At 55.9% G+C, this 57,671-nt stretch carries 44 protein-coding genes, 2 tRNA genes and 1 pseudogene (1 of these 47 running past the window's edge); 16 read left to right on the top strand and 31 right to left on the bottom strand.

The annotated features are described in order from the left end of the window. The 15 genes and pseudogenes from B5F34_RS00245 to B5F34_RS00175 all read right to left on the bottom strand — a co-directional run. A protein-coding gene (locus B5F34_RS00245) for a gliding motility lipoprotein GldH (protein ID WP_087333830.1) crosses the window boundary here: on the bottom strand, window positions 1-139 show its start. The gene continues 335 nt to the left of window position 1, outside the view; 139 of the gene's 474 nt are visible here — the first part of the coding sequence; the start codon lies at window positions 137-139; its stop codon lies off the left edge, out of view. Beyond that, window positions 120-1,496, bottom strand: coding sequence for a regulatory iron-sulfur-containing complex subunit RicT (gene ricT / locus B5F34_RS00240; protein ID WP_087333828.1), 1,377 nt, complete (start codon window positions 1,494-1,496; stop codon window positions 120-122). The genes B5F34_RS00245 and ricT overlap by 20 nt, the downstream gene beginning before the upstream one ends. 28 nt (window positions 1,497-1,524) lie before the next feature. Further along, the gene (locus B5F34_RS00235) at window positions 1,525-2,652 is read right to left on the bottom strand and encodes a DNA polymerase III subunit delta (protein WP_087333826.1); all 1,128 of its coding nucleotides are present in this window, start codon (window positions 2,650-2,652) and stop codon (window positions 1,525-1,527) included. Between the two features lie 102 nt (window positions 2,653-2,754). Further along, on the bottom strand, window positions 2,755-3,708 hold the full coding sequence (gene metF / locus B5F34_RS00230) for a methylenetetrahydrofolate reductase [NAD(P)H] (protein WP_087333824.1): 954 nt from the start codon (window positions 3,706-3,708) through the stop codon (window positions 2,755-2,757). Window positions 3,709-3,897: 189 nt separating this feature from the next. Then, on the bottom strand, window positions 3,898-4,737 hold the full coding sequence (murI, locus tag B5F34_RS00225) for a glutamate racemase (RefSeq protein WP_087333822.1): 840 nt from the start codon (window positions 4,735-4,737) through the stop codon (window positions 3,898-3,900). A 171-nt stretch (window positions 4,738-4,908) separates the two neighbouring features. Further along, window positions 4,909-5,415 (bottom strand): OmpH family outer membrane protein, encoded by a 507-nt coding sequence (locus B5F34_RS00220; protein ID WP_087333820.1) that lies wholly within the window; start codon window positions 5,413-5,415, stop codon window positions 4,909-4,911. A 125-nt stretch (window positions 5,416-5,540) separates the two neighbouring features. Further along, window positions 5,541-6,056: an OmpH family outer membrane protein gene (locus B5F34_RS00215; RefSeq protein ID WP_087333818.1), complete on the bottom strand. Its 516-nt coding sequence runs from the start codon at window positions 6,054-6,056 to the stop codon at window positions 5,541-5,543. Window positions 6,057-6,096: 40 nt separating this feature from the next. After that, window positions 6,097-8,634, bottom strand: a pseudogene (locus tag B5F34_RS00210) (POTRA domain-containing protein); the annotation flags it as partial. Between the two features lie 154 nt (window positions 8,635-8,788). Then, on the bottom strand, window positions 8,789-9,541 hold the full coding sequence (locus tag B5F34_RS00205; protein WP_255376941.1) for an isoprenyl transferase: 753 nt from the start codon (window positions 9,539-9,541) through the stop codon (window positions 8,789-8,791). An 81-nt stretch (window positions 9,542-9,622) separates the two neighbouring features. Next, the gene (locus tag B5F34_RS00200; RefSeq protein WP_162609260.1) at window positions 9,623-10,987 is read right to left on the bottom strand and encodes a DUF6242 domain-containing protein; all 1,365 of its coding nucleotides are present in this window, start codon (window positions 10,985-10,987) and stop codon (window positions 9,623-9,625) included. A gap of 134 nt (window positions 10,988-11,121) precedes the next feature. Continuing rightward, window positions 11,122-12,183, bottom strand: coding sequence for a bifunctional diaminohydroxyphosphoribosylaminopyrimidine deaminase/5-amino-6-(5-phosphoribosylamino)uracil reductase RibD (ribD, locus tag B5F34_RS00195; RefSeq protein ID WP_087333810.1), 1,062 nt, complete (start codon window positions 12,181-12,183; stop codon window positions 11,122-11,124). A 163-nt stretch (window positions 12,184-12,346) separates the two neighbouring features. Beyond that, window positions 12,347-13,354, bottom strand: coding sequence for a hypothetical protein (locus tag B5F34_RS00190; protein ID WP_239448715.1), 1,008 nt, complete (start codon window positions 13,352-13,354; stop codon window positions 12,347-12,349). After that, entirely contained in the window at window positions 13,341-15,176 is a 1,836-nt protein-coding gene (locus B5F34_RS00185; protein WP_087333808.1) for a U32 family peptidase, read from the bottom strand. The genes B5F34_RS00190 and B5F34_RS00185 overlap by 14 nt, the downstream gene beginning before the upstream one ends. Then, window positions 15,176-16,093 (bottom strand): homoserine O-succinyltransferase, encoded by a 918-nt coding sequence (metA, locus tag B5F34_RS00180; protein WP_087333806.1) that lies wholly within the window; start codon window positions 16,091-16,093, stop codon window positions 15,176-15,178. Before metA ends, B5F34_RS00185 begins: the two co-directional genes overlap by 1 nt. A gap of 131 nt (window positions 16,094-16,224) precedes the next feature. Continuing rightward, window positions 16,225-18,042 (bottom strand): DNA polymerase III subunit gamma/tau, encoded by a 1,818-nt coding sequence (locus B5F34_RS00175; RefSeq protein ID WP_087333805.1) that lies wholly within the window; start codon window positions 18,040-18,042, stop codon window positions 16,225-16,227. A gap of 147 nt (window positions 18,043-18,189) precedes the next feature. Between B5F34_RS00175 and B5F34_RS00170 the strand changes: the two genes are divergently transcribed. Further along, window positions 18,190-18,498, top strand: coding sequence for a septum formation initiator family protein (locus B5F34_RS00170; protein WP_087333803.1), 309 nt, complete (start codon window positions 18,190-18,192; stop codon window positions 18,496-18,498). Next, window positions 18,498-18,848 carry a hypothetical protein gene (locus B5F34_RS00165; RefSeq protein ID WP_087334263.1) on the top strand — a complete coding sequence of 117 codons (351 nt, stop codon included), beginning with the start codon at window positions 18,498-18,500 and terminating at the stop codon, window positions 18,846-18,848. Before B5F34_RS00170 ends, B5F34_RS00165 begins: the two co-directional genes overlap by 1 nt. A 77-nt stretch (window positions 18,849-18,925) precedes the next feature. Here B5F34_RS00165 and B5F34_RS00160 read toward each other — a convergent pair whose 3' ends face one another. The 3 genes from B5F34_RS00160 to B5F34_RS00150 all read right to left on the bottom strand — a co-directional run bounded on the left by B5F34_RS00160 (window position 18,926) and on the right by B5F34_RS00150 (window position 22,972). Then, window positions 18,926-20,533 (bottom strand): MFS transporter, encoded by a 1,608-nt coding sequence (locus tag B5F34_RS00160; protein ID WP_087333801.1) that lies wholly within the window; start codon window positions 20,531-20,533, stop codon window positions 18,926-18,928. Beyond that, on the bottom strand, window positions 20,530-21,600 hold the full coding sequence (locus B5F34_RS00155; protein ID WP_087333799.1) for an HlyD family secretion protein: 1,071 nt from the start codon (window positions 21,598-21,600) through the stop codon (window positions 20,530-20,532). Before B5F34_RS00155 ends, B5F34_RS00160 begins: the two co-directional genes overlap by 4 nt. Window positions 21,601-21,712: 112 nt before the next feature. Then, window positions 21,713-22,972, bottom strand: a complete 1,260-nt coding sequence (locus B5F34_RS00150; protein WP_239448730.1) for a TolC family protein — start codon at window positions 22,970-22,972, stop codon at window positions 21,713-21,715. Between the two features lie 600 nt (window positions 22,973-23,572). Between B5F34_RS00150 and B5F34_RS00145 the strand changes: the two genes are divergently transcribed. After that, window positions 23,573-24,277 (top strand): ComF family protein, encoded by a 705-nt coding sequence (locus tag B5F34_RS00145; RefSeq protein WP_087333797.1) that lies wholly within the window; start codon window positions 23,573-23,575, stop codon window positions 24,275-24,277. Window positions 24,278-24,344: 67 nt separating this feature from the next. Here the strand turns inward: B5F34_RS00145 and B5F34_RS00140 are convergent. Beyond that, window positions 24,345-24,418, bottom strand: a tRNA-Asn gene (locus B5F34_RS00140). Window positions 24,419-24,440: 22 nt separating this feature from the next. Continuing rightward, window positions 24,441-24,514: transfer RNA gene (locus B5F34_RS00135), tRNA-Asn, on the bottom strand. 121 nt (window positions 24,515-24,635) lie between these two features. On the opposite strand from B5F34_RS00135, the gene B5F34_RS00125 reads away from it, so the two are divergent. Both B5F34_RS00125 and B5F34_RS00120 read left to right on the top strand, forming a co-directional pair. Next, entirely contained in the window at window positions 24,636-26,321 is a 1,686-nt protein-coding gene (locus B5F34_RS00125) for a S41 family peptidase (RefSeq protein ID WP_087333792.1), read from the top strand. A 25-nt stretch (window positions 26,322-26,346) separates the two neighbouring features. Further along, entirely contained in the window at window positions 26,347-27,420 is a 1,074-nt protein-coding gene (locus tag B5F34_RS00120; protein ID WP_087333790.1) for a M20 family metallo-hydrolase, read from the top strand. Between the two features lie 219 nt (window positions 27,421-27,639). Here B5F34_RS00120 and B5F34_RS00115 read toward each other — a convergent pair whose 3' ends face one another. The 4 genes from B5F34_RS00115 to dut are packed head-to-tail and all read right to left on the bottom strand — an operon-like array spanning window position 27,640 to window position 31,754. Continuing rightward, window positions 27,640-28,944, bottom strand: coding sequence for a peptidoglycan DD-metalloendopeptidase family protein (locus B5F34_RS00115; protein ID WP_087333788.1), 1,305 nt, complete (start codon window positions 28,942-28,944; stop codon window positions 27,640-27,642). Beyond that, entirely contained in the window at window positions 28,941-29,546 is a 606-nt protein-coding gene (locus B5F34_RS00110; protein ID WP_087333786.1) for a DUF4292 domain-containing protein, read from the bottom strand. The genes B5F34_RS00115 and B5F34_RS00110 overlap by 4 nt, the downstream gene beginning before the upstream one ends. Then, on the bottom strand, window positions 29,533-31,311 hold the full coding sequence (locus tag B5F34_RS00105; protein ID WP_087333784.1) for a tetratricopeptide repeat protein: 1,779 nt from the start codon (window positions 31,309-31,311) through the stop codon (window positions 29,533-29,535). The genes B5F34_RS00110 and B5F34_RS00105 overlap by 14 nt, the downstream gene beginning before the upstream one ends. Window positions 31,312-31,316: 5 nt before the next feature. After that, window positions 31,317-31,754, bottom strand: a complete 438-nt coding sequence (dut, locus tag B5F34_RS00100) for a dUTP diphosphatase (RefSeq protein WP_087333782.1) — start codon at window positions 31,752-31,754, stop codon at window positions 31,317-31,319. A gap of 102 nt (window positions 31,755-31,856) precedes the next feature. Here dut and dgt point away from each other — a divergent pair, with 102 nt between their 5' ends. After that, entirely contained in the window at window positions 31,857-33,203 is a 1,347-nt protein-coding gene (gene dgt, locus B5F34_RS00095; RefSeq protein ID WP_087333780.1) for a dGTP triphosphohydrolase, read from the top strand. Window positions 33,204-33,324: 121 nt separating this feature from the next. Here the strand turns inward: dgt and upp are convergent, their stop codons facing one another. Next, the gene (gene upp, locus B5F34_RS00090; RefSeq protein WP_087333778.1) at window positions 33,325-33,984 is read right to left on the bottom strand and encodes a uracil phosphoribosyltransferase; all 660 of its coding nucleotides are present in this window, start codon (window positions 33,982-33,984) and stop codon (window positions 33,325-33,327) included. 287 nt (window positions 33,985-34,271) lie between these two features. Here upp and pckA point away from each other — a divergent pair, with 287 nt between their 5' ends. The 4 genes from pckA to B5F34_RS00070 all read left to right on the top strand — a co-directional run bounded on the left by pckA (window position 34,272) and on the right by B5F34_RS00070 (window position 41,104). After that, entirely contained in the window at window positions 34,272-35,879 is a 1,608-nt protein-coding gene (pckA, locus tag B5F34_RS00085; protein WP_087333776.1) for a phosphoenolpyruvate carboxykinase (ATP), read from the top strand. Between the two features lie 112 nt (window positions 35,880-35,991). After that, window positions 35,992-39,861: a TIM-barrel domain-containing protein gene (locus B5F34_RS00080; RefSeq protein ID WP_087333774.1), complete on the top strand. Its 3,870-nt coding sequence runs from the start codon at window positions 35,992-35,994 to the stop codon at window positions 39,859-39,861. A gap of 189 nt (window positions 39,862-40,050) precedes the next feature. Further along, window positions 40,051-40,428, top strand: a complete 378-nt coding sequence (locus B5F34_RS00075; RefSeq protein WP_204245558.1) for a DUF6565 domain-containing protein — start codon at window positions 40,051-40,053, stop codon at window positions 40,426-40,428. Window positions 40,429-40,453: 25 nt separating this feature from the next. Then, window positions 40,454-41,104 carry a nitroreductase gene (locus B5F34_RS00070; RefSeq protein ID WP_087334259.1) on the top strand — a complete coding sequence of 217 codons (651 nt, stop codon included), beginning with the start codon at window positions 40,454-40,456 and terminating at the stop codon, window positions 41,102-41,104. A 247-nt stretch (window positions 41,105-41,351) separates the two neighbouring features. Here B5F34_RS00070 and B5F34_RS00065 read toward each other — a convergent pair whose 3' ends face one another. From B5F34_RS00065 to typA, 5 genes are all read right to left on the bottom strand, one after another. After that, window positions 41,352-41,570 (bottom strand): winged helix-turn-helix domain-containing protein, encoded by a 219-nt coding sequence (locus B5F34_RS00065; RefSeq protein ID WP_087333772.1) that lies wholly within the window; start codon window positions 41,568-41,570, stop codon window positions 41,352-41,354. Between the two features lie 132 nt (window positions 41,571-41,702). Then, a complete protein-coding gene (locus tag B5F34_RS00060; RefSeq protein ID WP_087333770.1) occupies window positions 41,703-43,172 on the bottom strand; it encodes a potassium/proton antiporter in 1,470 nt (489 codons plus the stop codon). Between the two features lie 18 nt (window positions 43,173-43,190). Continuing rightward, window positions 43,191-43,421: a winged helix-turn-helix domain-containing protein gene (locus B5F34_RS00055; RefSeq protein WP_087333768.1), complete on the bottom strand. Its 231-nt coding sequence runs from the start codon at window positions 43,419-43,421 to the stop codon at window positions 43,191-43,193. 168 nt (window positions 43,422-43,589) lie between these two features. Beyond that, complete coding sequence (locus tag B5F34_RS00050) at window positions 43,590-44,120, bottom strand: DUF4890 domain-containing protein (protein WP_162609259.1); 531 nt, start codon at window positions 44,118-44,120, stop codon at window positions 43,590-43,592. A 269-nt stretch (window positions 44,121-44,389) separates the two neighbouring features. Then, on the bottom strand, window positions 44,390-46,195 hold the full coding sequence (gene typA, locus B5F34_RS00045) for a translational GTPase TypA (protein ID WP_087333764.1): 1,806 nt from the start codon (window positions 46,193-46,195) through the stop codon (window positions 44,390-44,392). 660 nt (window positions 46,196-46,855) lie between these two features. Here typA and B5F34_RS00035 point away from each other — a divergent pair. The 3 genes from B5F34_RS00035 (at window position 46,856) to rpsO (ending at window position 52,719) form a co-directional block, all read left to right on the top strand. Further along, window positions 46,856-50,014, top strand: coding sequence for a TonB-dependent receptor (locus tag B5F34_RS00035; protein ID WP_087333760.1), 3,159 nt, complete (start codon window positions 46,856-46,858; stop codon window positions 50,012-50,014). Between the two features lie 35 nt (window positions 50,015-50,049). Beyond that, entirely contained in the window at window positions 50,050-51,996 is a 1,947-nt protein-coding gene (locus tag B5F34_RS00030) for a RagB/SusD family nutrient uptake outer membrane protein (protein WP_087333758.1), read from the top strand. Between the two features lie 453 nt (window positions 51,997-52,449). Beyond that, complete coding sequence (gene rpsO, locus B5F34_RS00025) at window positions 52,450-52,719, top strand: 30S ribosomal protein S15 (RefSeq protein ID WP_087333756.1); 270 nt, start codon at window positions 52,450-52,452, stop codon at window positions 52,717-52,719. An 86-nt stretch (window positions 52,720-52,805) separates the two neighbouring features. Here rpsO and B5F34_RS00020 read toward each other — a convergent pair whose 3' ends face one another. After that, window positions 52,806-54,635 carry a long-chain fatty acid--CoA ligase gene (locus B5F34_RS00020; RefSeq protein WP_087333754.1) on the bottom strand — a complete coding sequence of 610 codons (1,830 nt, stop codon included), beginning with the start codon at window positions 54,633-54,635 and terminating at the stop codon, window positions 52,806-52,808. Between the two features lie 221 nt (window positions 54,636-54,856). Here B5F34_RS00020 and B5F34_RS00015 point away from each other — a divergent pair, with 221 nt between their 5' ends. The 3 genes from B5F34_RS00015 (at window position 54,857) to B5F34_RS00005 (ending at window position 57,378) form a co-directional block, all read left to right on the top strand. Further along, window positions 54,857-55,783 (top strand): LD-carboxypeptidase, encoded by a 927-nt coding sequence (locus tag B5F34_RS00015; RefSeq protein ID WP_087333752.1) that lies wholly within the window; start codon window positions 54,857-54,859, stop codon window positions 55,781-55,783. Between the two features lie 20 nt (window positions 55,784-55,803). Then, window positions 55,804-56,814 carry a M28 family peptidase gene (locus B5F34_RS00010; protein WP_087333750.1) on the top strand — a complete coding sequence of 337 codons (1,011 nt, stop codon included), beginning with the start codon at window positions 55,804-55,806 and terminating at the stop codon, window positions 56,812-56,814. Between the two features lie 132 nt (window positions 56,815-56,946). Then, the gene (locus B5F34_RS00005) at window positions 56,947-57,378 is read left to right on the top strand and encodes a SufE family protein (RefSeq protein WP_087333748.1); all 432 of its coding nucleotides are present in this window, start codon (window positions 56,947-56,949) and stop codon (window positions 57,376-57,378) included. Window positions 57,379-57,671 lie beyond the last annotated feature (293 nt).

Genomic DNA, 57,671 nt, shown 5'->3' with positions numbered 1-57,671 from the left:
AGCGCAGCGTGTCCGTGCGCCTCCATTCGGCCTTGGGCAGCGGGCGGTAGGCGTGATACAACACGTGCGGCTCGCACGCCCCCAGCAGGAGGGCGGCGGGCATCACGGTCAGCAGTTTTTTAAGCTTGTGCAGGCGCATCTGGCTTGTTCTGAGGTTTGTTGCCGGCAGGCGTGTCCGTCTGCGGCTTCTTTGTCTTGCGGGGCTGTCTGGGTGTCTGCGCCTTTGCCTGCTGTGGCGTTGCAGGTTTCGTCCGGTCGTTCTGCTTCGGCTGTCCTCCCTGTTTGGGCGTTGCAGGTTTGGCTGCAGCCTTGGGCGACTGCTGTGTGCGGGTGGCAGAAGCCGGCTGGTTATTGCCCTCGGCCTGAGCCTTTTTCTTTTTCTTGCCCTTGCCTTTCTTGCTCCGGTCGAACCGCGTCAGCTCATCCTGTTCCAGCAAGTCGGCAGGTCGACGTTCTTCCGTGCGTGTAGTGCTTTCCAGCAAGCTGTCGGGCTTCTCGCCCCGTTTGTTCATGTTGATAATCTGGAAAGCCCGTCGTCCGTTGATGGTGACGGCATTGGCCAAGACCTCCTTGTCGCTGGAGTACGTCACCTGGTTGCTGAGTATATCCGCCTTGAAGAAGTAGAACGTCCCGTCTTTCGTCTCCAGCGGTATTTCCCTGCTGGGCAACCGTTTCTGCGCTTCGACGTACGCATCTACCTCGTAGTTGAGGCAGCACTTCAGTTTGGCACACTGTCCGGCCAGTTTCTGCGGGTTGAGTGCGATGTCCTGGTAGCGTGCGGCAGCGGTGGCCACCGATACGAACGACGTCATCCACGTGGCGCAGCACAGTTCCCGTCCGCAGGGTCCGATTCCCCCGATGCGTCCGGCTTCCTGTCGTGCTCCAATCTGCTTCATTTCGATGCGCACGCGGAAAACCTCCGCCAGCACCTTGATGAGCTGCCTGAAGTCTACGCGTTCGTCGGCAATGTAGTAGAAGATAGCCTTGTTGCCGTCGCCCTGATATTCCACGTCGCCAATCTTCATCTGCAGGTTGAGTTCCTTGGCAATCTGTCGCGAGCGTATCATGGTGTTGTGTTCGCGAGCCTTGGCCTCGTTGTATTTCTCCATGTCAATCGGTTTGGCTTTGCGGTAGATGCGTTTGATGTCGGCCTCGCTTTTCAGGTTGGCTTTCTTTATCTGGAGGGGCACGAGTCTTCCCGTCAGTGTGACCACTCCGATGTCATGTCCCGGTGTCGATTCCACGGCCACGATGTCTCCTTTCTCCAGCGGTATGTGGTTGCTGTTGCGGTAATAGCCCTTGCGTGTGTTTTTGAACTGCACTTCCACGAGGTCGCATTCGCCGGCGTTGCCCGGGATGTCGGCCAGCCAGTCGTAGGTGTTCAGCTGGCGGTCCTGTCGTCCGCAGCTTTTGCAGCAGAGTCCTCCTCCGCCCTGGTGGAGCACGAAGGGCTGTGCGGAAGGTTCTGCGGGAGGTATATTCGGATTATTCTTCATATCAGTATGCTATATGTTAAACGTTGATTTATGCTTTCAGTAATACAATCATTTTCAGGGCGAAGTCGAAGAACACCATGCGCGGGTTGACATTCTGTGCGATGTGTCGCTGCGCTTCTTCGAGTTCGTGCATGATGCCCGCCACGTTTCGCACGTTGATAAAAGGCGCGAACCGGGTGGCAAAGTTTTCTTCGGCGCGGGTCATGTAGTTCATTTCGGGGCAGTGCAGGTTGTAGATGAAGTTCTCGCGCAGCATGCGCTGGCAGTAGTCGAGGAAGTGCTTCTGCCGTTCCCGTCCCATGCCAGCCAGTTGTTCGCTCCACTGCTTCATGTCGCGCACCTTGCGGGCGTATGCCTGGCGCATGAGTCCGACAAACAGTTCGAAGAACAGTTGGTTCTCTTCGTTCAGGCTGATGGCCTGCAAGGCTTGTGTGAAGCTGCCGTTGGCCATGTGTGCGATGGCTTCGCTGTCTGCCTGCTGCACGCCGTAGCGGGTGCGCAGTGCTTCGGCGATGTCGGCTTCGGCGATGCGCGGCACTCCGAATCGTTGCGTGCGGCTCTGTATGGTGGTCAGGATTTGGTCCGGTGCTTCGCTCACCAGCAGGAAGACGGTACGTGCGGGCGGTTCTTCGAGCAGTTTGAGCAGTTTGTTGGCGCACACCTCGTGTAGTTTTTCCGGCAGCCATACCACGGTGATTTTGTAGCCTCCCTCCACGGCTTTCAGGCTGAGTTTGCGGGTTATCTCGTCGCTTTCGCGGGCATAGATGATGGCCTGTCCGTTGTCGGCATCCATTTCGTTGAGCCAGTCGTCCAGGCTGAAATAGGCGTGGGTTGTGAGTAGCCGGCGCCAGGCGGCGAGGTAGTCGTCGCAGACTTCCTTCTTGGCCTTGGCATTGCGCACGATGGGAAACATGAAGTGTACGTCGGGGTGCATCAGCTTGTTCCACTTCACACACGAAGGGCAGGTGCCGCAGGCGTCGCTGCCGGTGGGGTGTGCGCAGCACAGGTAGCGGGCGTAGGCCAGTGCCAAGGGGAGCTTGCCCGTTCCGGCGGGGCCGCAGAACAGTTGTGCATGAGGCACTCGGCCTTCCTGCACTTCCTGTATCAGCCTTGCCCGGGCCGACTGTTGTCCTATGACGTCTTTGAAGTAGAACACGGTGTTAATGGTTAATGGTTAATGATTAATGGTTAATAATTGGCGTAACACACCGATTATTCTTCATTTTTCATTCTTCATTTTTCACTTTTCATTCTCCATTTAATAAATCTGCTCTGCCACCTGCCGGATGCTGTCTACGGCGCCGATGGAGTAGAAATGGATGCTGGGCACGCCCTGCGCCATGAGTTCGCGGCACTGTCCTACGCACCATTCCACCCCTACCTGCTGCACCTGCTCGTCGGTGGTACATTTCTGCACTTCGCTCGCCAGGGCTTCGGGGATGTCTACCTTGAATGTCTTGGGGATGACGCTGAGTTGCGAGAGCTTCTTCAGGGGTTTGATGCCTGGGATGATGGGCACCGTGATGCCCGCCTCGCGCACCCGTTTCACGAAGTCGAAATACCGGCGGTTGTCGTAGAACAGTTGCGTGACGGCATATTCCGCTCCCGCTTCTATCTTCCGTTTCAGCCAGTAGAGGTCCCACTCCAGGTTGGGTGCTTCCTCGTGTTTCTCCGGATAGCAAGCCACGCCATACGAGAAGGGCGTTTTGGTGACGGTCATCTCCGAGCCGTCGACAAAGATGCCTTTGTTGAAGTTGTTGATTTGTTCCTCCAGTTCGATGGCATGGCTGTAGCCCCCCTTTTCGGGCACGAACACCGCCTCGTGCTTGGCCTTGTCGCCGCGCAGCACCAGCAGGTCGGTGATGCCCAGGAATTGCAGGTCGAGCAGCATGTATTCGATGTCTTCGGCCGTGAATCCGCTGCACAGCACGTGGGGCACCATGGTGATGTTGTATTTGTTTTGTATGGCGGCAGCCACTGCCACGGTGCCAGGCCGGCGTCGCAGTCGGTTGCGCTGGAAGAGCCCGTTGCCCAGTTCTTTGTAGACATACTCGCTGCGGTGCGTGGTGATGTTGATGTATTTCGGGTCGAACTCGCGCAGGGTGTCGATGTCGCGATACAGTTTCTCTATCCCCGTTCCCTTGAGCGGGGGCAATATCTCGAAAGAGAAGGCGGTCTTCTCCCGGCTGTTTATCAGGTCGATTACTCTCATGTCTTTGTCAGTCTTTGTCAGTCAGGCTATAGCTGTGTACATTCCGGGCAAAAATACGAAAAAGAAATGAGAAATCGGCCCGGCAGCCCGAAAAACATCTTTTCGCCATTACTTCTCAGCCCGTGTCATGCGGCTTCTTCGCTATGGGCAGCGTGCTTCCGGGGGCTTGGCAGGCGTGTGCCTTCTGGTTCAGTCCAGGCAGACCCGCTGCACGCCGATGTCTTGGTTGAGGAAGACCGATGCCGAGTCGGCAAATTTCTCTTCGGCTTCGGTGGTGAGGTAGGTGCAGGAGCCTCCCCGTGTGCAGCGTTCGTCCATCTCCGGGTGTCGTTGCAGGTAGTCTTTCAGGCTGTCTGCCACCCATTCGCCCTGCGCCACCACGGTGATGCCGTCGGGCATGAAGCGGTTGATTTTCGGGAGCAGCAGCGGGTAATGCGTGCATCCCAGTATGACGGTGTCGATGCGCGGGTCGTGTTGCAGCAGTTCGCCGATGTATTTCTGCACGAAGTAGTCGGCTCCGGGGCTTCCCGCCTCGTTGTTTTCGACCAGCGGCACCCACATCGGGCACGCCTGTCCGCAGACGATGATGTCGGGGTAGAGCTTGTGTATCTCCATCGGGTACGACTCCGAGCGGATGGTGCCGGCGGTGGCAAGTACGCCGACGTGGCGTGTGTGTGTGACGGCTCCGATGCCTTCTACCGTGGGTCGGATGACCCCCAGCACGCGGCGGGCGGGGTCCCACTGCGGCAGGTCGTGCTGCTGGATGCTTCGCAGGGCCTTGGCCGATGCCGTGTTGCATGCCAGGATGACCAGCTGGCATCCCATGCCGAAGAGTTTGTGGACAGCCTGCCGGGTAAATTCGTAGACGATTTCGAACGAGCGGGTGCCGTAGGGGGTGCGTGCGTTGTCGCCCAGGTAGATGTAGTCGTAGTGGGGCAGTGCTTCGCGAATCTTGCTGAGGATGGTCAGTCCGCCGTAGCCCGAATCGAACACGCCGATGGGACCGGGTTGGGAAGAGAATGGTTGCATAGGAGGAGGGAGATTAGTGTGAGGGGCTGCGGGGGGCATGGTGCGCTCCTTACGAAAAGCTACGGGTTACGGGTAGTTGCCCGAAAGCAGTTTACCTTACCCGTAGCCCGTAGCATGTCATGGGTAGCCCGTAGCTGTAGCAGTCAGCTCGTGGCTCCTTGTTCAGCCGGCTTACTTAATGCCTAATTGGGTTTTCACCTTGGCCGTTACGTCCACGCTTTCCTTGCCGACATAGACAATCGGTGTGCGTGCGAGGTCGAAGATGTAGATATAGCCGTCTGCCTGGCCTACCGCCTGGATGGCAGCGTCGAGTTTCTGCATGATGGGTGTCAGTTCGTCCTGGCGTGCTTTCTCCATCGACTGCTGTGCTTCCTGCTGGAATTCCATCTGGCGCTGGTACATGTCGTTCAGTTCCTTCTGGCGGCGTTCAGCGATGTTCTGGGGCAGCGAGTCCTGCTGTGTCAGGAATTCCTGGTATTTCTTGTTGAACTCTTCTTCCGAGCGTTGCATTTCACTCTGGTACTCCTTGGCCATGTTGTCGAGCTTGGTCTGAGCTGCGGCAAACTCCGGCATGGCAGTCATCACTTCCTGTGAATTCATGTGTGCAAACTTGGCCTGCGCCCCGGCTGCCAGCGGCAGGATGAACAGAGCGGCAATCAATGCGATTTTTTTAAGCATAATGTTTTTTCTTTATTTGATTGATTAATAATTTTTACGGTGCTGCAAATATACGGCAAAGCAAGTGTTTGTCAAAATAAAGCGGTTTATTTTTAGTTTTCTGCCTTGTCTTATAAGTCTTTTTATCAGTTGGCATAGCCCAACCGTGCCAGTACTTCGTCGCTGATGTCGATGTCGGGCGAGGCAAAGATGATGCTTTGTGCCGAGGCTCGGTCGGTCACCACGGCCAATCCCAGCTCGGTGGCGATGTCCTTTACGGCGTTGTATATCTCGTCCTGTATGGGTCGCATGAGCTGTTCCTGCATTTTTCCCATTTCTCCCTGCGGTCCGAAGTATTGGCGGCGCAGTTCTGCCAGTTCCGTTTCCTTGTCCACGATGGCCTTTTCTTTGGCGTTGCGCTGTGTATCCGTCAGGGTAGAAGCATTTTTCTGGTAGTCTTCGTACATTGATTTTGCCTGCTGTGCGAGTTTGTCGATTTCGCTCTGCCATTGCTTCGAGGCCTGTTCCATCTGCTGGTTGGCGCTTTCGTAGGCAGGTATATGCTTGAGTATATACTCCATGTCTATCAGTGCAAAGTTCTGTGCCCTGCCCGTCAGCGTTGCTGCCATCAGCAGGAAAACGATAAGGATGCTCTTTCTCATAACGTCTGCGAATATTAAATGGTTATGTACTTTGTTCTGTTTAGAATTCCTGTCCCAGTATGAAGTGGAACTGGCTGCCACCGTAGGAGCGGCTGCCCCATACGCGGTCGAAACCGTAGGCCCAGTCGATACCCATCATTCCAATCATGGGGAGGAAGATGCGCACGCCCACACCCGCCGAACGCTTGAGGTCGAAGGGGTTGAAGTCGCTTACTTCCTGCCAGGCGTTACCGGCTTCGAGGAAGGTCAGGGCATAGATGCTCGTGCTGGTCTCCAGCATCAGCGGGTATCGCAGTTCGATGCCCAGGCGGGCGTAGGCATAGCCTTCGCGTCCGTAAGACGAGAGCGAGCCGTTTTCGTAACCGCGCAGGGCGATGGTCTCGGTGCCGTAGGTCGAATAGCCGGTCATGCCGTCGCCTCCCACTTCGAAGGTGCCGAAGGGCGATTTCTTATACTTGTTGTAGTGTCCCAGCAAACCGAAGTCCACGCGTGCCATGAGCACCGGGGTGCGCTTCACGGTGAAGCGGTCCATCAGCGGGATATAGATTTTCGACTTGAATTTCCACTTGTGGTATTCCACCCAGCGCTGCATGGCATTGATGTCGTCCTGGTTGTTCTGGTCGTACTGGCTGTAGTCCTTTCCGTCGAACAGCGAGTAGGGCGGGGTGATTTGCAGCGAGAACGAGAATTCCGAACCTTCGCGCGGGTAGATGGGATTGTCTATGGAGCTGCGCGACAAGGTGAGGTTCAGGCTCAGGTCGTTGCAATTGCCGTTGGTCACCATAAAGTACTGCCAGTCTCTCAGGATATAGCGCTGGTACGACAGCTCGGCGGTGAACTGGAAGTAGTCGTCGGGCCAGTTCAGGCGTTTACCATACATGAGCGCCAATCCGAACATCTGCACCGACTTGTCGGGGTCGTAATAGTTCTCGTAGTTGAGGTAGTTGCCGTAGTTGTACATGCCGTAGCCGTACATGCCGCTATAGTAGTTGTTGTAGAAGTTGTTGTAGAGAGCGTCGTTGTAATACTGGCTGCTGATGTCCGTCTGGCGCGAATAGAAGGCCGAAACCGAGAAGGCGTTCGGTCGTTTGCCACCGAACCAGGGGTCGTAGAACGAGATGCTGTATGACTGGTAGTAGCGCGCGTTGGTCTGTCCGCTGATGGTCAGCGTCTGTCCGTCGCCCTGCGGCAGGATGCCCCGGTAGTTTTCGCCCGGGTGAAGCAGGTTGGCCAGTGAGAAGTTGGTGAATTTCAGGCTCAGCTTACCGATGATACCGGTCTGTCCCCATCCGGCGGAGAATTCCACCTGGTCGTTTGCCTTCGACACGAGTTCCCAGTCGATGTCCACCGTTCCGTCTTCCGGTCGCGGCTGGATGTTGGGATTGATTTGCTCGGGGTCGAAGTGTCCCATCTGGGCTATTTCACGGTACGAACGCATCAGGGCTTCGCGGTTGAACAGCTGTCCGGGTCGGATGAAGAGTTCGCGGCGCACCACGTTTTCATAGAGGCGGTCGTTGCCGCTGATCATGATTTTGTTGATGGTGGCCTGCCGTCCTTCGGAGATACGCATTTCCAGGTCTACCGAGTCGCCCACGATATTCACTTCCACGGGGTCGAGGTGGTAGAACAGGTAGCCGTTGTTGTAATAGAGGTTACCCACAGCATCGTCGTCGGTGTTCAGTCGCTGGTCCAGCAGTTTCTGGTTATAGACGTCGCCTTTCTTCATCTGCAGGTAGAGTGCCAGCTGTTCGGCCGTATAGAGCGTGTTACCCACCCAGGTGATGTTGCGCAGGTAGTATTTCTGTCCTTCTTCGATGCGCATATACACATCCACGGTGCGGTCGTCGTACTGGCTGATGCTGTCTTCCACAATCATGGCGTCGCGGTAGCCCAGTTCGTTGTACTTGTCGATGATGAGCTGTTTGTCGGCTTCGTAGTTTTCTTCCACGAACTTCTTGGTGCGGAACAAGTTGAGTAGTTTTCCCTTCTCGTTGGTTTTCTTCATCACGCGTTTCAGCTTCTTGTCTGTCAGCGCGAAGTTTCCTTCTATCTCGATGCGGTGTACTTTGATTTTCTCTTTCTTGTCGATGTTGATGTCCACGATGACCTGGTTGTCGTGTGCGGGGTCGTCTTTCTGGTTGATGAATACCTCGGCATTTTTGAATCCCTTGTCGTCGAAGTAACGTTTAATCAGTGTTTCCGCGCGGTCGATGATGTTCGGGGTGACCTGTCCGCCTTTAATCATGCCGATTCTTTCCTCCAGGTCTTCGCGTTCCGACTTCTTGACTCCGGAGTAGCGGATTTCCGATACACGCGGTCGCATCCTCAGGTGGATGGTGAGCCACACCTTGCCGTCTTCTTCCTTGTCGTCTGTGATGCTGACGTCGGAGAACAGTCCGTGCTCCCAGTAGCGTTTGCAAGCCTGTGTGATTTCATCGCCGGGTATGGAGATGACCTGCCCTTTGCTCAGTCCCGACAATCCGATGATGACATAGTCTTCGTAGTTGTCGGCGCCTTCCACCTTGATGTCGGCAATTTCCAGTTTCTTCGGCGTGCCGGAATAAAGCACCACCGGTTTCTCCACATCGGCGCTGTCGGGGGCTGTTTCCTGCGCCATGGCGCGGTTGTTGCCTGCCAGCAGGCCCATAATCACTATGAATAAGACGAAAATACGTTCGTGCATCTTACTGTTCTAATTTATTTAATACTATAACGGTCTTTGTTTCTGTTCTTTAACCTATCTGTTCGCTGGTTTTTCCGAATCTGCGTTCTCTTCTCTGGAAGTCGCAGAGCGCCTTGCAGAATTCCTCTTCGCGGAAGTCGGGCCAATATGTGTCACAAAAGTACAATTCCGAATACGCGCACTGCCACAGCAGGTAGTTGCTGAGCCTGAGTTCTCCTCCGGTGCGTATCAGCAGGTCGGGGTCGGGCATGAAGTTGGTTGCCAGGTATTGTGCAAAGACGTGGCTGTCGATGTCTTCCACCTTCACCTCTCCCTCTTTGACGGCTTGTGCCAGTTGTTTGCCCGCTTCGGCGATTTCCCACCTCGACGAGTAGCTCAGGGCGAGCACCAGCGTCATGCCCGAGTTGCAGTCGGTATGGTCGATGCAGGCATTGAGCCGGTCCTGCACGTAGTCGGGCAGTTTCTCCGTGTCGCCTATGACCCGGAAGCGGATGTTGTTCTTCATGAAGGTTTCTTCTTCGATGGAGTCGAAGAGAAGCCCCATCAGTGCCGTTACCTCTTCGGCGGGCCGTCCCCAGTTTTCGGTAGAAAAGGTATAGAGTGTGAGGTATTTCACGCCTAACCTTGCTGCCTCTTCTGCAATGACATGCACCGTTTCCGCCCCGGCCTGGTGGCCGTAGCTCCGCTCTCGTCCGCGTTGTTTGGCCCAGCGCCCGTTGCCGTCCATGATGATGGCCACGTGAGCGGGAATCCGGTCTAAGTCCAATTGTTCTTTATATGACATGTTATCTCTCCTTTTTATATTCCTGCCGTTTTTTCCTTCGCCCACGCCGTTCGTTGCGTCCGGTGCGTCTGTGCGAAAGTGCCTGTCGGCTTCAGGCATTCATTCTCTTTCAAATCCCAGCTTGTTCAGTCGTCCGCGCCATACTTCGTTGGGTGTTCCGTTGCCTCCGAATATCACCCAGATGAAGTTGCGTTTGTCGGCGGCGGTGGCTGCTCCTTCCGGTGTGGCGTCGATAGCCACCGTGTAGGCCTGTTTTCCGGCGAAGTCGGGAGGCAGGAGGAATTTCCGCTCCACGCCCTGCCAGCCGATGCCCGATTCCGACGTGTAGATGGTGTCCATTTCGCCGCCGAAGGCATAGAACTGTTCGTCGTAATGTATCAGGCAGGGGTTCGACAAGGCGGGGCACCACATGCCCTCGCGTTCGGTCTCCAAGGCCGCCCACGATTTCCCGTCGTTGGAGAACCAGGGGATTGTCTTTTCCGTATGGCTCAGCGGCATGCCGGTTATCATGACCTGGGCTGCTCCGCCGCCGGTGGTGTAGTTGGTATAGTAGAAATGGTCTTGCGGGAAGCCGTCGGGCACGTCATCGCCCGCCGTCCAAGTCTCGCCGTCGGTGGTGGTGCAGAATTCCTGTGTGCCGTTGCCGTTCAGCCGGATGGCGCTCAGCGTGGCTTCCAGTCCGCTCACGTTGTTGGCAGGCATGCTGGCCACCAGTGCCTGCACGTTGCCGCTCAGTCCTTCCGACCGCTGCCAGGCCGTTCCGGTGGCATCGGACACATATACGTCGCCCTCAGCCAGCATATAGAGTCTGTCGCCGAAGACGATGAGCGAGCTGATGTCGGCTGCGGCGGGCAGTCCGCTCACGTCGTTCCGGGTCCAGCCATAGGCTCCGGGGGCACCCGATGTGCGATACATTTCGGTCGGCGACGTATAGAGCCACACTTCCCCGTTGAGTGCCACTGCCTTCTGCTCGCCTTGGTTCACGGCTGTCGAGAAGATGGCTCCCACGGTGTCCATGTGTACCCATGTCAGCGAGTCGGGGTCCTGTCGGTGTACGCGTATCTGCAGCGTATAGGTGCGTGTGTTCAAGGCATCGCCGCCATATACGGTCAGCTTGACACCATTGTCGCCCGTTGCGTTCATGGCGGGCAGCAAGTTGTGATAAGTCTCTGTACTGAAGGTGGTGTCGGCCGAGGTAACTCCCCACACCGCGCCTAACTGGTCTACCATGATGCTGTCTATAATCGTATCTGCGCTTACCGGCAGGGAGTCCGGATTATAAATCAGATTGTTCAACTGGTCTATCTCAAACTTATAATCCACCCCGTAAATGGTATCGAGGCTGAAAGAGCTGATGGTGGCATCTGTGGTGTATTCCAGGTTGTTGTCGGAGTTCAGACACGAACTGACAGCTACCGATACCAGCAGGAAAGCTACAATCACTGACAGAAATCTTGTTCTCATTCTCTACGTTAGTGTTTATTTACAAGCTGCAAAAATAGGAACAATTTTTTCTATATGCCCCATTTGCAGGAAGTTTTATACAAAATTATAGATAAAATAACCGAATTCCACGCCGAGGCTCCGTGCTTCGTCGACTAAAACGGGTTCTTCTTCTCCCAATAATGACGTATGAGCCTGCCAAAATGCTGCTCTATGCGGCAGATTTTTTTTCGGTCGATGGTCGGGGCGGGCACTCCGTCGCCGAGCCTCACGGGCGATTCTTCGACGAAAGCTTCGTCCCACAAGCCGGCTTCGATGAAGGTCCGGAGCGTGGCGCCTCCTCCCTCTACCAAGAGCGACTGCAGGTTGCGCCTGTGCAGTTCGTCCAGCAGTTGCGGCAGGAGGGGCATCCGGAAGTCTGCCCGGAAGTATTCCACGCCGGGCCGCGGCTGGCAATCTTCTTCTGTGACGACGAGTGTGGGCGCCTGGCCGTCGAACAGCCGGAGCGTTGCGGGCAAGACACCCCGGCGGTCTATCACCACCCGCACCGGCGAAGGCCCGTACCAGTGGCGCACGGTCAGGGAAGGATTGTCCAGCAAGGCCGTGCGCGTGCCCACCAGGATGGCGCTGTGTTCGGCTCGTTTCTTATGCACCAGCATGGCAGTCAGGTCGTTCGACAAGCGCACGGGGGCTCCTGCGGTGCGGTTCAGGTCCAGGTAGCCGTCGGCCGACTCCGCCCATTTCAGGGTGATGTAGGGGCGATGGCAGTTGTGGAAGGTGAGAAAACGCCGGATGAGCGCGCGGCATTCGTCTTCGAGCACCCCCGTCACCACCTCGCGTCCGGCATCGCGCAGCTTCTGTATGCCGCGTCCTGCCACCCGGGCGAAGGGGTCCTGGCAGCCCACCACGATGCGCGGGATGCCTTTCTCTACGATGAGGTCGGCACAGGGCGGCGTCTTGCCGTAGTGCGCGCACGGCTCTAAGCTGACGTAGAGGGTGGCACGTGTGAGCAGGGCGGGGTCTTTCACCGACCGGATGGCGTTGACCTCGGCGTGGGCCTGCCCGCAACGCACGTGGTAGCCTTCGCCGATAATCCGGCCGTCGCACACCAGCACGGCGCCTACCATGGGGTTGGGGGCCGTGTGGCACAGGCCGTTGGCTGCCAATTGCAGGCAGCGGCGCATGTATCTTTCGTCTTCTTCGTTCTTTGGGTTCATAACTCGTTCGTTTTCAGATGTCAAAAAGGGCAGGGGCTGCTTATGCCTCCGGAGCCGGCTTCCGGGCTCTTGGGAGCGTGCTCCGGATAGCTTGGCATCCGGCACTGCCGGGCGCAAAAATAATATTTAATTCGGAAATGAGCAAAAACTGCCGGTCCGGGGCTTACTCGTTCACCGCGCCGCAGTGGGGGCAGATGCCTTTCCGCGCCAGCACTTCGCCGCAGTTGCCGCAACGGTAGCGCGAGGTGTGGAGCGAGCGGAAGAGGCTGCGGACGAACCAGATGATGAAGGCCAGCAAGAAGGCATAGCCCACGTAGAGGCCGGTGGTGAGGATGAAGAAGAAGTAGCAGCAGATGCACGCAGCCGACAGTCCCAGCAGGGCATAGAGCGCCTGCACGAAAGGCAGGCGGCGGAAGAGCACGTCGACCGTTGCCACCAGCACGATGATGAACAGCCAGAACGACAGCAGAAACAGCGACAGCACGCCGGGTACGTGCAGGGGCGAGAGCGTGGGGTTGTAGTAGAAGTGTTCCCACGTGTCGGGCACGAAGACCTGCATCGACTCGTAGAGGGTGGCGCAGCAAGCCATGAGCAGGCAGAGCAGCAGGGGATACAGGCTGTCGACAGCCGCCAGTCCGCGGCGCCGGGCGGGTTGCCTGCGCAGCATGCGTGCCAGCCAGAACACCACGAACAGGGCGCATACCGCCACGAAGTAGGGCACGTAGGTGTGGCTGAAGAGGTAGATGGCTTGCGAGATGCTGTCGGCGGGCATGAAGGCTTCCTTCAGGTCGCATTCACGCAGCCAGCCCTGCACCTCCTGCGAGTGGGCCAGCTTCACCCAGATGCTGTCTACCGGGTCTTGCGGATGCACGGCAAATTCGGCCACCACCACGCGGTCGCCCTGATACAAGGTGTTGAAGCTTTCTTTGAGCGGCAGCGCCACCAACTGCACCGAGTCGGCGTGCAGCACTAAGTTGGTGTTCCACGTGTAGTGGTGTTCGTACAGGCAGACCAGCGAGTCGCGCGAGGTTTCGTCCGGCCATTCGTCTGCCGGGACGGGGGGAGTGTAATGGCAGGAGACCAGCACCAGCAGCAGGCACCACACCCACAGCCCGTGCCACCGGCGGCATGCCCCCGGCCAGATTCTTCTGTGTATTTTATTCAGCCGCATAGACTTTCATCTGACAGTTCTTGCAGTCGAACGACAGCCGGAAGCGTTTCCCGTCCGAAGCCTGCAGGTAGTAAGGTTCCCGGTAGGGGGAGTTCCCTTTCTGATGCACCGGACACCAGCCCATGCTGTAGCGCAGGCAATGCCGGCAGAACATCAGTACGGCTCCGCGTACGGCCTGGGCCTCGTAGGCAGGGGCCACCTGGCGCACGCCGTGGTCTAAGTAGAAACGGCGCGCCTCGGCATTCATCACGTTGCCCAAGTAGGTGAGCGTGGTCTGCATGAAGGGTTGCTTGCCCGGATGCCGCACGGCTATTTCGCGGCGATACGTGGCGCGGCGCACACTCAGCAACCGGTCGACCGCCAGTCGGCGCCAGTCGGCCACCACCGAAGCGGGCACGAACCATTCGCCCGTCAGCCGCAGTTCCGGTTCTCCGTCCGCTTCGAACGGCGTGTTGCCCAGCTTGGAGAGTTGGGTGCGTAGGTGGGCGGTCTGTGGGGTGCGTGCTGTTTCTTTGGGGTAGGCGAAAGAGAGCACGGCGCGGCACCCGTCTTCGTCTTCCGCAGCCAAGGCAAAGCCCGTGTCGGTCTCGCTCAGCGTCCAGTGCATACGGATTTTCCGCTCGGCCGACTTGCGCGCCAAGAGTCGCTCGAAGTCCTGGTCGAAGTTGCGGAACAGGGTTGTGTGGGGTTTGATGCGGGGCACCTCGCCTGCCGGATAGAGCCGGTTACCCTCCACCCGGTTGATGCGGAACCCCTGCAGGCGGCCTTGCCCGTCAATGAAGCATACGCCGTCGCCGTTGTGGAATGGTTTCACGCCTGCCACGCTCAGCCAGCCGCCGCGTTGTTCCTTGAGCTTTCCCATCTCTTCGCCCAGCGATTTGGGGGTGTCGAAAGAGGCCACTTCTTCGCCGCGTCCCTCTAAGAAGTAGTGCGTGAATCCCCGGCTGAAGCTCTTGTCTAACTGCGGCACGAAGCTGTAGCGGCACGTGCCCGACGAGGCACGCACGTATTCCGTCCGTCGGGCCAGGATGTCATCCAACTTCCGGCGGTAGGCGGCGGTGACATTCTTGACATAGGCCTCGTCTTTCAGCCTGCCTTCTATCTTGAGAGACGACACACCCGCGTCGAGCAGTTGTTCCAGTCGGTCGCTCTGGTTAAGGTCTTTCAGCGAGAGCAGGTGCTTGTCGCGCACCACCACTCGTCCGTCGGCATCGGTCAGCGTGAAGGGCAGGCGGCAGAACTGGGCGCACTCGCCGCGGTTGGCGCTCCGCCCGAAGCAAGCCTGGCTGGCGTAGCACTGTCCGCTGTAGCTTACGCACAAGGCACCGTGCACAAATACTTCAAGCGGCATTTGCGGGCAAGCGTCGTGGATGCGTCGTATTTCGTGCAGGGAAAGTTCGCGTGCCAGCACCACCTGCCGGAAGCCTTCGTCGGCGAGGAAACGTACTTTTTCCGGCGTGCGGTTGTCCATCTGTGTGCTGGCGTGCAGGGGGATGGGCGGGATGTCCAGCCGCAGGATGCCCATGTCTTGCACGATGAGAGCGTCTACGTTCATGCGCCACAGTTCGCCGATGAGCTGTTCCGTGTCTTTCAGTTCTTCATCGCGCAGGATGGTGTTGACGGTGACATAGACGCGCACATTATATATATGGGCATATTCCACCAGTCGGGCGATGTCGTCCGTCGAGTTGCCAGCGGAGGCACGTGCCCCGAAGCGCGGGGCACCGATGTAGACGGCATCGGCGCCATGGTCTACGGCAGCGAGTCCGCACGCCAAGTTCTTGGCAGGTGCGAGCAGTTCTATTTTCCGTTGTATCTTCATCAGACAATCTCATTGACGTTGTACGGCGTCTCCTGATAAACGAAGTAGTTCAGCCAGTTGGAGAACAGCAGGTTGGCATGGGCACGCCAGCTGACGCGCACACCCTTCTGCGGGTCGTTGTCCACGTAGTAGTTGCGCGGCATTTCGATGGGAAGTCCCTTGCCCAGGTCGCGGCGGTATTCGCCGTCGAGCGTCAGGGGCGAGTATTCCGAATGGCCCGTCACGAAGAACTCCCGACCGCCGCGCGCCATCACCAGATACACGCCCGACTCTTCCGATTCGGCGAGCAGGGTGAGAGCCGGTACGCGTAGGATGTCTTCGCGCCGCACTTCGGTATGTCGGCTGTGGGGCACGAAGAACACGTCGTCGAAGCCGCGGAAGATGGGGTGCAGCGGTTGCAGGGCACGGTGTGGGAAGATGCCGAACATCTTCTGCGGCAGCGGATACTTGGGCACCCCGTAGAAGTGATACAGTCCTGCCTGTGCCGCCCAGCAGATATAGAGCGTAGAGGTGACATGCGTACGTGCCCAGTCGAAGATTTCCGTAATCTCGTCCCAGTAGCTCACCTCTTCGAAAGGCATCTGCTCCACGGGTGCACCGGTGATAATCATGCCATCGTACTTCTCGTGCCGCATCTGCTCGAAGTCGGTGTAGAAAGCCTTCATGTGTTCGATGGGCGTATTCTTGGGTGTGTGGCTTTTGATTTTCATGAACGAGATTTCCACCTGCAGGGGCGTGTTCGAGAGGAGCCGCACCAGGTCGGTTTCGGTAGTAATCTTCAGCGGCATCAGGTTGAGGATGGCGATGCGTAGCGGGCGTATGTCCTGTCCGGTGGCGCGTGTCGTGTCCATCACAAAGATGTTTTCCTGCTTCAGCAGTTCGATGGCAGGGAGTTTATCGGGTAGTTTCAGTGGCATGGGTCTATGTTTTTCTGATTTCGGGGCGTAAAGTTAGTGAAAATTGCACAGACTTGCACGGTCCGGAGGCAGAAACTTGTCGGATATTCGGTTTACCTTTGTTTTCCGCTGTCTGTTTCTGCCCGGTTCCGTCACGCAAACTCCAGTCCGAACTCGTCTTTCAGTTCCAGCAGTGCCCGGTTCTTCTCGGCCATCATCTGGAACTGCTCGTTGCGTCCATAGGCGCGTACCTTCTCCGTGGGGGCACTGACCCGCACGCTGAGCGTGGCTTTGCGGTTCTTCAGCCGGGTGCGCAGGTAGTTTTGGATGACGGGTGTCAGGTCGGTGAATTCCTTGGCCACGATGGAATTGTCGACCACGGCTTCGAAGGTGGTGTCGCTGAGCATGGTCAGGTGTATGTTCTGCATGCGTTTGGCGATGGCCACCTGCTCTTGCGGGAGACGTCCCGCATACTCCTGCCAATAGTAGTTGACATCGCGTTCATTGAACATATAATCTTCTTCGGGCATCGGTTCCGGTGCCTGGATGTCGGCAGCCGGTTGGGTGGCAGTGGCGGTTTTCTCTTCCGTCTGCCGGTGACGGATGGAGATGCCCAGTCCGCCTTTGCTCACGACCGGTATTTTCTTCTCCTCGGTCCGCTGAGCGTTGAGCACCGACGCCACGTGCGCGGCGGCCGCCTGTCCCGTTGCAGGCTGTGCGTGCGTGGCTTGCCGTGCGGGTGCCGGGGCCGGTTGCGGAGCCGGTTGTGGGGCCGGAGCCGGTTGCGTGACAGGCCGTGGGGCAGCCGGCTGCGTGGCGGGGGCGATGGGTTTCAGGTCGGATTGGGGCTTACGCCCCCCCGGCACCTCCTCTTCTTCGGTCGTGAGTTGTGCCAGCCGGATGAGCGTCAGTTCCACCAGCAGCCGTTTGTTGCGGCTGGCCCGGTAGTTCAGGTCGCAATCGTTGCACAGCTTCAGGGCTCGGTAGATGAACGTCAGGGGGCACCGTTTCGCCTGTTCGCCGTAGCGTTGGCGGATAGATGCGCCCACTTCGAGCAGCGGCAGTGTGACAGGGTCGCGGCTCACCAGCAGGTCGCGGAAGTGCGCGGCAAGTCCCGTGATGAAGTGATTGCCGTCGAAGCCCTTGTTCAGCACGTCGTTGAACAGCAGCAGGGCGTCGCTCACCTTGTTGCCCAGCAGCTGGTCGGTCAGCCGGAAGTAATATTCATAGTCCAGCACATTGAGGTTCTCTATCACCTGCCGGTAGGTGATGTGCCCCCCCGTGAAGCTCACCACCTGGTCGAAGATGGAGAGGGCGTCGCGCATGCCGCCGTCGGCCTTCAGGGCGATGACGTTCAGGGCTTCGGGCTCGGCGGTGATTCCTTCTTTGGAAGCCACGTAAGCCAGGTGCGCCACGATGTCCTCCACGCCGATGCGCTGGAAGTCGTATATCTGGCAGCGCGAGAGGATGGTAGGCAGAATCTTGTGTTTCTCGGTGGTGGCCAGGATGAAGATGGCGTGGTGGGGCGGTTCCTCCAGCGTCTTGAGGAAGGCATTGAAGGCAGAGGTGGAGAGCATGTGCACCTCGTCGATGATGTAGACCTTGTACTTGCCTATCTGGGGCGGGATGCGCACCTGCTCCACCAGCTGGCGGATGTCGTCCACCGAGTTGTTGGAGGCCGCGTCCAGTTCGTGTATGTTGTACGACCGCTGTTCGTTGAAGGCCACGCACGACTCACACTCGTTGCACGCCTCGCCGTCGGCCGTGGGATGCAGGCAGTTGATAGTCTTGGCGAAGATGCGCGCACAAGTGGTCTTGCCCACGCCGCGCGGGCCGCAGAACAGGTAGGCGTGTGCCAGCTTGCCGGTGGCGATGGCGTTCTTCAGCGTGGTGGTCAGTGCATGTTGCCCCACCACCGATTCGAACGTGGCAGGGCGGTATTTGCGGGCAGATACGATATAGTTCTCCATATACGGTCGGTTCAATTGGCTTGGATAAGTGTGCAAATGTAAGCAAAAAAAAGCAATATCTCAGTTATTCGTTTTATCTTTGTGGGGACAAATTCCATTAACCACTAATCATTAATCATTAACCATTAACCACTAACCATTAACCAGATGGACAAGTTAATATCACTCTGGGACTTTGTGGGCCGCCACAAATACCTCATCACCCTGGCCGTTGCCTTTGTCGTCATCGGCTTCCTGGACCGCAACAGCCTGTTGCGCCGCATCAGCCTGGCGCGCGAAGAAAGCCGCCTGCTCGAAGAGATTGACAAATACCGCACCGAGTACGAAGAGAGCACCGAGCGCCTCAACGAACTGCTCATCGATTCGGGTGCCATCGAGCGCATCGCCCGCGAGAAATACTTCATGAAGAAGCCCAACGAAGATATTTATGTATTTGAAGGAGACGTAGCCGAATGATGAAGAAACTGCTTCCCGCCTGTTTTGCCGTAGGGGCACTGATGTCCCTTGCCGGCGCTTCCGCCCACATCACGGGCTGGTATCTTTCTCCCTACCTGCTGATTACCGGCTCGTTGCTGGTGCTGGTGTCGCAGGTGTTCACGCCCGTGGGCTGCAGCAGTCCCGTCATCCGCCGTCTGCGTTTCCAGCAGATAGTGGGCGCCCTGCTGTTGGTGGCCACCGGTCCGCTCATGCTCTACCTCCGCGGCAACGAGTGGATTGTGTCGCTCACCCTCGCCGCCGTGTTCCAGTTGTTCACCGCCATCCGCCTGCCGCAGGAGGTGGAGAAAGAGATGAGCAAGAAGCGTTAGATTCCCTCCCTATTGCCACGCGCTTGTTACCCCGCTGCCACGCGCCCGGCAGCAGGGTGCTTCGCTATATGAAATCCTTACACCATGTCTTCGCCCGTGTGGATGACCGGCACGCGGATGGTCTTGTGGAACGGAATGAAGCGCGACACCACCGCTATGACCACCGTGATGACGGTGAGCCAACCCAGTATGTGCTTCAGCGCCAGCAGCGTGCTCTGTTGCTGCAAGGTCGTGTAGAGGGTGTTGGTGGCGAGTTGCATGGCCTCGTTGATGCCGTGTCCCGCCGCGATGTTGCCCGTGAGCGACGACGTGTAGCGCGAGGCAGCCAGTGTGTCGACCATCGTGAAGTGCTCGCTCAAGTCGCTCAGGTAACGCTGTTGCAGGTGGTAGAGCCAGTTGCTGTAGAGCGACGAGGCCAGCACGGGTGCCAGCACGGCGCGGAAACTGATGAGGAAGAAAGCGTTGCTCAGCATGTACTTCGGCTGCAGGTCTTCTACCACGAAGAGCCCGAAGGCAATGAGCAGCACCATCATGCCCAATCCGCGGAGAAAGAGCGGCAGGTAGAGCATCTCATAGCGGCTGTCCGGCGAAATGGTGAAGTAGAGCAGCCCGAAGAAGAGCGCAAAGCAGGCCATGCCTCCGGCAATGAGGAAGCGGAAGCGCCAGCGCTGCCAGCGGAACCACCAGAAGCAGAGGAAGGCGCCCAGCACGTAGCCCGGCAGCAACCAGACGTAGAGCGTGTAGGTGTGGGTGTTGTCTACGCGCAGGATGGAGGTCATGTAGTTGGTGAGCAGGCTGGTGGAGGTGCTGAACAACATGATGAGTATCATGTAGAAGTAACCCAGGATGGCTTTCCACTGCATCAGGGGCTTGAGGCTGACGTAGGGCGAGGGTGCGCGCAACTGCTCCCACAGGAACAGGCCGATGAGCAGCGGGCCGAGCACGATGTAGAGGTTGATGCGCGGCGAAGCCATCCAGTCGAGTATCCTGCCGTAAGTGATGACGTAGACCAACATCAGCAGGCCGGTAGATACGATGACCATCTCGCGGATGTGCAGCTCTTTCAGGGCAATACCCTTCGAGGGGCGGTCGTGGCGGAAGAGCAGGATGACTGCCAGGATGGCCAGCATGAGGAGCATCATCATGAAGTAATACATGTATTTCCAGTCGTAGTGGTAGGCAAGCAGGGCGGTGATGACCATCGAAGCCTGTCCGCCGCCGAACACCAGGGGGTAGAAGTAGGCGTAGAACTCGCTGCGCACGTCGCCGGGACTGAATATGAGCTTGATGCGCCGGATAATCCACAGCATGAGGAAGCCTTTGAGGAAACCGATGCAGAAGCTGAAGGCAATCATCAGGTCCGTGCTGTTCGAGCGGGCACACACCCAGCTGAGCAGGAATTGCAGCGTCAGGTCGACCAGCAGGAGCGACTTGCTGCTGAAGGCGTTGAGTATTTTGGGTACGATGGGATAGGCCACGGCCATGCCGGCGGCTGCGGCGTAGAACCCGATGGTGATGTCTTCGGTATAGGCGCCCAGCGTGTTGGATACCTCGACCATGCTGCCCGTGTAGGTGCCGTTGAGCATGGTGACCGGCAGCATGATGAGAAACACCGCAGCGATGCCTACCCAGTCGGGCAGTCCGCGGCGCAGCGGGATGTCCAGTTGTTGCAGGGTGAGCTTCATTGCCTCAGAGCCTCCGTCTCTACCATCATGCCGGCGCGTAGCTGTTTCATGTCGTCGGCCGACACGTCGTCGAACTCAATGCGCACGGGGATGCGCTGCTGCACCTTGACGAAGTTGCCCGCCGAGTTGTCGGTGGGTACCAGCGAATATTTCGAGCCGGTAGCTTCGGAGATGGCGGTGACGTGTCCGCGGAACACCTTTCCCGGCAGTCCGTCTACCTTGATACGCACCTCCTGTCCGATGAAGATGTTGGCTATTTGTGTTTCGCGGTAGTTGGCAGTCACCCATTTGTCGGTCTGGCGCACCAGGTACGACAGCGTTTGCCCGGCAGCTACGTACTGCCCGGTTTCCAGTGTACGCCGTCCCATGTATCCGTCGTAGGGCGCCGTCACCACGGTGTACGACAGATTGAGGTTGGCTAAATCGAGGGCCGCTTCGGCTCGGAGTATGCCTGCCTCGATGTTTACCTGCCGTTTGCTGGTCTCGGTGTATTGCGAGTGTGCGCTGTCCTTCTGGCGCAGCAAAGCCTCCAGTCGCGCCTGAGCGGCTTCGTAGTTGGCTTTGGCCTGTTCGTACTGCTGTTGGGGCACCGACTCTTCCTCCAACAGCCGCTTGTAGCGGTAGAAGTCCTGCTCGGCCTGCCACAGCATAGCCCTGGCTTCGGCAATGTTGGCTTCCTGCTCGGCAATATGTATCTGTGAGGCTTCGATGCCTGCGTGCAGCACCCCCTCGGAACCTTGAGCGTCGAGCAGGGCGGCACGGGCTTCTTTCTGACGGATGCGGTATTCGCGGTCGTCCAGCACGACGAGGGTGTCGCCTTTGTGTACGAACTGATGTTCTTTGAAACGAATCTCGCGCACATAACCTGCCACCCGCACGTTGACCGGTGCGATGTATTGGTCGATGAAGGCGTCGTTGGTAATCTCATAGTTGACGTAACGCCAGAAGTAAGTCACGGTCCATATCAGTCCGGAGCCTGCAATGAGCAGGCATACCGTATTGAGGATGATGTTGCGGCGCTTGCGTTTTTTCAAACGTCGGTAGCGCATTTCGAGGGTAGAGGGCATTATTTATTTACGTGTTAAGTAGTAAGTAGTAAACTTTAAGCATTAGAAATTGGTGTGCGAAGCCGTTTCCGTCCCGTTGAGAGGGCGTCCGGTTTCCTTCTTTTTCCCAGACCTACAGTTTTCCGGCTGCGCGCAGCAGTTCGTAGTACGTGTAGATTACCTGCGTGCGTGCCGTGGTCAGTTGCAGTTCGGCGTTGAGGCGCAGGTTGTCAGCATCCAGCAGGTCGGTGAGGATAGCCAGTTGGTTGAGATACCGGTTGCGCATGATGCGGTAGTTCTCATTGGCTTGCTTCACCGACAGCTTCAAGGCTTCTACCCGTTCCACGGCTTCCTGGTGCCGCAGGTAGGCATTGTGCACGGTCATCCGTATCTCCTGCTGCTTCAGTGCTTCGGCATTTCGTCGCAGTTCCACGGCCTGTCGTGCTTCGTTTATCCGGTGTTTGTTGCGGTAGAGGGCAGAGAGCGGATACGAGAGTGTGAGCCCGACGTTCCACGTGTTGTTGTAGAGGTCGTCCAAGGTGCGCGAGAGCGGCCGTGCCAAGGTGTTCGACGCATAGAGCGACAGTCGGGGCAACAGTTCGGCACGAGTCAGTCGGACATCGTTCTGTGCCAGTTCGGTCTGTTTCTTCAGCAGCAGCATGGCCGGGTCGTTGCCGTAGGCCTGTGCGATGTAGTCTTCGCAAGGTTCGGGGGCGTAGGCCTGTTGCAGCAAGGTCGTGTCGGGGTAGAGCAGCAAGTCTTCGTCCATTCCCAGCAAGATATTCAGTTGTCTGGATACGAGGCTGATGTCGTTTTCCGTCTGTTGCAGCGACAGCCGGTTGTCGGTGAGCTGCATTTCGCTGCGCAGCACGTCGTTGTTGGTTATCAGTCCCTCGCGCTTCATGCGTCGGATGTCAATCAGCCGTCGTTCCGACTCATCAATGTTTCGTTTCAGCACCAGGTGCTGTTTGTAGAGGCTGAATAGGTTGAGGTACTGTTGCAGCAGCTGTAGTTTGATGTCGGCCTGGTCGGTAGCCGTTTGCAGGGCAGCCGCTTCTTTTTGCAGGTCGCTTTGCCGGATGGCATATCGCAGCCTTCCTCCTTGGTAGAGCGGTTGGGTGAAGTCGGCGGCATAATTCTGCTGCCAGTCCGGAGCGTCGGGCCGTGTAGGTTCCGACAAGCCTCTTTGCCACACGACAGGCTGTCCTGTCATGGCCCCCCGCAGTCCGATTTGTATGTCGGGCAGCAAGTTTTTGCGGGCTGTCTGTGCGCGTTCGCCTGCCATGCGTTCTTGCAGCCGGTCGGCCTCCAGTTGCAGGCTGTGCTCCATTCCTTGTCCGAAGAGTTGCTCCAGGCTTAGTGTCAGGGTGTCGGTCTGGGCGTGTGTCAGCATAGGCAGCAAGAGCAGCAGGAAAGTGTGCAGTAAGGTTTGCTGAATGTGATTCTTAACCATATCTTTGTCATTATCCTGATTGTCGGGAGGCGCGTATTCGCTACGTGTCGGGTCCCTTCCATCTTTTTGTGGCTGCAAAGTTACGTTTTTTGCGTCAGATAAGCAAATGCCGGGTTGCGGTCTGCCTGCAAAAAAACGCCGGCATCCTCTTCGCGTGAGGACTGCCGGTCCGTATAGCCCTCGTTGCGGTTGGTTGAGCGGTATATAATCTTTATCGTTAATTATACTTTCCCTTGCGCATGGGTTTCCCGCGCAGCGCTTTCCAGCAGGGCGGGGCGCCTTTTCCACCGTGCTGCCAAGCGTTTCCCGTCGGGGGCGATAAGGCTTTGCCTGTCCGCGTGTCTGCCGGTCTTTTCGGTTCAGAGTTTGTGGCGCACGCCTATGTTGCCGACTGCGGTGCGCTTCAGGCCGGCGGTTCTCCGTGTCAGATAGTCTTCATCGGTGTTACGGGTCGGTTACCAAGCCGTGCCCAAATAAGATTTCCTGTTTCCTGCCGTTATTCGGGCCGAATCCTTTATCTTTGCATACATATATATTAATATGTGGAAAATCGGTAGAATCTGGCTCTGTTCTTTGTGGCGCCTGTTGGTGCCCCGCTGCTGTGTGGTGTGCGGCAATACCCTGCAAGAAGGCGAGGAAGTGGTTTGTCTCAGGTGCAATATGGACTTGCCCCGTACGGGCTATCACCTGAAGCCGGACAATCCCGTGGAGCGTGCGTTGTGGGCGAAGATGCCGCTGGTGCGTGCCTCTTCCTATGTCTATTACCGGCGGGGCGGGAGCTATGCCTCAGTGTTGCATCTGTTGAAGTATAAGGGCCGGAAAGACATAGCCTTGTCTTTGGGCAAGCAAGCTGCTGCCGAACTCATGCCTTCCGGTTTCTTCGAAGGTGTCGATGTGATAGTGCCTGTGCCGCTTCACCCGCGCAAGCAGCGGAGCAGGGGCTATAACCAGAGCGAATGGCTGGCACGGGGACTGTCGGCCGTTACCGGCATTCCGGTCGACGGGAAGTCGGTGACGCGCGATAAAGACACAGACACGCAAACCCACAAGTCGGTGATGGAGCGTCAGGACAATGTGGCGGGCATTTTTTCCTTACATGCTCCCGAAGCCTTTAAGGGCAAACACGTCCTGATTGTCGATGATGTGTTTACTACGGGAGCCACGGTCACAGCCTGTGCCGATGCCCTGGACGGAGTGGAAGGGGTGCAGGTCAGTGTGCTGACGCTGGCTGTGGCGGGCAGCTAAAGGGGAGGCTGCCTGGGCAAGGGCGCATACAAAAAAAGAGGAAAGCGGCGGCTCTCCTCTTTTTCTGCTCTTCGTCTTGGACTTGAACCAAGGACCCTCTGATTAACAGTCAGATGCTCTAACCGACTGAGCTAACGAAGAATATTGCATTTGGCATAAAGAGCTCTTCGTCTTGGACTTGAACCAAGGACCCTCTGATTAACAGTCAGATGCTCTAACCGACTGAGCTAACGAAGAGTGTTGTTTTTTCTCAAATGCGGTGCAAAAGTAATAGGATATTTTGAAATATGCAATATCTTTGCGGAAAAATTCGCGAAAAAAGACGAAATAAACGATTTTACCACTAAAAAAGTACGATATGAGACGATTTTTCAAGGTTCGCAGAGCCATTTTAGGGCTGCTGGCAGCTGTAGGAATAGTAGCCCTTTGGGGATTTGCAAGTGCTGACAGCCGGAGTTTTCAGATTGCGAAGAATCTGGATATATTCAACTCCATTGTAAAAGAATTGGATTTGTTCTATGTAGACACCATCGACCCCAATAAAACCATCCGCGAGGGAATCGATGCCATGCTTTATTCGCTGGACCCTTATACCGAATATTATCCCGAAGACGACCAGAGTGAGCTGGAGCAGATGTTGAAGAATTCTTATGGGGGCATCGGTTCCATTATCCGTTATTCGCCCAAGACACAATATACGGTGATTGCCGAGCCTTACGAGGGAATGCCTGCCGCCGAGGTGGGACTGAAGGCCGGCGACGTGCTGCTGGAGATTGACGGGAAGGACCTGAAGGGCAATCCCGATGTCAGCACCTTGCTGCGCGGACAGGTGGGAACCAGCTTTAAGCTCAAGGTGCAGCGTCCGGGCACGAAGAAACCGCTGGAGTTCGATGTGGTGCGGCGCTCCATCCAGTTGCCTATCATCCCTTATTACGGTATGGTGGGCGACAGCATCGGCTACATCAACCTCAGCACCTTCTCGGGCAATCCGTCGCAGGAGTTCAAGGAGGCTTTCCTGGAACTGAAGAAGCAGGGCATTGCCTCGCTGGTGATAGACTTGCGCAACAACGGCGGCGGATTGCTGGACGAGGCGGTGGAGATTGCCAACTTCTTCCTGCCCAGAGGCGATACGCTGGTGACGACGAAAGGAAAGATTGCTCAGTCCAGCAATATTTACAAGACTTTGCGTGAGCCGTTGGATTTGGATATACCGCTGGCGGTGCTGGTGAACAGCGTTACGGCGTCGTCTTCCGAAATACTGGCCGGTTCGTTGCAGGACCTCGACCGCGCCGTCATCATCGGCACGCGCACCTACGGCAAGGGCTTGGTGCAGACCACCCGCCAGTTGCCCTACGGCGGCACCATGAAGCTGACCACCTCCAAATATTACATCCCCAGCGGGCGTTGCGTGCAGGCCATCGACTATACGCACCGCAATGAGGACGGAAGTGTGGGACGAATCCCCGACAGCCTGACCACGGTGTTTCACACACGGGCAGGGCGTGTCGTGCGCGATGGAGGCGGCGTGACGCCCGACATCGAGGTGGAGGCCGAGAAGCTGCCCAACATCCTGTTCTATCTGGTTAATGAGAATCTGATTTTCGACTATGCCACGGATTATTGCCTGAAGCACGCCAGCATACCTGCCCCCGAACAGTTTGAAGTGACCGATGCCGATTATGCCGCCTTTAAGGAAAAGGTGAAGGCCGCCGATTTCAAATACGACCAGCAGACCGAGAAGATGCTGAAGAGCCTGAAGGAGATGGCAGAGTTTGAAGGCTACCTGGAAGGAGCCTCTGCCGAGTTCGATGCCTTGGAAAAGAAACTGCAGCACAACCTCGACCACGACCTGGATTATTTCGCCAAAGAAATCAAAAGCATGCTGGCCATCGAAATCGTGAAGCGTTACTACTACCAGCGCGGAAGCATCATCGAACAGCTGAAAGACGACCCCGACCTGAAGGAGGCCGTGAAGGTTCTGGGCGATGCCGACGCTTACCGAAGCATGCTGAGCGCACCCGAACAGCCGACAGACAGTATCTGACCTCTCTTTTTTCAAACTTGCATCAATGAAAACAAATCTTACGGAACTTACCGCCGAGGCGGTAGCTTTACTGAAATCGCTGATTGCCATCCCCTCTGTGAGCCGCGACGAGGAGAAGGCTGCCGACTGCCTGCAACAGTACATCGAATGCCAGGGTATGGAAACAGGGCGGCGAGGCAACAACGTGTGGTGCCTTTCGCCCATGTTCGACCTGAAGAAGCCTACGCTGCTGCTTAATTCGCACATCGACACCGTGAAACCCGTCAGCGGCTGGAGGCGCGACCCTTTCACCCCTGCGCTGGAAACCAACGGGAAACTCTATGGCTTGGGCAGCAACGATGCAGGAGCCAGTGTGGTCAGTCTGCTGCAGGCCTTCCTGCATCTCTGCCGCACCGCCCAACCCTACAACCTGCTGTTTCTGGCTTCGTGCGAGGAGGAGGTGTCGGGACAGGGAGGCATCGAGAGTGTGTTGCCCCAGTTGCCGCCCGTCGACTTTGCCATCGTGGGCGAGCCTACCGAGATGCAGCCTGCCATTGCCGAGAAGGGGCTGATGGTGTTGGACGTCACGGCCACGGGGCGCTCCGGCCATGCTGCCCGCGAGGAGGGCGACAATGCCATTTATAAAGTATTGGACGATATAGCCTGGTTTCGTGACTACCGTTTCCCCAAGGTCTCTCCGCTGCTGGGACCTGTCAAGATGAGCGTGACCGTGGTCAGTGCCGGCACGCAGCACAACGTCATTCCCGACCGTTGCACGTTTGTGGTCGACATCCGCAGCAACGAGTGCTATACCAACCGGGAGCTTTTCGACCTCATCACCCCGCATCTGAAGTGTGAGGCGCGTGCCCGCAGCTTCCGTCTGAGTTCTTCGCACGTGTCGCCCGAACATCCCGTAGTGCGCCGGGCCGTGGCGATGGGGCGCGTCCCCTTCGGCTCGCCCACTTTGTCCGACCAGGCGCTGATGCCTTTCCCGTCCATGAAGATGGGGCCGGGCAAGAGCAGCCGCTCGCATACAGCCGATGAATTTATCTTTGTACGCGAAATAGAAGAGGCCATCGGGATGTACATCGAACTGCTGGATGGCACCTCGCTGAAATAGAAGACTGGACGAAAGGCAGACTGTTGATAATCAGCAGTCTGCTTTTTATATAGATGCAGCACGCTGCTTGTCGACTGGCAGTATGCTGCTTATTGCTTGGCAATGTACCTCTCTTATAGTAGTGGCGGTTTCGGATTATCCGGGCTTCGGACTTTGTGGCTGTCCTTCCGTGCCTCCCATGTCCGGCGAACGTCATACCCGGCAGCCGTCATCGGGAAATCACCGGGCAATCCACTGTTCCGGGTTCAGCTTCTGTGTCTCCTTGCGTAGCTGGAAGTGCAGCACCGTGCGCCCTCCGTCGGCAGGGTCGGAGAACACCTCACCCAACGGTTGCCGGGTCTTTACATTGTCTCCGGCTTTGACGAGGGCCTGCGAGAGGTTGCAGTAAACGGAGATGTAAGCCCCGTGGCGCACCAGCACGTTGAACAAGCCGTTGAGTTGGAATACCGCAGCCACTTTCCCATTGAACACGGCACGTGCCTTTGCACCGGGTTGTCCCTGCAGGTCGATGCCCTTGTTGTCCAGCACCACGTTACGCATCACCGAATAGCGTCCGTAGTGGCTGACGATGAGGTAGGAGCCGGTGATAGGAGCGGGCAGCTTGCCCCGGTTGGAGGCAAAGGAGCCGGAGAGCTGGCGGTCGGCCCTGTCCAAGGTACTGGTTTCCATGGGTGCCGGTTGCTTTGGGGAGGCGGTAGCCTCTGCTTCCGCTTGTCGGCGGGCAGCCTCTTCTGCTGCCTTGCGCCGGGCTTCTTCCCGTCGGGCCTCTTCTTCGGCGCGTTTGCGTGCCTTTTCAATCTCTTCGGCTATCAGTCGGTCTATTTGTGCATTGAGCTGTTCGGCTTCTTGTCGCTGGCGTTTCAGTTCCTGCTGCAATCCCTTCTGCTGGCGTCGCAGGTCTGCCACAAGCGATGCCTTTTCTTTTTCCTGTTCCTCTAAAGCCGCCTGCTCCTTCTGTCTGTCCCTCAGCAGTTGCCCTTTCGATTCGCGCACTTCCAGCACCTCCTGGCGTTTCCGGTCGGTCTGCTTCTGCTTTTCGGTGATTTCCTTCCCCTGCTTGCGTTGGTAGTCGGCATATTCGCGCACGTAGCGCAGGCGTCGGTAGATTTGTGCCAGGTTCTTGGCAGAGAAGATAAACAGCAGTTTCTCTTCGATGGACTGATGCTGTTGCAGGTAGCGCACGGAGGCGGCATAGTTGTCTTGCTTCTCTTTGAGCTCCTTTTGCAGTGCGACGATTTGCCTTCCCAGCGCGGCGAGTTCCCGGTCGAGAGTTTCCAGGTCGTTGTTCAGCACCTGGATATATCGCTTGCGCTCTTCTATCTGTCCGGTCAGGGCGGCAAGTCCTTTCAGTTGGCTGCCCACGTTGCTGCTGGTTGTCTTCAGCATGGCTTCCGATTCTGCCATACGGCGTTGCAGCTCTTCCCGTTTGTTTTCCAGCTCCTTGATGGTCTTGTTGGACTGTGCAAGGAGAGGGACCAGCAGGCAAAAGCAGGCGGCGAGCAGGCAGAAGAATCGGCGTGTCATAGGCTCATCAGCAGATGCAGGAGTTCATACCACTCCACTTCCTGGTATTTGGACGAGAGGGTGGTGGGTGTCAGTTCTATGGGCCGGGTAGAGAAGTCCGAGAACTCTATTTTCCCTCCTTCGATAGAGGGAATGCCCAGCTGTTCGGCCGTAATCACCGTTTTGCCTTCCGGCGTGGCGGCGGCAAAGAGCAGCTTTTCTAAGTGGGCAAACGTGGCTTTCCGGGGCAACACGTCCTTCAGTTCTTTGCGGGTGGCATGCACGTAGCGCTTGCCCATGCGGTCCACCAGCAGGAGGTCGTCCGGAGTTACCTCGATACGTGCCACCTCGGTGCGCAGGATAGGCATCAGAAACGAAATCTGCATCCGTTCGCCGCGCACCAGCTTCAGGGTGCCGTTGACCGTCAGTACCGATTGCTTGCTGGGCACGGTCAGCTTGACCTTCGACGACAGGCAGGTGCTCTCCTTCGAGAATCCCGATTCACCCCGGCGCGAAGTTTTGCATCCCGCCAGGCATACCAGCAGGGCAGCCAGCATCAGCACCAGGCGGAACGCCCGCGGGTGGTTTCGTCGGTCGTTCCGTCGGTTCTTACTTGCCGTCATGTTGCATGGCCTTCTCTCCATCTTCATTGTCTTTGTAGGGGACATATTTCTTTTCGTTAATCTTCTTCTCTATTTCTTCGGTGCGTATGCCCATTTCGCGGGCCTTCTTCCACAGCTCTACGGCTTTCTCCGTGTCGCCCGTCATAAAGTAAATGTCTCCGGCGTGTTCCACTACGCCGGCGCTTTTCTCTTCGTTGCTCAGCAGGGCGTCATCTATGTAGATGCGGGCTTCGTCGTATCTGCCTTTTTCGAAGAGAATCCAGGCGTATGTGTCCAGATAGGTGGCATTCTTCGGTTCGGCCTTGATGGTCTTGTAGCTCATCTCCTCTGCCCTGTCCAGGTCGCGCCTTTCCAGCGATAGGTAGTAGGCATAGTTGTTCAGTGCAGGGATGTTTTCGGGGTAGTACACCAAGGCCGAGTCGTAGGACTCATACGCTTTTTCGGACATCTTTTTGGCGTAATAGGCATCGCCCATGATGGTAAAGAAGTCGGAGATAACCTCCTTCTTGGTGCCTTTGCGTGCCTGTTGCAGCGCCTTGCGACACGTGCTGATGACATCGTCGTTGCGTTCGTCCTGGTTGTAGGCTATGGCTAAGTAGAAGTAGAACTCCGGTTTGTCGGGGTTGGCCACCACTCCGCCTTCGCACAGTCGGGTCACCTCCTTGTAGTCTTCCTTTTTGATAGCCTCGCCCAGCAGGGTCATTCGTGCCGCCGTGTTGGTAGGGTCGATGTCGAGCACCTGGTGCAGCACGGGCTGTGCCTGCTCTTCCATGCCTTTTGCCAAAAGATATTGAATGTAGAGCATCGGCAGTTGCGCATTGTCCGGTTCCTCTTGCAAGATGCGGTCGAAGAGCCGGATGATGCGAGTGCTGTCGCCGTCGGCCTGTTCGTTATCTATGATGAGCTGTCGCATCACCAGCAGTTTCGTGTCCGACGCAACCTTCCGGTTCAGCAGCAGAGTGTCCAACTGCTGTTGGTAGCGTTCTTCCTGTCCGGTCTTCTTATAATAGTCGGCCAGCGAGTAAAGCGCCATGGGATTGTCCGGTTCCTGCTTCAGCACCTCGGTGTAGATGTTGTAGGCCTCCTTTTCCTTCCCGTTTTGCAGGTAGGCATCGCCCAATATCACCCGGTAGCGTGTGTCCATGGGATATTCCTTCACCAGGCTTTCTATTTCGTGGAAGGCGCGTTTGTTATCTTTCTTTTGCAGGTAGATGCGGAATTTCTCCATGGTGAGCGCCTCGTTCTTCCCCATGCGCTGTTCCAGTTGGTCCAAGATGCCCAGCATCTTGTCGTAGTCTTCAGCCCGGTTGTACAAGTCCAGCAGGTTATACAGCGGGTCCGGCTTGTCGGTGAAGCGGGCAGCCATGTCTTCCAGCAGTGCCGTGGCTTTTTCGGTTTCATTTTCTTTCTGATACAAGCTGGCCAGTGCCTGTGCGTACCAGTAGTTGTCCGGCTCGTAGGTTACGGTCTTTTCCAGTTCCTGCAAAGCCTTGTCATCGTCTTTCAGGAAGAGGTAGTACTGCGCCAGTTCGTAGAGGGCAGACGGTGCCTTCGGGTTGATTTCGAGGCAGTGTTGCAACAAGTCGAAGGCTGCATCGTATTGCCGTTGCGCTTTCAGCCGTAGGGCCTCCAGGTAATAATAGTCATATTTGCGCTGTTGCTCTTCGGTGAGCGGTCGGTCTTGCGCGGTGGCAGGCACCCAGGCTGTGGCAATCCACAGCAGGACGACTGTTATCCGGAGCGTGATGTTTCGTAGAGTTCTCATGTTGTTTATTTTTCTCCTGTATGTCCGAAGCCGCCGGCCCCGCGTTCTGTTTCGTCCAGTTGTTCCACTTGTAGCCAGGCTGCCTGTTCGTGGCGGGCGATGACCATTTGCGCGATGCGCTCCCCGTCTTCGACGACGAACGGTTCGTTGGAGAGGTTCACCAGGATGATGCGTATCTCGCCGCGGTAGTCGGCATCAATGGTGCCCGGCGAGTTCAGCACCGTGATGCCTTTTTTCAAGGCAAGGCCGCTACGCGGTCGGATTTGTGCCTCGTAGCCGGCGGGCAGGGCGATGTAAAGCCCCGTGGGCACCAGGCAGCGTTGCAGGGGAGCCAAGGTGATGGGACTGTCTAAGTTGGCACGCAGGTCCATGCCTGCCGAGAGGGCGGTGGCGTAGGCGGGAAGCGGGTGCTTCGAGCGGTTGACTATGGGAATGTTCTGCATAAGTGTTTCTTTTTAAAATATCCGGCGAAAGTACGGATTTTGAAGCAAAATAATCATACTTTTGCAGTTAAATAATAACAAAGCATCAGTCAGACTGTATTTATGGATTGGCATACTCTTCTCTCTGCCAAGCGTTTCGGCTTGGAAGAATACCACCGGGACCATCCCGAAAACCGTTCTGAGTTTCAGCGCGACTACGACCGTCTGGTCTTTTCCGCCCCCTTCCGCCGCTTGCAAAACAAGACGCAGGTCTTTCCGCTGCCGGGCAGCATCTTCGTACACAACCGCCTGACGCACAGCCTGGAGGTGTCGTGCGTGGGACGTTCGCTGGGCAACGACGTGGCACGCCAGCTGGTAGGGCGTCATCCCGCTTTGCAGCATACCTTTGTGCCCGAGATAGGTGCCATCGTATCTGCCGCCTGCCTGGCACACGACTTGGGCAATCCGCCTTTCGGCCATTCGGGCGAGCGTGCCATTTCCACCTTCTTCTCCGAAGGGGCGGGGCAGTCGCTGCGTGAAGTGCAGCCCGACGGTTCCTGCCTGACCTCCGCGCAGTGGGAAGACCTGACGCACTTCGAGGGCAACGCCAATGCCTTCCGTCTGCTCACCCACCAGTTTGAAGGGCGGCGCAAGGGAGGCTTCGTGCTGACCTACTCCACGCTGGCAAGCATCGTGAAGTATCCCTTTGCCTCGTCGCTCGCCGGCAACAAGTCGAAGTTCGGTTTCTTTACTTCTGAAGAAGAGGCGTTCCGCCGCATAGCCGACGAACTGGGCATGAAGAAGCTGCAAGATGCCCCCCTGCGTTATGTCCGTCATCCGTTGGTCTGGTTGGTAGAGGCAGCCGACGACATCTGCTACCAGATTATGGACATCGAAGACGCCTACAAGCTGAAGATTCTGACCTTGCAGGAGACCAAAGACCTGCTGCTGGCTTTCTTCGACGAAGAACGTCGGCAGCACCGCTTAGACGTGCTGCGAATCGTCGACGACCACAACGAGCAGATAGCCTACCTGCGCTCCAGTGTCATCGGCCTGCTCATCCGCGAATGCACCGCTGCTTTCCTCGACCATGAAACCGCCCTGCTCGACGGCACCTTCAGCGGACCGCTCATCCGGCACATCGCCCCCCGTCCGGCCGAGGCCTACGCCCGTTGCTCTGCCCTGGCCCAAGAGAAAATATACCGCTCGAAAGACGTGCTCGACATCGAACTGGCGGGCTTCCGCATCATCAGCACCCTGCTCGGCCTGATGCTCGATGCCGTGCGCGAGCCCGACAAAACCTACTCCAAGCTGCTCATCAACCGCGTCTCCAGCCAGTACAGCATCCATGCGCCTACGCTCTACGGACGGGTGCAGGCGGTGCTGGACTACGTGTCGGGCATGACCGATGTCTTTGCCCTCGACCTTTACCGGAAAATCATCGGAAACAGCCTGCCGGAGATTTCGTAACCGGCAGACCTGCTGCCTGCTGTTTCTTATATATAAGAAGCACGCTGCTACGCTGTCTGCCGGTCGCGGCAAATACCGTGGCAATATCCCTCCTGTACCTTCGGAGCCAGACGCCTCACCATCAGAGCTTCTCCCCGTATGCCAAGTCGCCCGCATCGCCCAGTCCGGGCACGATGTACTTGTGTTCGTTCAGCCCGGGGTCGATGGCGGCGCACCACAGGGTGACATCGTCCGACGGGAAGAGCCGTTGCAGGTGTGCGACCCCTTGGCGGGACGCAATCACGCAGGCGATGAGAAGACGCTTGGGCGACCCTTTGGTGAGGAACGCGCGCCAGGCAAGCTCCAGGCTTTCGCCCGTGGCAAGCATGGGGTCGACAAGGAGGACGGTCTTCTGCGAGAGGTCGGGCGTGGCGATATACTCCACGTGCACATCTATCTCCCGATGCTCGGCATCCTTATAATAACGGTAGGCAGAGACAAAGGCGTTGCCCGCGCGGTCGAACACGTTGAGGAACCCCTGGTGCAGGGGCAGACCGGCGCGGAACACGGTGGCAATCACCAGGTCGTCGTCCGGCGTAGAGGCCTCGGCCAGGCCCAGCGGCGTTTGCACCGGCTTCACGGAGTAGGTCAGTTCTTTACTCATCTCGTAGGCCATCAGTTCGCCGATGCGCTCGATGTTGCGGCGGAAACGCATGCGGTCGGTCTGGATGTGCACATCGCGCAGCTCGGCGACGTATTGGTTGAGGATGCTGTTCTGTTCAGAGAAATGGATGACTTTCATTGTTCTTGTTTTTGATATTATCGACAAAAGTACGAAATATTTGGTATAAAACGCAACGGCTGCCCTCTTTCTCGCCCGTACGAAGACTGGCGGAGGTTGGAATACGGTCATTTTGCCACATTCACTTTGCAGATAGTGTTACAGATATATAAAAGACAGCTTTATGAGGGAAAAAATTCGCAAATAGGGCATGGCCGTAAGCGGAAAAATGTTACTTTTGCACGCGGAAACGATTTTAAGGTAAAAAGATAGTCAAAACCAAATACCAATTTAATAACTTAAAGAAAATGGCTAATTTAGATTTAAGCAAGTATGGTATCGTAGACGTGAAGGAGATTCTCCACAACCCGTCTTACGAAGTATTGTTCGAAGAAGAAACTAAGGCCGGCCTGGAAGGCTACGAAAAAGGCCAGGTAACAGAACTGGGTGCTGTCAACGTAATGACCGGTATCTACACGGGCCGTTCACCCAAAGACAAATTCTTTGTATACAACGAAGCCAGCAAGGACACTGTATGGTGGACTTCTGATGAATATAAGAACGACAACAAGCCCTGCTCTGAAGAAGCTTGGGCCGACCTGAAGGCCAAGGCTGTGAAGCAGCTGAGCGGCAAGCGTCTGTTCGTGATGGATACATTCTGCGGCGCTAACCCCGCTACCCGTCTGAAAGTGCGCTTCATCATGGAAGTGGCATGGCAGGCTCACTTTGTGAAGAACATGTTCATCCGTCCGACGGAAGAAGAACTCGCTAACTATGGCGAACCCGACTTCGTATCGTTCAACGCTGCCAAGGCTAAGGTGGACAACTACAAGGAACTGGGTCTGAACTCTGAAACAGCTACCGTGTTCAACCTGAAGACCAACGAACAGGTTATCCTGAACACTTGGTACGGCGGTGAAATGAAGAAGGGTATCTTCTCTATCATGAACTACCTGAACCCGCTGCGTGGCATCGCTTCCATGCACTGCTCTGCCAACACCAACATGGAAGGTACCGACACGGCTATCTTCTTCGGTCTGTCCGGCACGGGTAAGACTACGCTGTCTACCGACCCGAAACGTCTGCTCATCGGCGACGACGAACACGGCTGGGACGACGAAGGTGTGTTCAACTACGAGGGCGGCTGCTATGCCAAGGTTATTAACCTTGACAAGGAGAGCGAACCCGATATCTACAACGCTATCAAGCGCGACGCTCTGTTGGAGAACGTAACGGTTGACGCTGCCGGCAAGATTGACTTCGCCGACAAGAGCGTGACGGAGAATACGCGTGTTTCTTATCCTATCTATCACATCAACAACATCGTGAAGCCCGTATCGAAGGGTCCTCACGCTCATCAGGTAATCTTCCTGTCTGCCGATGCCTTCGGCGTATTGCCTCCCGTATCTATCCTGAGCGCAGAACAGGCTAAGTATTACTTCCTGTCTGGTTTCACCGCTAAGCTGGCTGGTACGGAACGTGGTATCACAGAGCCCACTCCGACATTCTCCGCTTGCTTCGGCGCTGCTTTCCTGAGCTTGCATCCGACAAAGTATGCCGAAGAGCTGGTTAAGAAGATGGAGAAGGTAGGTGCCAAGGCTTACTTGGTGAACACGGGCTGGAACGGCACAGGCAAGCGTATCTCTATCCGCGACACTCGTGGCATCATCGACGCTATCCTCGACGGTTCTATCGACAAGGCTCCGACGAAGACTATCCCGTTCTTCAACTTCGTGGTTCCGACAGAATTGCCGGGCGTAGATCCGAAGATCCTCGATCCGCGCGACACGTATGCAGAGGCTGCCCAGTGGGAAGAAAAGGCTAAAGATTTGGCTGGCCGCTTCATCAAGAACTTCGCTAAGTTCGAGGGCAACGAAGCTGGTAAGGCGCTGGTTGCTGCAGGTCCGAAACTCTAATGTAATACCTGGACAATCTATAAAAACAAGGGAGGGACTCCGTGGGGGTCCCTTTCTTTTTATGAGGCAGAGTGAAGTATTTTTAAGTATCATATCAGCAGCTAAGTAAAACATGAGTAGAGCAATCAAATCTTACAAGAAGTGCCAGTTGTTCCTGTCTGCTTTGTTTCTGCCGGTGTCGTTTGCCGGTGCAGCCACTTATGCCATGCCGTCGTGGACAGTAGAACAGATGGCAGAGGCTACGCAGCCGGGAGCAAGCATCACCGACATCGTGCAGATTAACCCTACCACGGTGGAGATTCTTTTTTCTAACCAGCAACGCATGACGCTGGACTTCTACGGCGAAAACATCTTCCGGCTGTTTCAGGACAATGCCGGGGGCATCTTACGCGATCCCCAGGCCGAACCGGAAGCCCAGATTCTGGTGGACCAGCCCAGACAGACGGTGAGCCCACTGGCGATAGAACGCTCTTCGGCACAAGTGTCGGTGGCTACGGACCGGGTGCTGGTGACCTTCGACAAGGCTACCACACTGATGACCGTGGTAGATAAGGAAACCGGTAAGACCGTGCTGGAGGAAGCAGCACCGGTGGCTTTTGAAGCCAAGAAAGTAACCCTGACCCTGAAGGAACAACCGCAGGAATATTTCTATGGAGGTGGCGTACAGAATGGCCGCTTCTCGCACAAAGGCCGGAAAATAGCCATCGAGAACCAAAACAGTTGGACAGATGGAGGAGTGGCATCGCCCAATCCCTTCTATTGGTCTACCAAGGGCTATGGCATCATGTGGTATACGTTCAAACCCGGTGAGTATGACTTCGGGCGTAAGGAGAAGGGCATCGTGACCCTCAGCCATAACACGGATTATCTGGATCTCTTTGTCATGGTAAGCCAGCAGCCCGTGGATTTGTTGAACGACTATTATCAGCTGACCGGACATCCGGTGCTGTTGCCTAAGTTCGGCTTCTACGAAGGACATCTGAATGCCTATAACCGCGATTACTGGAAGGAAGACGAGAAGGGCATTCTCTTCGAAGACGGCAAGAGATACAAGGAAAGCCAGGAAGACAATGGCGGTATCAAGGAGTCGCTCAACGGCGAGAAACAGAATTACCAGTTCTCTGCCCGTGCAGTCATCGACCGTTACAAGGCGAACGACATGCCGCTTGGCTGGCTGTTGCCCAACGATGGGTACGGTGCCGGTTACGGACAGACGGAAACTTTGGACGGCAACATACAGAACCTGAAGAGCCTGGCAGACTATGCGCGGAAGCAAGGCGTGGAGATTGGCCTGTGGACACAGTCGGACTTGCACCCGAAGGAAGGAGTGGAACCGCTGCTCCAGCGTGACATTGTGAAAGAAGTGAGAGATGCCGGCGTGCGTGTGCTCAAGACCGATGTGGCGTGGGTAGGAGCCGGCTATTCATTCGGCTTGAACGGCATTGCCGATGTGGCGAACATCATGACGTATTACGGCAATGACAGCCGCCCCTTCATCATCAGTCTGGATGGTTGGGCTGGCACGCAGCGTTATGCCGGTATATGGTCGGGCGACCAGACCGGCGGCAACTGGGAGTACATCCGTTTCCACATTCCTACTTACATCGGTTCCGGCTTGTCGGGAAATCCTAACATCACGTCGGACATGGACGGCATCTTCGGTGGAAAGAATCTGGTGGTGAATACCCGCGACTTCCAGTGGAAGACGTTTACGCCCATGCAGCTGAACATGGACGGATGGGGAGCCAACGAGAAATACCCTCATGCCTTGGGCGAACCAGCCACCTCCATCAACCGCTGGTATCTGAAGCTCAAGTCGGAACTGTTGCCTTATACCTATAGTATCGCCCGTGAGGCTGTAGACGGCATGCCTATGATGAGGGCCATGTTCCTGGAATATCCCAACCGCTATACGTGGGGAAAGGCCACCCAGTACCAGTATCTCTACGGGCCGTACTTCCTGGTGGCTCCTATCTATCAGGATACCAAGGCCGACAAAGAGGGCAATGACGTGCGCAACGGCATTTACCTGCCCGAAGGCGAATGGATTGACTATTTCACGGGCGACAGATATACCGGGGGACGCATCCTCAACAACGTAGATGTTCCGCTGTGGAAACTGCCGGTGTTTGTGAAGAGCGGCGCCATCATTCCGATGACAAACCCCAACAACAACGTGCAGGAGGTGGACCAGGCATTGCGCATCTACGAAATCTATCCGGACGGAGAGAGTGCGTTTGCCGAATATGATGACGACGGCACCACAGAAGCATACCGGACCGAGGAGGCTTATGTGCGGACATACATCGAATCGGAAGCGGATGAGAAAGGCCGCGTGACCATTACGATTCATCCTGCCGAAGGTTCTTACAAGGGATTTGTGAAGGAAAAGGCCACGGAATTGCGCGTCAATGTCACGGCTAAGCCCAAAAAGGTGACGGCGCGTGTCGGCAAACAGAAGGTGAAGCTGGCAGAGGTGACATCGCTGGAGGAGTTTGAACAGGCAGAGAATGCCTTCTTCTACAACGCTGCGCCCAACCTGAACCGCTTTGCCACGCCGGGCACTCCTTTTGCCGAGAAAGTCATCTGCAAGAATCCGCAGCTCTGGGTGAAACTGGGCAAGACGGATGTGACGGCCGCACAGACGGTGGTTACTGTCGATGGTTTCGTGTTCGCGCCTGCCGATAAGCTGCTGGTTAGCACCGGCAAGCTCGACAAACCGTTGCCACAAGTGACGGACAGCAACATCACGGCCTATACCCTGAAGCCCACCTGGTATCCCGTGGCTCATGCCGATTACTACGAGATTGAGTTCGACAGCATGTTGTATAGCACCATCCGCGACACCGAACTGCTGTTCGAAGACCTGCAAGCCGAGACCGGATACGACTTCCGCATCCGTGCCGTGAACAAAGACGGTTATTCCGACTGGGCGTCTTTCCAGGCTACCACGAAGTCCGACCCGTTGGAGTTTGCCATTCGGGGTATTACCGGGCAGACCAGCATTCCTAACCAGGGACGCTCCATGTCGCGCCTCTTCGATTTCGAGGAGAGCGAGCTGTGGCATACTTCCTACAATGCTTCGTCTGTGCCCTTCGACTTGGTGGCCGACCTCCATTCGGTCAATACCTTGGACAAGTTGCAGTATGTGCCGCGCGACAATGCCGGCAACGGTACACTGCTCAAGGGTGTCATCAGTTATAGTATGGATAAGGAGAACTGGACCGAAGCGGGTGCCTTTGAATGGAAGCGGAACAGCGACGTGAAGCTGTTTACCTTCTCCGCACAGCCCGTGGCGCGATATGTCAAGCTGCATGTCACGGAGTCGGTGGGCAATTTCGGTTCGGGACGCGAGCTTTATATCTTTAAGGTGCCGGGCACGGACAGCTATCTGCCGGGCGACATCAACAACGATAAACTGGTTGATGAGAACGACTTGACTTCGTACACCAACTATACGGGCTTGCGCCAAGGCGATTCGGACTTCGAGGGATATATCAGCAACGGCGATTTGAACCGCAACGGACTGATTGACGCCTACGACATCTCGGCTGTCGCTACCCGCATGGACGGTGGAGTGGGCATGCAGAAGCCCGATACGCTGCGCGGAACAATCACGCTGTCTGCGGCTAAAAAGTCGTATAAGGCTGGCGAAACGCTGGAAATCGTGGTCAGCGGCAAAGGACTGAAGGCGGTCAACGCGCTCAGCTTCGCCCTGCCCTACGACCCCGTCAAGTATGAATACGAGGGCATAGAACCTGCCGGCATGAAACAGATGCGCAGCCTGACCAACGACCGCCTGCATACCAACGGCGTCAAGGCTCTCTATCCTACGTTTGTCAACATCGGCGACCGCGAAACGCTTTCAGGCGACGGCGTGCTGTTCACCATCCGGCTGAAGGCCAAGCAGGACCTCCAGTTTGACCTGAAGCTGCAAGACGGCATCCTGGTTGACAAAGAAATGAATTACATCAAGTTCTGAGGCGGAGCGTAAGCTGCCGCTGGCATGAAGAGGGAATGTGTCCGTCGTGGCATATTCCCTTTTTTTGCAGGAGGGAGGAAATGCTGCCTGAGGACGGAGCAGAATGTTAAAAATTCATTCCGCATGTGCCCTCTTTGGCCAAACTTCTTATATTTGCGATATGAAACCCATAAAAACCAAGGAGGAAGTATGAAAAGACTGTTTATCGCAGGATTATTGGGCCTGAGTCTGTTGCTGCTGAACTCGTGCGGCAAGCAGGACCGGGTGGAAGAACTGAAGGATTTTGTAGAGAAAGTTCAGAAAGAAGGCAGCAGCTACACCGAAAAGAAATGGGAAGAGGTGAACGAAGAGTTCAGTGAGCTGTTGCAGAAGCTGAACAGCTACGAAGACCTGAGTGCGGAAGAATTGCGCGAGATAGCCGAACTGCAGGGCCAGTATGCCGCTACCGTCTTCAAGGAACATGCCGGCAAAGCCATGGAAAAGGCCGGTGCCGTGCTGGACGGTTTCGTCGAGGGCCTGACGGGCGATGACGAAAACGGAGAGCAGGCAGAAGAGCAGGATGAATAATTCTTGGCAAATAATTATGAAATCTATGAAATCAATGAAAACAATCTGGGGCGGCCTGTGTCTGTGTGCCGTTCTGGGCAGTTGTACGTCTGCTGCACCGAAAGACGAAGCTGCCGAAGTGAAAGCTCCCGATAAGTCGGAAGTAGTGATAGAAAACATACTGACGCGCCGCAGCATCCGTCAGTACAAGCCGCAGGCCGTAAACCGCGACACGATGCAGGTCATTCTGAATTGCGGCATCAATGCTCCCAATGGACAGAACAAGCAGTCGTGGGAAGTACGTGTGGTAGACAATCCGGAGTTCATAGACGGCTTGACGGAAATCTTCAAGAAAGAGAATCCCAAGGCGGCTGAAGACCCTTCGTTCAAGAACATGTTCCGCAATGCGCCGACGGTGGTGTTTATCGCCCACGACACGAAGTATGACATGTCGCAGATAGATTGCGGCCTGCTGGGCGAGAACATGGTGCTTTCTGCCTGGTCTATGGGCATCGGCTCCTGCTGCCTGGGCAGTCCCGTGCGCTTTATGAACACGAACAAGGATGCGGCTCCTTACCTGAAGAAGCTGAATTTCAGCGAAGGCTATGAGTTGCTTTATTGCATCGCCTTCGGCTATCCCGACGAGGCACCTGCTGCCAAGCCCCGCAGTGCGGCGAAGATTCAGTTTGTAGACTGAGGCTGTTGCCGACCGGCTCCCTGCCGTTGGGCAATGCCTCCGGGCGGTGCCGCAAGGGGTTTCGGTGCTTGTCTATAAGAAGCCGGCTCCGAAGGTATGGGCAGTTTGCTGCTAATACCTCCGGAGTTTTTTCTTAGAGCCTGTCCGGTTTTTCCTCAGCGGCTGCCGGGGCCGGACACAAGAAAGGCTTGCACTCCGTGGAGGGGTGCAAGCCTTTCTCTTGATGTGCCTGCTTCTTCTGTCGGTGTCAGGCGGTTATGGCGGCCAAGCGGTAATACACTCCTTGGTTTTCACTCACCTGCTCTATTTTCTTTTCCCGCAGAAGTTGCAGCAACGCCATACACAAGTCAGTGCTGGCCAAGTTGCAACGCTTCTCGAGCTCGCCGAATGTGCAACGGGTGTAGCGGAGCAGAATGTCGTACACCTTACGGCTGTTGCTTTTGATAGCTTGAATATTGAACTTCATATAAACAAAATGTTGCTATAAAATGTGGTTTAGGTTATCTGTACCACAAAGTAAGCCATTTTTTTTGAATATACAATACTCCGCTGGGCTTTTTTGCTGTCCTTTTGCGTATATTTGCGCTTCTTTAACTTCTTATGTCTGTATTTCGGGCGGTTGGGTGCCGTCTTGTGCCACGATGAGCAAGATATCGTTGGGCATCAGCTGAAGGTCGCCGTTGGGCACCAGGAACTTGTCGTCGCGCTTTACCAGCATCACCAGCACGCCTTTGGGGAAAGGAATGTCGCGTATGTGGTCGCCTTGGGCAAGCATCTTCTTCGTGCAGCGCATCTCGTGCAGACTGCTGTCCATGGTGTCGGGAAACTCGATGCCGAAGAAGTCGGGCTTTTCGGGCACGGGATCGCAGAGGTCCAGCTGGCGGGCCGTCCACGGCAGGGTCATGCCTTGCGCCACGAGCGAAATCAGCGTGACAAAGAAGACGATGTTGAAAATCTGTTCGCCGCCCGGCACGTTGTTCACCACCGGATAGGTGGCAAAGAGGATGGGTGCTGCGCCGCGCAGTCCTACCCACGACACAAAGAGCTTGGATTTCGTGCTGATTTTCCGTCCGAAGGGAAGCAGGCTGAACCATACGCTGACCGGACGCGCCACTAACATCATGAACAGGCTGACCAAGATGGCGGTAACGGTGACTCCCAGCATCTCGTGCGGGTTGACCAGCAGGCCCAGCATAAGGAACATCACTACTTGCAGCAACCAGGTGACGCCGTTGAGAAAGGTGCCCGTCTCTTTCTTGTGGTACAGGCGGCTGTTGCCTATCACCATGCCGGCGATGTACACCGCCAGGTAGCCGTTGCCCTTCAGCAGGAAAGTAGAGCAGTAGATGATGAAGGCAAAGCTTATCATCAGCACCGGATAAAGCTCCTCGTTCTTCAGGTTGATGCGGTTAACCACCCACACCGAGGCTTTGCCCAGCAGGAAACCGCCCAGGCCGCCCACAGCAAACTGCAGGGCCAAGGAACCGGCTATGTCACCTGCCGACAGTTCGCCCGACTGGATGCACTGGATGAGGATGATGGTGAGCAGGTAGGCCATGGGGTCGTTGCTGCCGCTCTCCAGTTCCAGCATGGGGCGCAGGTTGTGGCGCAGGTTGATGCGTTGCGTGCGTAGGATGTTGAACACCGAGGCCGAGTCGGTTGACGACATCGTGGCGGCCAGCAGCAGCGAGCCCATCAGGCTGAAGCCAATCTCGGTGTGTTGCCAGCCGGAGATAAGGTAGATGAAGAAGCCCGTCAGTGCCGTGGTGGCCAGTACGCCCACGGTAGAGAGGGCGATGCCCGGCAGTGCTACCGGACGGATGTCGGCCAGGCGCGTGTCCATACCGCCGCTGAACAGGATGATGCACAGGGCAATGGTGCCGATGTATTGTGCTTGTTCGGCGTCGTGGAATTGGATGCCCAGTCCGTCGCACCCGAAGAGCATGCCAGCCAGGAGGAACATTAATAAAGTCGGGATACCGAACCGGTATCCCGTCTTGCTGATAAGTATGCTGCCGAATATGAGCAAGGAGCCCACCAGCAGTGCCATTTCTAAAGAGATGTTCATTGGTTGGTTGCGGGAAGATTAATGGAAGAATTCTACGAGCAGTCCCACTGTATCACGGTGTGTGATGCCATCTTCTCCGAAGTCTACTTTGTTCTCGCGGGCCAGCCAGCCGATGGCGGCATAGAAATCCGGTTCGTTCAGTCCGGAAGCCTGGCGCAAGTCTTCCATGTTCCATACCCGGTTGTCGCGGTTGCTGTCCATCACGTGCCACAGGATACCTGCATTCTGTCCGATTCTGTTTTTATCCATAATTTGTTGCATTATGAGGTTAAACTTAAGTTTCGTTTTACAAAGAAACGGAGTTTTGTCGAATATCAGATGTCCTGGAATGTCCTAAATCGGCTCTCTTTCACTTTTTTTAATCCTTTCGGCTTCCCGTCTGTCCGGAAATGGCGTGTGTTTCCGCTGCGGTTCCGTTCATTCGGTTTCGCGGGGAGCAGGTTCTTTTTCCGGCCGTTGGCGGGGTGGTTGCTGCTGCATCTTCTTCCACTTGGCAAACTGTTCTTCGGTGAGGATTTTCTTCATCTTCTTCTCCCGTTTTTCCTGCTTCTTTTTGAGTTCTTCGGCCCGTTCTTCCGCGTCTTGGGCGGGCATGGGCGGTCGTGCCTGTCCCCACGGCCGGCTGAAGTCGCCTTCGGGCATCATGGGCGGTTGCATGCCGTCACGCGGAGGCATGAAGTTTCCCCTTCCGCGGGGCATGGGCGGGAAGTTTTCGAGTTTTTCCTTCTGTTCTTTCAGGTTGAGCTTGTAGATTTTCTTGTACTGCTTGTCGGTCAGTTGCAGTTCTTTGCGCAGCCGGTCTGTTTCTAACTTGGCTGCTTGTTCCGGGTCGGGCACTTGGGCGAAATGACGCCCGTGGGTTGGCATGGAGTCCGGTCGTGCTTCCTGCGCGGTAGCCTGTGTGAGGCTGAGGCAGGTGGCTGCGAGGACGAGAATCAGTTTTTTCATACTTCTTTTTGTTATGGGTTCATTTTTATGGAAGTTTGATTCCGGAGACTGCCGTTCCGAATCCGTTCTTTCTGTCCGGCAGGGGCAGGTGTGTCGGGAAAGGGGGGCCGTGCCGTCTCCTGATGTCGTGTCAAAGGTACTCCGATGCGGGAACATCCGGAAATATAATCTACGGAAAGGCCCATTTTATAGACGAGTAGCCAAGAAAAAACCGGCATCCGCAGGTAGGGAAGAGCGGGTGCCGGTTTTGTCCGCGGGTTGTCGCGGGTTTAGTCTTTGCGGTTGGCGCGTTTGCGTTCTGTTTCGTCTAAGATAATCTTGCGCATGCGCATCGACTTGGGCGTTACTTCTACATATTCATCGCCCTTGATGTATTCTAAGGCCTCTTCGAGCGAGAACTGCACGGGCGGGATGAGCCGTGCCTTTTCGTCGGAGCCGCTGGCGCGCATGTTGGTCAGCTTCTTGCTCTTGGTGACGTTCACCACCAGGTCGTTTTCGTGCGAGTGTTCGCCCACCACCTGTCCGGCATAGACCTCCTCTTGCGGGAAGATGAAGAAGCGTCCGCGGTCCTGCAGTTTGTCGATGGCGTAGGCAAAGGCGGTGCCCGTCTCCATGGCAATCATGGAGCCGTTGGTGCGTCGTTCTATTTCTCCCTTGTAGGGTTGGTATTCTTTGAAGCGGTGTGCCATGATGGCTTCGCCCTGGCTGGCTGTCAGCACATTGGTGCGCAGGCCGATGATGCCGCGCGACGGCATGTCGAACTCCAGGTTGACGCGGTCGCCTCCGGCTGTTTCCATCTTCACCATGTCGCCCTTGCGCCGTGTGACCATGTCGATGATTTTGCTGGCAAATTCTTCGGGTACGTTCACCGTCAGCTCTTCCACCGGTTCGCATCTCACTCCGTCGATGTCCTTGAAGATGACCTGCGGCTGTCCCACCTGCAGTTCATAGCCTTCGCGGCGCATGGTTTCGATGAGTACGGAGAGGTGCAGCACGCCTCGTCCCGACACAATCCACTTGCCGTCTTCCTCGCTCTTCCTCACTCGCAGGGCCAGGTTGCGGTCCAGCTCCTTCATCAGTCGGTCCTGGATGTGCCGCGAGGTGACGAACTTGCCTTCGCGTCCGAAGAAAGGCGAGTCGTTGATGGTGAACAGCATGCTCATGGTGGGTTCGTCGATGGCGATGGGTGGCAGCGGTTCGGGGTTCTCGTAGTCGCAGATGGTGTCGCCGATTTCGAATCCGTCAATGCCTACCAAAGCACAGATGTCGCCCGACGAGACCTCGGGCACCCGTTTGCGTCCCATGCCTTCGAAGGTATGCAGTTCTTTGATTTTGGTCTTGAGGATGCTGCCGTCGCGCTTGGCCAGCGATACGTTCATGCCTTCGCGGAGTGTGCCACGGTGTACGCGTCCTACGGCGATGCGTCCCGTGTAGGACGAGAAGTCGAGCGAAGTGACCAGCATCTGCGGGGTGCCCTCTAACTGTTGGGGGGCGGGGATGTGCTCCAGGATGCAGTCCAGCAGGGGCGTGATGTTGTCTGTAGGCTTTTGCCAGTCGGTGCTCATCCAGTTATTCTTGGCCGAGCCATAGATGACGGGGAAGTCCAGTTGCTCTTCGGTGGCGTTGAGGCTGAACATCAGGTCGAACACCATTTCATAGACCTCCTCCGGTCGGCAGTTGGGCTTATCGACCTTGTTCACCACCACGATGGGTTTCAGTCCGATTTGCAAGGCCTTTTGCAGTACGAAGCGCGTCTGCGGCATGGGTCCTTCGAAGGCATCCACCAGCAGCAGGCACCCGTCGGCCATGTTGAGCACCCGTTCCACCTCGCCGCCGAAGTCGCTGTGTCCCGGCGTATCTATGATGTTGATTTTGGTTCCTTTGTAGTTGATGGAGACGTTCTTCGAGAGGATGGTGATGCCTCGTTCGCGTTCCAGGTCGTTGTTATCCAGCATTAATTCACCTGTGCTCTGGTTGTCGCGGAAGAGGTGTCCGGCCAGAAGCATCTTGTCTACAAGCGTCGTCTTGCCATGGTCCACGTGGGCAATGATGGCAATGTTTCTAATGTTCTGCATGTTATAAACTATAATACCTATTCTGTTTCCGGCTGCAAAGATACGGGTTATTCGGGAAAAATCCTACATAGCAGGGCGCTTCGTTGACTTTCTTGTTTGCGTGGCGGCATACGGTGCGGTCCATGCGCAGGGTATAAGAAGCGTCATGCCGGGCTGTCCGGAGCCTGCTGCCAAGCGCTGCGAAGCAGGCTGGAACTATATAAGAAGTATTTGCTTGAATACCAGGAGAATGTGCTTCGTCTTCCCGCCTGCCCGGTTTCGGGGAGGCTCCGAGCGCTTTTCTTCGCTTTTTGCGTGGTTTTCCTCCGGGCTGATGCCGAAAACTTTTTACTTCTCGCGAAGCCGCTCCGTTCGGCTTGTCTGTCGGCGGATTTAGTGTCCTGTATGTCGTAAATATTGTTTTTGTCAGGATTTTTTTTGTCTTTATCACTCCTTATGCACCCGGTGGAAATTTCCTTCAGGAGCGTAGGAAGAAAACGCTTCGGGTGTCGTTTGCCCCGTTTTTGCCATCCAGACATGGCAAAATACCCTATTAACGTAGATAAATAAAGTTAAAAAGCAAGTTAAAGTTGTGCAAGTTGAATATCGAGTGCATATTTAGGCCGAAATCTTATTATTAATTTAAATTTTTCTTAAATCTATGGTACCAGTATCTAAAAAATGAAGTACCCTAAATTCGCAGCGCTTCTATTGTGTCTGCTTCCACAGATTCAAGTTTTGAATGCCGCACCCGACTTGGGAAAGTATGAAATGGTTACAGGCATTCATCAGACTCCCTCGAGTTCCCCTATTTCTGTCATTGGCGGCGTCGTGGATGCCCGGACAGACGAAGCCATCATCGGCGCTTCAATCAGCATCAAGGGGACAAGTCGCGGCACTATCACCGACATTGATGGCAAATTCACGCTGAAAGTCAATCCCGGCGAAGTGTTGGTTATATCTTATGTAGGGTATATGACTCAGGAAGTCACCGTCGAAGACGGCAAGTTACTTATGATCCGACTCCATGAAAACACAGAACTTTTGGAAGAAGTAGTAGTAACCGCCTATGGTAGCGGACAGAAGAAGGCCAGTATGGTGGGAGCCGTAGAAGCCATCCGGCCTGCCGACCTGGAAGTGCCGTCGGCCAACCTCTCCAATGCTTTTGCCGGACGACTGGCGGGTGTGATTGCCATGCAGCGGAGCGGAGCACCCGGCGCCGACGGCTCCAGCTTCTACATCCGCGGTATCTCGACCATGAGCGGCGCCACCAATCCGCTCATCATCCTGGACGGAGTGGAAATATCGGCAGGCGACTTAGACCTCATCGACCCCGAAATCATCGAGAGCTTCTCTATCCTGAAAGATGCCACCGCCACCGCCATGTATGGTACGAGAGGAGCCAACGGCGTCATGATTGTCACAACCAAGACCGGCCGCAACATCGACAAACCTGTCATCAACTTCCGCGTGGAGGGAAAGATGAACATGCCTACCAAGATACAGGAGCTGGTGGACGGCGTGTCGTATATGAACCTCTTCAACGAAGCCATCGCCAACGAGGGCAATACCAGCACCATCATCCCTTATACATCCGAGCAGATTGAAGGCACGCGCCTGGGGCTGAACCCGTATGTCTTCCCCAATGTAGACTGGTATGAGGAGGTGTTCAAGTCGCACTCGTTCGACGAAAGCTTCAACGTGAACATCCGGGGAGGCGGAAAGTATGTCGACTACTTCTCCAGCATCACGGTCAACCACCTGACGGGTATGATTAAGGACCGCTCGTCCGACTTCACCTCTTACAACAACAGCATCAACATGATGCGTTATGCCTTCCAGAACAACGTGAACGCATACCTCTCGCCCACTACACGCCTGTCGCTGCGCCTGAATGTGCAGCTGCGCGACGGACGCCAACCCAACTTAGGCGTGCAGGACCTGTTTACGCAAGTGCTCAATACCAGCCCGACGGAAGCACCGGTGTATTTCCCCGCCGACGGCATTGCCTCCAGCACCAAGTGGGGTACTACCGACCGCGTGAACCCCGGCCAGCGCACCAATCCGGTGGCGGCCCTGTCCAACGGCTATACAGATACCTTTGCCAGCACGGTGGTGGCTGCCTTGGAATTTGACCAGAAGCTGGACTTCATTACCGAGGGACTTTCGTTCCGCGCGTTGGCATCGTTCAAGAATTACTCGTACAACGCCATGGGAGCCTCCTCTGCCTGGAATGGCTATCACCTGGGAGACTATTGGGTGGACGAGAACGGCAACTACCAGTACACCACTACCCTGAACACCGGCAATGCCGGCGAATCCGACACCAGCCTGAAGCCTACCGTAGGCAACAGCGGCGACCGCCGCTTTTACTTCCAGAGCTACCTGGAGTATGCACGTACCTTCGGCCTGCACGATGTAAATGCCATGTTCTTATACAACCAAGACGAACAGGTGATACACCTGACGGCAGCCAACCTGATCAACTCCCTGCCTTACCGCAAGCAAGGCATCGCTGCCCGTCTGTCGTATGCTTATGACGGCAAGTATCTGGCTGAAATCAACATGGGCTACAACGGCTCTGAAAACTTTGCCAGTGGCCACCGCTGGGGTTTCTTCCCTTCCATCGCCCTTGGCTATAACATCAGCGAGGAGCCGTTCTTCGCCCCGCTGCGCCAGGTCATCTCACACCTGAAAATCAGAGGCTCGTGGGGAAAGGTCGGCAATGACGACATCGGAGCCGAGCGTTTCGCTTACATGCCTATCATGAACATGGGCAACCGGGGCTATCAGACGGGCTACACCGGTAACCGTACTTCGTACTACGGCCCCAGCTACGGACGTTATGCCAACGAAGACCTTACCTGGGAAGTGGGCGAGAAAATCAACGTAGGCTTGGACATGACTCTCTTCAGATCGCTGAACCTGACGCTGGAATTCTTCCGCGAAGACCGTGACAACATCTTCCAGCGGCGTGCCACCGTGCCTGGATATATCGGAGTGGCCGGCACTACCATTCTCGGCAACTTTGCCGCCATGCGCAATCAGGGTGCTGAACTTTCGCTGGACTACAACAAACAGTTCGGCAAAGACTGGTTTGTCAGCTTCAAGGGAACATTTACCTATGCCCACAACGAGATTACCCAATACGATGAATCACCCATGTACGACTTCCAGAGCTTTATCGGGCAGTCTGCCAACATGACCGGCGTATTGGTGTCCGACGGCCTGTTTGCTTCCGACGAAGAGGCAGCCAACTCCAACCAGCAGATTGGCAGCATCCTCGGGGCTGGCGATATTAAGTATGTCGACATATCCGGTGACGGCATCATCAACGGAAACGACTGGGTATGGAAAGGCCATCCTACCGTGCCTGAAATTGTCTATGGCTTCGGTCCCTCCATCAAATGGAAGAACCTGGACTTCTCTTTCTTCTTCCAGGGAGTGGCACGCACGTCGCTTATCATGAGCAACTTCCATCCTTTCGGAACCAACAGCGTGCGCAACGTCTTGCAATGGATTGCCGATGAACGCTGGTCGCCCGAGAATCCGGACGTGAACGCCACCTACCCGCGCCTTACCATGTCGTCGTCGACCAACAACCAGTACACATCCGACTACTGGCTGCGCAATGCTTCTTTCCTGAAGCTGAAGAATGCGGAAATAGGCTACACCCATAAGAATATGCGCTTCTACATCAGCGGCATGAACCTGCTCACTTTCTCGCCCTTCAAATATTGGGACCCGGAACAGGGAGGAGGAAACGGCATGGTGTATCCTACCCAGCGGACCTTTAATGTCGGCTTCCAAATGACCATTGATACCGGTAAAAAACGATAACCCATTCTCCATTACACATATTATATATATATCTTATGAACAAGTTATTCAAGTTATTTCAATATCTGATTTTAGGCATGTTTGCCTGCCATGTAGTCTCTTCTTGCAGCTACCTTGATATTGTGCCCAACGAAACAGCTACGGAAGAAGATGCTTTCGAGTCGACCGAAGCGGCGCTGCGTTATTTGTACAGCTGCTATTCCTACCTGCCACAGTCGGAAAATACCCATACCAGCATCAGTACGGCTTGTGACGAGATTGTGAGCTGCTTCGGCGGCGAACCCACCCAGCTCTACTTCCAGGGAGGATATACCGCCTCCAACCGCGGAAACGTAGAGGAAATATACAACAACATGTACACCGGCATCCGGCAGTGCTATCTGCTGAAGCAGCATATCAGCTCTGTGCCGGGCATCACGCAGGCCACCATTGATTCTTATGTCAACCAGGCCGACTTCCTGATTGCCTACTACCACATGGTGCTGATGCAGCACTACGGGCCCATCATCCTGGTGAAGGAACTGACATCCACCACGACGCCGGCCCACGAGTATCTGGCGCGTTCCACCTACGATGAGTGTGCCGACTGGATTGCCGGCGAGTTCAAGCGCCTGTCTACCCTCCTGCCTGCCCGTCGCACCGGCAGCGATTACGGCCTTGCTACCTCGGTGGCCGCTCTGGCCTTGCGCTCCAGAGTGTTGCTCTACAAAGCTTCGCCGCTGTTCAACGGCAATGCTGAATATTACAGCTCTTTCACCAATCCGGACGGCACGCATCTTATTTCGCAGGAATTTGACCGGAACAAATACAAAGAAGCGGCAGATGCTGCCTTGGAGGCCATCAGCCTGGCAGAAGCCAACGGATATTCGCTGTTTACCTCGGCCGAAGGAAGCACCATCACTTCCATGGCTGCTCCTTATCCGCAAGACCCCGTGCAACGCCGCTTGCGCCTGACCATAACCGATGAGTATTCTTCTGAAGTACTGTGGGCCAATACGCGTTCGGAACCGGCATACAGCATTCAGAGCAAGTCACGCCCCTTCCTTATCTGGGGAGCCGGATACGGCACCACACTGAAGATGGTAGAGCGTTTCTATACGGAGAATGGCCTGCCCATTGACGAAGACCCGGCATTTGACTACGAAGGACGCTATGGTACCTGCGTCCTGGACAATGACACGCGGGGCGAAGGCGTCACCCTGAAACTGCACGACCAGCGCGAACCGCGCTTCTACGCCTGGGTGGCTTTCCACAACGGATATTACGAATGCCGCAGCGCACGTATCGTGTCGGGCGACCAGGAACAGGTGACCAATGGCGCTTATTGGGAAAGCCATGAACGCTCCAACGGCTCCGACCAGCGCTGGCTGACCAACTTTACGAGAAATGGCAACTGTGGCAAGGGCGGACGTACCAACAACTATTCCATGACGGGCTACCTGAACAAGAAGGGTGTACGACCCGACTATCAGGCTCCGGCTACGGAATCGGCTCCTACGCAAGACTATCCCAAACCCATCATCCGCCTGGGAGAGGTGTACCTCAACTATGCCGAAGCTTGTGTGGGCTATGGAGAAAGCAGCTACGTGGCAGACGGCATGAACAAACTGAACGCCATCCGTGAGCGCGCCGGCATACCGTCCGTGCTGACTTCGTGGGCAAAGGCCAAACACCCCATCGCCAATTATGAGTCGGCTGTGGCAGACGGAAGACTGATGGACATTGTCGTGCGCGAACGCATGATTGAGTTGTATATGGAAGGGCATAACTTCTGGGACCTGCGGCGGTGGAAAATTGCTGAAGAGAACATGGGCACGCTCCAGCAGGGACTGAACATAGACGGTGCTACCGAGGGGGAATTGTTGCAGGTAATTACCATCAACCAGCCGCGCAACTTCATCTCGCCTGCCAACTATCTGATGCCTATTCCCAACAACCAGGTGAATACGAACAAGCAGATGGTGCAGAATCCGGGTTATTAAACCGGTGGCACGTGCCGGCAGAAACCGGCGGCTGAAGTGAATGAATGTCCGGGTCATCTGGTGCGCCCTCTGTCTGCGGTACCGACGGAGGGCGCACATGGCCCGGACTTCCTTTGGGAGGCCGTTGGCGGCTGTGCCCCTGACCGTTTGCCGGAAAGCCCTTTGGAGCGCGTTTCCAAGCTCTTCGAAGCGTGCTTCCAAGCCTTTGCGAACGGGCGTCCCGGCGTGTCGGCTCAACCGCTGTGCTCCGGCCTCCTGCAAAGGGCTGAGAAGCTCCGGGCTGGCAGACGACCGTTTCCATGCCTGCCGTCTGAAGCATCCGGGTGCGGCAAGGTAAACGCTTTTTGTGGCAGAGGCCGGAATTTTCTTCTTCCTCTTCCTTTGCCATGTAAAAGATAATGCTTATCTTTGCACCCCGAAAAGACATAATAAACACTTTATTCATTAAAAACTATGTATTTAGACGCTGCTAAAAAGCAAGAAATCTTCAGCAAGTACGGAAAGTCTAACACTGATACTGGTTCCGCTGAGTCCCAGATTGCTTTGTTTTCCTACCGTATTGCCCGTCTGACTGAGCACCTGAAGCTCAACAGAAAAGATTATAGCACTGAAAGAGCTCTGACGATGCTGGTTGGTAAGCGCCGCGCCCTGCTGGATTACCTGAAGGACCGCGACATCGAACGCTACCGTAGCATTGTCAAGGAATTGGGCTTGCGCAAGTAATCGGTTTACTTGTTGCTGAGAACAAAAAAAGAGAAGGACTTCCACAGAGGTCCTTCTCTTTTTTTGCGGGTGTGGCTGAGAGCCCGTCAGAAAACGTGTTTCTCGGCTTCTGCCTCTTCATATATCTTGTCTATCACATCCTTGAAATGTTCGGCCACCACCGCACGGCGCAGTTTCAGCGTGTTGGTCAGCTCGCCCTGTTCCATACTGAAGGGGCGGGGCAGGAGGACGAAGCGTTTCACCTGTTCGTAGTGGGCAAACTGCTGCTGCAAGGTGTCGATGCGTGCCTGGAACAGTGCCAGAATCTTGGGATGCTTCAGCAGCTCTTCCATGGAATTGTAGGAGATGTTCTTGCGGGCAGCATATTCCTTGACGTATTCATAGACGGGCACGATGAGCGCCGAGACAAACTTGCGCCTGTCGGCGATGATGGCTATCTGGTCGATGTAGCGGTCGATGGTGAGCCGTGTTTCCAGAGCTTGCGGAGAGATGTATTTGCCGTTGGAGGTCTTGAACAGTTCCTTGATGCGCCCCGTCAGGTAGAGGTGCCCGTCGTGCAGGTAGCCGGCATCGCCGGTGTGGAACCAGCCGTCGGCATCGAAGGCTTCGGCGGTGGCGCGGGGTTTCTTGTAGTAGCCGTCGGTAATGGTTTTGCCGCGCAGCAGAATCTCGCTGTTTTCGTTGATTTTTACTTCCAGTCCGGGTATGATGTTGCCCACAGAGCCTATTTCAAAATCCTGCACATGGTAGAGCGATACCGTGGCGGTCGATTCTGTCAGTCCATAGCCCACCATCATGTTCAGTCCGACGGAGTGGGCAAACTCGCATATCTCGTCGGACACGGCAGCGCCCGCCGTCGGGAAGAAGTTGCCGTTCTCCAGTCCGATGGTTTTCTTCAGCAGGGCATAGATTGTTTTTTCGTAGAATTTATATTTCATCCGCAGCATCAGGGGCGGTGTCTTGCCCAGGCGCACATAGTCCAGGTTGTGTTCTCGTCCCACCTTGAGGGCGTTGAGCATCAAGGCGCGTCGCAGCGGGCTTTCGTTGGCGATACGTTCGTGCACGCCCTGGTAGACTTTCTCCCAGAAGCGCGGCACGCTGCACATCACCGTGGGACGCACCTCGCGGAGGGATTGCTGCACCTCGGCCGGACGCAGGTTGACGCATACCAAGGTGCCCCGGTGCAGGCAGAAGTAAGTCCATGCCTTTTCGAAGATATGTGTCAGGGGCAGGAAGTTGAGAGACACGTCGTGGTCGGTCAGGGTGCTGAGCAGGTCGTCGTGCACGCGGAAAATCTCGTTGTAGTTGCTGTAGCGCAGCATGACGCCCTTGGGCTCGCCGGTGGTGCCCGAGGTGTAGAGAATGTTCATCAGGTCATGTTCGTCTACGCGGGCCGTCCGTTCATCCACCAGCGCCTGGTGGGGCAGCCCTTTGCCCAACTCCAGAAACTCGTCCCAATAGAGGGAAGTCAGGTCGCGCGGGTCTTTGCGAACAGAGCGGTCGAAGATAATCATCTGTTTCAGCGTCTCGCAGTAGCCGAACACCGAGAAGGCGGCATCGTACTGGAATTGTTCGCCGATGAACAGGTAGCGTATGCAGGCATCGTTGACGATGTATTGCACCTGCAGGGGCGAGCTGGTGGCATAGAGCGGGATAGTGACGGCGCGGTTGGCAAAGGCGGCAAAGTCTGTATAGAGGCATTCGGGCTTGTTCTGCGAGAAGATGCCTACGTTCTCCTGCTCCTCTACTTCTAAAGCAACCAGCGCATTGGCTGCTAAGCGGACGATGCGGTCGAATTCGTTCCAGCCGACGGGTATCCAGGTCTCTGTGTCATAGTCCTTGTACTTCAGGGCAGGCTTGTCTCCGTATTTTGCTGCTTGCCTGTGCACCAGCACGGTCATTTCCTGTAGAGCCATAGTGAGAGTCTTTTAGGGTTGATGTCACAAAGTTATACATTTTTTAATGAAAAGCAATACTTTGTCTCGTAATTTTGCCGGGGAAGCGCGTATTTTGTGGTTTCGGCCCTCCGTGGGCTTGCTTTTTTTCGTCTTTTCCTGCCTGGGCGATACAAGAAAATACCGGCTTTATCGGGAAATCTCTGATGAATTGTGTATTTTTGCGGGCAAAACTCTGCCTTATGAACAGTTTGATTTATCCGCCACGTCTGCGCGAAGGCGACCGTGTGCTCATTCTCTCCCCCTCCGGAAAGATTGACAAGTCTTTCTTGCGCGGGGCTGTCCGGCGGCTTCAGTCGTGGGGGCTCAACCCCGTATTGGCTCCTCACGCCGGAGGGGCATGCGGCACCTATGCCGGCACGGTAGAACAGCGCCTGCACGACTTGCAGGCTGCGCTCGACGACCCGCAAGTGCGTGCCATCCTGTGTAGCCGGGGCGGATATGGGGCCGTGCATCTGGTGGGGCATCTCGACTTTACCCGTTTCCGCGAACACCCCAAGTGGCTGATTGGTTTCAGCGACATCACTGCCCTGCACAACGTGCTCCAACACGAAGGTTTCGCCTCGCTCCATGCCCCGATGGCGCGGCATCTCACCGTGGAACCTGACGACGACCCTGCCATGCAGGCCTTGCACGATGTGCTCTTCGGACTTTATCCGTCGGGGCAGGAGACCTTTACCTATACGTGTCCGGCACACGAACTGAACCGCCGGGGCTCGTGCCGCGGCATCTTGCGCGGAGGCAACCTGTCGGTGTTCTATGGCCTGCGCGGCACGCCCTGGGATATTCCGCCCGAAGATACCGTCTTGTTTCTGGAAGATGTGGGCGAACGTCCTCATGCCGTGGAGCGCATGGTGTATAACCTGAAGCTGGGTGGGGTGCTGGAGCGCCTCAGCGGGCTTATCATCGGGCAGTTTACGGAGTACGAAGAGAACCGCTCCTTGGGCAAACCGCTTTATGAGGCGCTGGCCGATGTGCTCCGTCCTTATGCTTATCCCGTCTGCTTCAACTTCCCCGTGGGGCATGTCACTCATAACCTGCCGCTGGTCGAAGGTGCTGAAGTTGTGCTGGAGGTAGAAAAGAAAGAAGTGAAACTGAGTTTTAAATAGATAAAGTAAAAGTAACCGTTATGAAACGAAACTATCCTTTGATAGCTGCCGCCCTGATGCTGGTCGTAGCCATTGTGTCGTGCGGCAACAAGCGTCAGCAGGCAGGAGCTGCCGAAGAGGTGACTGCCGCAGGGCAGCCTTCGGTAGAGGTGCCGGTCTTTCATGCCGACAGCGCCTACCGTTATGTGAAAGAGCAGGTCGACTTCGGTCCGCGTGTGCCCAATACGGCTGCCCATCGTGCCTGCGGCGATTATCTCATTGCCAAGCTGAAGCAGTTCGGTGCCAAGGTCTATGTGCAGGAAACCGACTTGGTGGCCTACGATAACACCATGCTGAAAGCCCGCAACATCATCGGTGCCTTCAACCCCGACAGCCGTCGGCGTGTGTTGCTCTGCGCCCACTGGGACAGCCGCCCTTACGCCGACTCCGAGCGCAGCCGGAAGAAACAGAAAGAGCCTATCCTCGGTGCCAACGACGGGGCTAGCGGGGTGGGAGTCTTGCTCGAAATCGCCCGCCAGATGCAGCAGCAGGCTCCGGCCATCGGTGTGGATATTGTGTTCTTTGATGCAGAAGATTATGGAATCCCTTCTTTCCACCGCGGCGAATACAAGCCCGACACCTGGTGCCTCGGTTCGCAGTATTGGGCACGGGTGCCTCATGTGCAGGGCTATAATGCACGCTTTGGCATCTTGCTCGATATGGTAGGGGGCCGGGGAGCCACTTTCTACCGTGAGCAGTTCTCGCAACGCACGGCTTCGGCGCAGGTCAAGAAAATCTGGGATGCAGCCCACCGGCTGGGTTTTAGCTCGTTCTTCCCCAAAGAAGACGGTACGGAGGTGACAGACGACCATGTTTATGTCTATAGCCTGGCGCGCATTCCGTGTGTGGACATCATCAACTATGACCCGCAGTCCGACACGGGCTTCGGCGACTTCTGGCATACGCATGATGATAACATGGACATCATCGACCCTGCCACGCTCAATGCTGTGGGACGGACGGTGATGGAGGTGGTGTATAATGAAAAATAATGGTTAATGATTAATGGTTAATGATTAATGATTAATGAAGAGTGAGGAATTCGTATGGCTCACTGGTAACTTGTGCCGCGTTTTCTCTTCTTCCAAAAATTCTTCCTTCTTCATTTTTAATTCTTCTTTAAAATGACTATAAACGAAGCACAAGACGAAGTTATCGCCGAATTCAGCGATCTCGATGATTGGATGGACCGCTATCAACTGTTGATAGATTTGGGAAACGAACAAGCTCCCTTGGACGAGAAGTATAAAACCGACCAGAACCTGATAGAAGGCTGTCAGAGCCGCGTATGGCTTCAGGCCGATGAGGTGGACGGCAAACTGGAGTTCCAGGCAGAGAGCGATGCCCTGATTGTAAAAGGCATCATCGCCCTGCTCATCAAGGTGTTGTCCGGCCATACGCCGGACGAGATTCTGAACGCCGACCTCTATTTCATTGATAAGATTGGTTTGCACGAACATCTTTCGCCCACCCGCAGCAACGGATTGCTCTCGATGGTGAAGCAGATGCGGATGTATGCGCTGGCGTTCAAGATGAGTCAGTCAACCCAGCCCTAACCCTAACCTACAGCCCACAACCCACGGCCCCTCCCTAACCCTCCCCCGAAGGGGAGGGAGAGTAGCCCCACACATTTATCTGGCCCCCGCTCGCTTGTTCCCTCCCCTTCGGGGGAGATTGTCCGAGAACTCTTCCAACACTATCATTCTGTCATCCCGAGCGCAGTCGAGGGATCTCAAGACACGTTCCTGTAGATTTAGTGAGATGGCTCGACTTCGCTCGCCATGACAGCATGATTGCAGCTGATAGGTTTTCGGACAGCCTGGGGGTGGGTTAGGGTGGGGCTATTCCC

The organism is Mediterranea sp. An20, assembly GCF_002160055.1.
GTDB classification, from domain to species: Bacteria; Bacteroidota; Bacteroidia; order Bacteroidales; family Bacteroidaceae; genus Bacteroides; species Bacteroides avicola.
This window is presented reverse-complemented; position numbering and strand designations above follow the sequence as displayed.

Coding starts and splice junctions, on each gene's coding strand:
- ricT (WP_087333828.1), bottom strand. CDS start 1,496: ATGAAGAATAATCCGAATATACCTCCCGCAGAACCTTCCGCACAGCCC.
- metF (WP_087333824.1), bottom strand. CDS start 3,708: ATGAGAGTAATCGACCTGATAAACAGCCGGGAGAAGACCGCCTTCTCT.
- murI (WP_087333822.1), bottom strand. CDS start 4,737: ATGCAACCATTCTCTTCCCAACCCGGTCCCATCGGCGTGTTCGATTCG.
- B5F34_RS00220 (WP_087333820.1), bottom strand. CDS start 5,415: ATGCTTAAAAAAATCGCATTGATTGCCGCTCTGTTCATCCTGCCGCTG.
- B5F34_RS00215 (WP_087333818.1), bottom strand. CDS start 6,056: ATGAGAAAGAGCATCCTTATCGTTTTCCTGCTGATGGCAGCAACGCTG.
- B5F34_RS00200 (WP_162609260.1), bottom strand. CDS start 10,987: ATGAGAACAAGATTTCTGTCAGTGATTGTAGCTTTCCTGCTGGTATCG.
- ribD (WP_087333810.1), bottom strand. CDS start 12,183: ATGAACCCAAAGAACGAAGAAGACGAAAGATACATGCGCCGCTGCCTG.
- B5F34_RS00190 (WP_239448715.1), bottom strand. CDS start 13,354: ATGCGGCTGAATAAAATACACAGAAGAATCTGGCCGGGGGCATGCCGC.
- B5F34_RS00185 (WP_087333808.1), bottom strand. CDS start 15,176: ATGAAGATACAACGGAAAATAGAACTGCTCGCACCTGCCAAGAACTTG.
- metA (WP_087333806.1), bottom strand. CDS start 16,093: ATGCCACTGAAACTACCCGATAAACTCCCTGCCATCGAACTGCTGAAG.
- B5F34_RS00175 (WP_087333805.1), bottom strand. CDS start 18,042: ATGGAGAACTATATCGTATCTGCCCGCAAATACCGCCCTGCCACGTTC.
- B5F34_RS00170 (WP_087333803.1), top strand. CDS start 18,190: ATGGACAAGTTAATATCACTCTGGGACTTTGTGGGCCGCCACAAATAC.
- B5F34_RS00165 (WP_087334263.1), top strand. CDS start 18,498: ATGAAGAAACTGCTTCCCGCCTGTTTTGCCGTAGGGGCACTGATGTCC.
- B5F34_RS00160 (WP_087333801.1), bottom strand. CDS start 20,533: ATGAAGCTCACCCTGCAACAACTGGACATCCCGCTGCGCCGCGGACTG.
- B5F34_RS00155 (WP_087333799.1), bottom strand. CDS start 21,600: ATGCCCTCTACCCTCGAAATGCGCTACCGACGTTTGAAAAAACGCAAG.
- B5F34_RS00150 (WP_239448730.1), bottom strand. CDS start 22,972: ATGCTGACACACGCCCAGACCGACACCCTGACACTAAGCCTGGAGCAA.
- B5F34_RS00145 (WP_087333797.1), top strand. CDS start 23,573: ATGTGGAAAATCGGTAGAATCTGGCTCTGTTCTTTGTGGCGCCTGTTG.
- B5F34_RS00125 (WP_087333792.1), top strand. CDS start 24,636: ATGAGACGATTTTTCAAGGTTCGCAGAGCCATTTTAGGGCTGCTGGCA.
- B5F34_RS00120 (WP_087333790.1), top strand. CDS start 26,347: ATGAAAACAAATCTTACGGAACTTACCGCCGAGGCGGTAGCTTTACTG.
- B5F34_RS00115 (WP_087333788.1), bottom strand. CDS start 28,944: ATGACACGCCGATTCTTCTGCCTGCTCGCCGCCTGCTTTTGCCTGCTG.
- B5F34_RS00110 (WP_087333786.1), bottom strand. CDS start 29,546: ATGACGGCAAGTAAGAACCGACGGAACGACCGACGAAACCACCCGCGG.
- B5F34_RS00105 (WP_087333784.1), bottom strand. CDS start 31,311: ATGAGAACTCTACGAAACATCACGCTCCGGATAACAGTCGTCCTGCTG.
- dut (WP_087333782.1), bottom strand. CDS start 31,754: ATGCAGAACATTCCCATAGTCAACCGCTCGAAGCACCCGCTTCCCGCC.
- dgt (WP_087333780.1), top strand. CDS start 31,857: ATGGATTGGCATACTCTTCTCTCTGCCAAGCGTTTCGGCTTGGAAGAA.
- upp (WP_087333778.1), bottom strand. CDS start 33,984: ATGAAAGTCATCCATTTCTCTGAACAGAACAGCATCCTCAACCAATAC.
- pckA (WP_087333776.1), top strand. CDS start 34,272: ATGGCTAATTTAGATTTAAGCAAGTATGGTATCGTAGACGTGAAGGAG.
- B5F34_RS00080 (WP_087333774.1), top strand. CDS start 35,992: ATGAGTAGAGCAATCAAATCTTACAAGAAGTGCCAGTTGTTCCTGTCT.
- B5F34_RS00075 (WP_204245558.1), top strand. CDS start 40,051: ATGAAAAGACTGTTTATCGCAGGATTATTGGGCCTGAGTCTGTTGCTG.
- B5F34_RS00070 (WP_087334259.1), top strand. CDS start 40,454: ATGAAATCAATGAAAACAATCTGGGGCGGCCTGTGTCTGTGTGCCGTT.
- B5F34_RS00065 (WP_087333772.1), bottom strand. CDS start 41,570: ATGAAGTTCAATATTCAAGCTATCAAAAGCAACAGCCGTAAGGTGTAC.
- B5F34_RS00060 (WP_087333770.1), bottom strand. CDS start 43,172: ATGAACATCTCTTTAGAAATGGCACTGCTGGTGGGCTCCTTGCTCATA.
- B5F34_RS00055 (WP_087333768.1), bottom strand. CDS start 43,421: ATGGATAAAAACAGAATCGGACAGAATGCAGGTATCCTGTGGCACGTG.
- B5F34_RS00050 (WP_162609259.1), bottom strand. CDS start 44,120: ATGAAAAAACTGATTCTCGTCCTCGCAGCCACCTGCCTCAGCCTCACA.
- typA (WP_087333764.1), bottom strand. CDS start 46,195: ATGCAGAACATTAGAAACATTGCCATCATTGCCCACGTGGACCATGGC.
- B5F34_RS00035 (WP_087333760.1), top strand. CDS start 46,856: ATGAAGTACCCTAAATTCGCAGCGCTTCTATTGTGTCTGCTTCCACAG.
- B5F34_RS00030 (WP_087333758.1), top strand. CDS start 50,050: ATGAACAAGTTATTCAAGTTATTTCAATATCTGATTTTAGGCATGTTT.
- rpsO (WP_087333756.1), top strand. CDS start 52,450: ATGTATTTAGACGCTGCTAAAAAGCAAGAAATCTTCAGCAAGTACGGA.
- B5F34_RS00020 (WP_087333754.1), bottom strand. CDS start 54,635: ATGGCTCTACAGGAAATGACCGTGCTGGTGCACAGGCAAGCAGCAAAA.
- B5F34_RS00015 (WP_087333752.1), top strand. CDS start 54,857: ATGAACAGTTTGATTTATCCGCCACGTCTGCGCGAAGGCGACCGTGTG.
- B5F34_RS00010 (WP_087333750.1), top strand. CDS start 55,804: ATGAAACGAAACTATCCTTTGATAGCTGCCGCCCTGATGCTGGTCGTA.
- B5F34_RS00005 (WP_087333748.1), top strand. CDS start 56,947: ATGACTATAAACGAAGCACAAGACGAAGTTATCGCCGAATTCAGCGAT.